The sequence below is a fragment of the Comamonas sediminis genome (assembly GCF_041107495.1).
GTDB lineage: Bacteria > Pseudomonadota > Gammaproteobacteria > Burkholderiales > Burkholderiaceae_C > Comamonas > Comamonas sediminis.
Genome location: NZ_JBGBDC010000013.1, coordinates 1 through 56,032, shown reverse-complemented (window position 1 = coordinate 56,032; position 56,032 = coordinate 1). Strand labels below are relative to the sequence as shown.

49 protein-coding genes are annotated in these 56,032 nt (G+C 64.7%); 23 read left to right on the top strand and 26 right to left on the bottom strand.

Going from position 1 to position 56,032, the window contains the following annotated elements; translation table 11 throughout:
* Nucleotides 1–42 precede the first annotated feature (42 nt).
* The 4 genes from AB7A72_RS23225 to AB7A72_RS23210 all read left to right on the top strand — a co-directional run bounded on the left by AB7A72_RS23225 (nt 43) and on the right by AB7A72_RS23210 (nt 7,301).
* Nucleotides 43–1,368, top strand: coding sequence for a DUF445 domain-containing protein (locus tag AB7A72_RS23225; protein ID WP_369461288.1), 1,326 nt, complete (start codon nt 43–45; stop codon nt 1,366–1,368).
* A gap of 354 nt (nt 1,369–1,722) precedes the next feature.
* Nucleotides 1,723–3,792, top strand: coding sequence for a ligand-gated channel protein (locus AB7A72_RS23220; RefSeq protein WP_369461287.1), 2,070 nt, complete (start codon nt 1,723–1,725; stop codon nt 3,790–3,792).
* Nucleotides 3,793–4,185: 393 nt separating this feature from the next.
* The gene (locus AB7A72_RS23215; RefSeq protein ID WP_369461286.1) at nt 4,186–6,249 is read left to right on the top strand and encodes a ligand-gated channel protein; all 2,064 of its coding nucleotides are present in this window, start codon (nt 4,186–4,188) and stop codon (nt 6,247–6,249) included.
* 74 nt (nt 6,250–6,323) lie between these two features.
* The gene (locus tag AB7A72_RS23210) at nt 6,324–7,301 is read left to right on the top strand and encodes a siderophore ABC transporter substrate-binding protein (RefSeq protein WP_369461285.1); all 978 of its coding nucleotides are present in this window, start codon (nt 6,324–6,326) and stop codon (nt 7,299–7,301) included.
* A gap of 67 nt (nt 7,302–7,368) precedes the next feature.
* Here AB7A72_RS23210 and AB7A72_RS23205 read toward each other — a convergent pair whose 3' ends face one another.
* Nucleotides 7,369–7,767, bottom strand: coding sequence for a rhodanese-like domain-containing protein (locus AB7A72_RS23205; protein WP_369461284.1), 399 nt, complete (start codon nt 7,765–7,767; stop codon nt 7,369–7,371).
* A gap of 104 nt (nt 7,768–7,871) precedes the next feature.
* Here AB7A72_RS23205 and ftrA point away from each other — a divergent pair, with 104 nt between their 5' ends.
* Complete coding sequence (gene ftrA / locus AB7A72_RS23200) at nt 7,872–8,825, top strand: transcriptional regulator FtrA (RefSeq protein WP_407065016.1); 954 nt, start codon at nt 7,872–7,874, stop codon at nt 8,823–8,825.
* On the opposite strand, the gene AB7A72_RS23195 is transcribed toward ftrA, so the two are convergent.
* The 8 genes from AB7A72_RS23195 to AB7A72_RS23160 all read right to left on the bottom strand — a co-directional run bounded on the left by AB7A72_RS23195 (nt 8,822) and on the right by AB7A72_RS23160 (nt 16,136).
* Nucleotides 8,822–10,048, bottom strand: coding sequence for a CaiB/BaiF CoA transferase family protein (locus tag AB7A72_RS23195; protein WP_312417553.1), 1,227 nt, complete (start codon nt 10,046–10,048; stop codon nt 8,822–8,824). The genes ftrA and AB7A72_RS23195 overlap by 4 nt on opposite strands.
* Before the next feature lie 8 nt (nt 10,049–10,056).
* The gene (locus AB7A72_RS23190) at nt 10,057–10,836 is read right to left on the bottom strand and encodes an enoyl-CoA hydratase-related protein (protein ID WP_369461283.1); all 780 of its coding nucleotides are present in this window, start codon (nt 10,834–10,836) and stop codon (nt 10,057–10,059) included.
* 91 nt (nt 10,837–10,927) lie between these two features.
* Entirely contained in the window at nt 10,928–11,722 is a 795-nt protein-coding gene (locus tag AB7A72_RS23185) for a MetQ/NlpA family ABC transporter substrate-binding protein (protein ID WP_239810374.1), read from the bottom strand.
* A 109-nt stretch (nt 11,723–11,831) separates the two neighbouring features.
* On the bottom strand, nt 11,832–12,269 hold the full coding sequence (locus AB7A72_RS23180) for a hypothetical protein (protein ID WP_369461282.1): 438 nt from the start codon (nt 12,267–12,269) through the stop codon (nt 11,832–11,834).
* Nucleotides 12,270–12,338: 69 nt separating this feature from the next.
* Nucleotides 12,339–12,923, bottom strand: a complete 585-nt coding sequence (locus tag AB7A72_RS23175) for a DJ-1/PfpI family protein (protein WP_312417549.1) — start codon at nt 12,921–12,923, stop codon at nt 12,339–12,341.
* Between the two features lie 237 nt (nt 12,924–13,160).
* Complete coding sequence (locus tag AB7A72_RS23170) at nt 13,161–13,886, bottom strand: OmpW/AlkL family protein (protein WP_369461281.1); 726 nt, start codon at nt 13,884–13,886, stop codon at nt 13,161–13,163.
* A 323-nt stretch (nt 13,887–14,209) separates the two neighbouring features.
* Nucleotides 14,210–15,139 carry a tripartite tricarboxylate transporter substrate binding protein gene (locus AB7A72_RS23165; protein WP_369461280.1) on the bottom strand — a complete coding sequence of 310 codons (930 nt, stop codon included), beginning with the start codon at nt 15,137–15,139 and terminating at the stop codon, nt 14,210–14,212.
* A gap of 79 nt (nt 15,140–15,218) precedes the next feature.
* A complete protein-coding gene (locus AB7A72_RS23160; protein ID WP_369461279.1) occupies nt 15,219–16,136 on the bottom strand; it encodes a LysR family transcriptional regulator in 918 nt (305 codons plus the stop codon).
* A gap of 150 nt (nt 16,137–16,286) precedes the next feature.
* Here AB7A72_RS23160 and AB7A72_RS23155 point away from each other — a divergent pair, with 150 nt between their 5' ends.
* The gene (locus AB7A72_RS23155) at nt 16,287–17,657 is read left to right on the top strand and encodes a hypothetical protein (protein WP_369461278.1); all 1,371 of its coding nucleotides are present in this window, start codon (nt 16,287–16,289) and stop codon (nt 17,655–17,657) included.
* A 133-nt stretch (nt 17,658–17,790) separates the two neighbouring features.
* Here AB7A72_RS23155 and AB7A72_RS23150 read toward each other — a convergent pair whose 3' ends face one another.
* The 3 genes from AB7A72_RS23150 to AB7A72_RS23140 form a co-directional block, all read right to left on the bottom strand.
* Nucleotides 17,791–18,474, bottom strand: a complete 684-nt coding sequence (locus tag AB7A72_RS23150; protein ID WP_369461277.1) for a TetR family transcriptional regulator — start codon at nt 18,472–18,474, stop codon at nt 17,791–17,793.
* A 135-nt stretch (nt 18,475–18,609) separates the two neighbouring features.
* Complete coding sequence (locus tag AB7A72_RS23145) at nt 18,610–21,048, bottom strand: membrane-bound PQQ-dependent dehydrogenase, glucose/quinate/shikimate family (protein ID WP_369461276.1); 2,439 nt, start codon at nt 21,046–21,048, stop codon at nt 18,610–18,612.
* Between the two features lie 264 nt (nt 21,049–21,312).
* Complete coding sequence (locus tag AB7A72_RS23140; RefSeq protein WP_239810384.1) at nt 21,313–22,200, bottom strand: LysR family transcriptional regulator; 888 nt, start codon at nt 22,198–22,200, stop codon at nt 21,313–21,315.
* Between the two features lie 93 nt (nt 22,201–22,293).
* Here AB7A72_RS23140 and AB7A72_RS23135 point away from each other — a divergent pair, with 93 nt between their 5' ends.
* From AB7A72_RS23135 to AB7A72_RS23115, 5 genes are read left to right on the top strand one after another with little or no spacing between them, the layout of a single operon-like run.
* Nucleotides 22,294–23,181, top strand: coding sequence for an amidohydrolase family protein (locus AB7A72_RS23135; RefSeq protein WP_369461275.1), 888 nt, complete (start codon nt 22,294–22,296; stop codon nt 23,179–23,181).
* A gap of 20 nt (nt 23,182–23,201) precedes the next feature.
* Nucleotides 23,202–24,035, top strand: coding sequence for an SDR family NAD(P)-dependent oxidoreductase (locus AB7A72_RS23130; protein ID WP_239810386.1), 834 nt, complete (start codon nt 23,202–23,204; stop codon nt 24,033–24,035).
* Between the two features lie 25 nt (nt 24,036–24,060).
* Entirely contained in the window at nt 24,061–25,047 is a 987-nt protein-coding gene (locus tag AB7A72_RS23125; protein ID WP_239810387.1) for a Bug family tripartite tricarboxylate transporter substrate binding protein, read from the top strand.
* A 15-nt stretch (nt 25,048–25,062) separates the two neighbouring features.
* Nucleotides 25,063–25,581: a carboxymuconolactone decarboxylase family protein gene (locus AB7A72_RS23120; protein WP_239810388.1), complete on the top strand. Its 519-nt coding sequence runs from the start codon at nt 25,063–25,065 to the stop codon at nt 25,579–25,581.
* Nucleotides 25,581–26,198, top strand: a complete 618-nt coding sequence (locus AB7A72_RS23115) for a hypothetical protein (protein WP_369461274.1) — start codon at nt 25,581–25,583, stop codon at nt 26,196–26,198. The genes AB7A72_RS23120 and AB7A72_RS23115 overlap by 1 nt, the downstream gene beginning before the upstream one ends.
* On the opposite strand, the gene AB7A72_RS23110 is transcribed toward AB7A72_RS23115, so the two are convergent.
* The 4 genes from AB7A72_RS23110 to leuS form a co-directional block, all read right to left on the bottom strand.
* Nucleotides 26,195–26,590 carry a VOC family protein gene (locus AB7A72_RS23110; RefSeq protein WP_239812827.1) on the bottom strand — a complete coding sequence of 132 codons (396 nt, stop codon included), beginning with the start codon at nt 26,588–26,590 and terminating at the stop codon, nt 26,195–26,197. The genes AB7A72_RS23115 and AB7A72_RS23110 overlap by 4 nt on opposite strands.
* A 103-nt stretch (nt 26,591–26,693) precedes the next feature.
* On the bottom strand, nt 26,694–27,746 hold the full coding sequence (gene holA, locus AB7A72_RS23105; RefSeq protein WP_369461273.1) for a DNA polymerase III subunit delta: 1,053 nt from the start codon (nt 27,744–27,746) through the stop codon (nt 26,694–26,696).
* Nucleotides 27,747–27,786: 40 nt separating this feature from the next.
* Complete coding sequence (locus tag AB7A72_RS23100; RefSeq protein WP_239810391.1) at nt 27,787–28,299, bottom strand: LPS-assembly lipoprotein LptE; 513 nt, start codon at nt 28,297–28,299, stop codon at nt 27,787–27,789.
* A 5-nt stretch (nt 28,300–28,304) separates the two neighbouring features.
* Nucleotides 28,305–31,004 (bottom strand): leucine--tRNA ligase, encoded by a 2,700-nt coding sequence (leuS, locus tag AB7A72_RS23095; RefSeq protein ID WP_369461272.1) that lies wholly within the window; start codon nt 31,002–31,004, stop codon nt 28,305–28,307.
* Between the two features lie 294 nt (nt 31,005–31,298).
* Here leuS and AB7A72_RS23090 point away from each other — a divergent pair, with 294 nt between their 5' ends.
* Nucleotides 31,299–32,525, top strand: a complete 1,227-nt coding sequence (locus AB7A72_RS23090) for a mechanosensitive ion channel family protein (protein ID WP_373450923.1) — start codon at nt 31,299–31,301, stop codon at nt 32,523–32,525.
* 13 nt (nt 32,526–32,538) lie between these two features.
* Here the strand turns inward: AB7A72_RS23090 and AB7A72_RS23085 are convergent, their stop codons facing one another.
* The 6 genes from AB7A72_RS23085 to AB7A72_RS23060 all read right to left on the bottom strand — a co-directional run bounded on the left by AB7A72_RS23085 (nt 32,539) and on the right by AB7A72_RS23060 (nt 38,321).
* Complete coding sequence (locus AB7A72_RS23085) at nt 32,539–34,374, bottom strand: GDYXXLXY domain-containing protein (RefSeq protein ID WP_369461271.1); 1,836 nt, start codon at nt 34,372–34,374, stop codon at nt 32,539–32,541.
* Entirely contained in the window at nt 34,374–35,375 is a 1,002-nt protein-coding gene (locus AB7A72_RS23080) for a DUF2157 domain-containing protein (protein WP_369461270.1), read from the bottom strand. Before AB7A72_RS23080 ends, AB7A72_RS23085 begins: the two co-directional genes overlap by 1 nt.
* A gap of 191 nt (nt 35,376–35,566) precedes the next feature.
* Entirely contained in the window at nt 35,567–35,995 is a 429-nt protein-coding gene (locus AB7A72_RS23075) for an ExbD/TolR family protein (RefSeq protein WP_239810396.1), read from the bottom strand.
* Nucleotides 35,996–36,021: 26 nt separating this feature from the next.
* Nucleotides 36,022–36,756, bottom strand: a complete 735-nt coding sequence (locus tag AB7A72_RS23070) for a MotA/TolQ/ExbB proton channel family protein (protein ID WP_369461269.1) — start codon at nt 36,754–36,756, stop codon at nt 36,022–36,024.
* A gap of 46 nt (nt 36,757–36,802) precedes the next feature.
* Nucleotides 36,803–37,639, bottom strand: a complete 837-nt coding sequence (gene dapB / locus AB7A72_RS23065) for a 4-hydroxy-tetrahydrodipicolinate reductase (protein WP_369461268.1) — start codon at nt 37,637–37,639, stop codon at nt 36,803–36,805.
* 115 nt (nt 37,640–37,754) lie between these two features.
* Nucleotides 37,755–38,321: an outer membrane protein assembly factor BamE gene (locus AB7A72_RS23060; RefSeq protein ID WP_239810399.1), complete on the bottom strand. Its 567-nt coding sequence runs from the start codon at nt 38,319–38,321 to the stop codon at nt 37,755–37,757.
* Nucleotides 38,322–38,421: 100 nt separating this feature from the next.
* Here AB7A72_RS23060 and fur point away from each other — a divergent pair, with 100 nt between their 5' ends.
* The 3 genes from fur to AB7A72_RS23045 all read left to right on the top strand — a co-directional run bounded on the left by fur (nt 38,422) and on the right by AB7A72_RS23045 (nt 41,802).
* The gene (gene fur, locus AB7A72_RS23055) at nt 38,422–38,844 is read left to right on the top strand and encodes a ferric iron uptake transcriptional regulator (protein ID WP_021025553.1); all 423 of its coding nucleotides are present in this window, start codon (nt 38,422–38,424) and stop codon (nt 38,842–38,844) included.
* Between the two features lie 145 nt (nt 38,845–38,989).
* Complete coding sequence (locus AB7A72_RS23050) at nt 38,990–40,582, top strand: DUF1800 domain-containing protein (RefSeq protein WP_369461267.1); 1,593 nt, start codon at nt 38,990–38,992, stop codon at nt 40,580–40,582.
* Between the two features lie 11 nt (nt 40,583–40,593).
* Nucleotides 40,594–41,802, top strand: coding sequence for a DUF1501 domain-containing protein (locus tag AB7A72_RS23045; RefSeq protein WP_312417518.1), 1,209 nt, complete (start codon nt 40,594–40,596; stop codon nt 41,800–41,802).
* A 26-nt stretch (nt 41,803–41,828) separates the two neighbouring features.
* On the opposite strand, the gene hprK is transcribed toward AB7A72_RS23045, so the two are convergent.
* From hprK to hpf, 3 genes are all read right to left on the bottom strand, one after another.
* Entirely contained in the window at nt 41,829–42,785 is a 957-nt protein-coding gene (gene hprK, locus AB7A72_RS23040; protein ID WP_021026712.1) for an HPr(Ser) kinase/phosphatase, read from the bottom strand.
* Nucleotides 42,786–42,906: 121 nt separating this feature from the next.
* Nucleotides 42,907–43,392: a PTS sugar transporter subunit IIA gene (locus tag AB7A72_RS23035; protein ID WP_021026711.1), complete on the bottom strand. Its 486-nt coding sequence runs from the start codon at nt 43,390–43,392 to the stop codon at nt 42,907–42,909.
* 136 nt (nt 43,393–43,528) lie between these two features.
* Entirely contained in the window at nt 43,529–43,861 is a 333-nt protein-coding gene (gene hpf, locus AB7A72_RS23030; RefSeq protein WP_116927826.1) for a ribosome hibernation-promoting factor, HPF/YfiA family, read from the bottom strand.
* Between the two features lie 481 nt (nt 43,862–44,342).
* Between hpf and AB7A72_RS23025 the strand changes: the two genes are divergently transcribed.
* Nucleotides 44,343–45,263 (top strand): phosphoribosylaminoimidazolesuccinocarboxamide synthase, encoded by a 921-nt coding sequence (locus tag AB7A72_RS23025; RefSeq protein ID WP_239810402.1) that lies wholly within the window; start codon nt 44,343–44,345, stop codon nt 45,261–45,263.
* Nucleotides 45,264–45,301: 38 nt separating this feature from the next.
* On the opposite strand, the gene AB7A72_RS23020 is transcribed toward AB7A72_RS23025, so the two are convergent.
* Entirely contained in the window at nt 45,302–45,589 is a 288-nt protein-coding gene (locus AB7A72_RS23020; RefSeq protein ID WP_239810403.1) for a hypothetical protein, read from the bottom strand.
* A 221-nt stretch (nt 45,590–45,810) separates the two neighbouring features.
* On the opposite strand from AB7A72_RS23020, the gene AB7A72_RS23015 reads away from it, so the two are divergent.
* The 7 genes from AB7A72_RS23015 (at nt 45,811) to gshB (ending at nt 55,920) form a co-directional block, all read left to right on the top strand.
* Nucleotides 45,811–47,091 carry a glutamate-5-semialdehyde dehydrogenase gene (locus AB7A72_RS23015; RefSeq protein WP_312461808.1) on the top strand — a complete coding sequence of 427 codons (1,281 nt, stop codon included), beginning with the start codon at nt 45,811–45,813 and terminating at the stop codon, nt 47,089–47,091.
* Between the two features lie 113 nt (nt 47,092–47,204).
* Nucleotides 47,205–48,695 (top strand): Trk system potassium transporter TrkA, encoded by a 1,491-nt coding sequence (gene trkA / locus AB7A72_RS23010; RefSeq protein ID WP_312417500.1) that lies wholly within the window; start codon nt 47,205–47,207, stop codon nt 48,693–48,695.
* A 9-nt stretch (nt 48,696–48,704) separates the two neighbouring features.
* Nucleotides 48,705–50,171: a TrkH family potassium uptake protein gene (locus AB7A72_RS23005; RefSeq protein WP_239810406.1), complete on the top strand. Its 1,467-nt coding sequence runs from the start codon at nt 48,705–48,707 to the stop codon at nt 50,169–50,171.
* A gap of 117 nt (nt 50,172–50,288) precedes the next feature.
* The gene (gene gshA / locus AB7A72_RS23000) at nt 50,289–51,578 is read left to right on the top strand and encodes a glutamate--cysteine ligase (protein WP_239810407.1); all 1,290 of its coding nucleotides are present in this window, start codon (nt 50,289–50,291) and stop codon (nt 51,576–51,578) included.
* A 143-nt stretch (nt 51,579–51,721) separates the two neighbouring features.
* Nucleotides 51,722–53,617, top strand: coding sequence for a potassium transporter Kup (locus AB7A72_RS22995; RefSeq protein WP_239810408.1), 1,896 nt, complete (start codon nt 51,722–51,724; stop codon nt 53,615–53,617).
* A 69-nt stretch (nt 53,618–53,686) separates the two neighbouring features.
* Nucleotides 53,687–54,868, top strand: a complete 1,182-nt coding sequence (locus tag AB7A72_RS22990) for a benzoate/H(+) symporter BenE family transporter (RefSeq protein ID WP_369461266.1) — start codon at nt 53,687–53,689, stop codon at nt 54,866–54,868.
* A gap of 98 nt (nt 54,869–54,966) precedes the next feature.
* Nucleotides 54,967–55,920, top strand: a complete 954-nt coding sequence (gene gshB / locus AB7A72_RS22985; RefSeq protein ID WP_312461812.1) for a glutathione synthase — start codon at nt 54,967–54,969, stop codon at nt 55,918–55,920.
* The last annotated feature ends 112 nt before the right edge of the window (nt 55,921–56,032 follow it).

The following is a 56,032-nucleotide window of genomic DNA, read 5'->3' as shown; positions in this document are numbered from 1 at the left end:
CTGACTTGGCAAGCTCTGCTGCTTGCCGCTACAGTGGTCGCCATGCCCTTGCTACTGACCGATGCGCAGCAGCGTCTGCTGCGCCGCGCCAAGCTCACCCCGTTGCTGCTGCTGCTGGCCGTGGCCTGCATGTTTGTGCTGGCCAGCTGGTGCCTGGGCCAGCCGTTTGCGCAATCGCACCTCTGGCAGCTGGCGCTGCGCTGCCTGCGGGCGATGACCGAGGCGGGCATGGTCGGCGCGCTGGCCGACTGGTTTGCGGTGGCGGCGCTGTTCAAGCACATCCCGATTCCGTGGATCTCGCGGCACACGGCCATCATCCCGCGCAACAAGGACCGCATCGGCGAGAACCTGGCCGTCTTTGTGCGCGAGCGATTTCTCGATGGCGACTCGCTGGTGCAGCTGGTGCGCACGCACCAGCCGGCGGACAAGCTGGCGCAGTGGCTCAAGGCTCCGGCCAACGCCGAGCTGCTGGGCCACCAGGTGGCGCGCCTGGCGGCAGCTGCGCTGGCCACCGTGCAGGATGCGCAGGTGGAGCGCTTCATCAAGCTGGCGCTGCGCACCTTGCTGGGCCAGATCGACCTGTCACAGTCGCTGTCCAAGGTGCTGACCGTGCTGACGCACAACGGCCGCCACCAGGTGCTGCTGGCGCAGGCGCTGGACAAGCTGGTCGAGCTGCTGCACGAGGCCGAAACCCGCACCTTGATTGCGCAGACCATTGCGCACTGGCTCAAGACCGAACACCCGCTCAAAGAAAAAATGCTGCCCACCGGCTGGCTCAGCGACAAGGGCTCGGCGATGATCGCCAGCAGCCTGGAGCACCTGCTCGATGCGATTGCCGACAACCCCAGCCATGTGCTGCGCGCCAAGTTTGACCAGACCATGCAGGAGTGGGTGGAGCGCCTGGCCCAGGACCCCGCCTGGCATGCCAAGGGCGAGGAAGTGCGCCGCTACCTGCAGCACGACCCTGCCGTGGGCGAGTATGTGCAGGAGCTGTGGCAAAGCCTGCGCGCCAGCCTGCAGGCCGATCTGGCCAACGAGCATTCGGCGATGGCGCGCAATGTGCGTGGCATGGGCCTGTGGCTGGGCAAGTCGCTGGCAGCCGACCAGGCGCTGCGCAGTTCGCTCAATACCCGCATGGAGCTGTGGGTGCAGGAGCTGGCGCCGGAGATTTCGCAGTTCTTCGGCACCCATATTGCCGATACCGTCAAGCGCTGGGATGCGCGTGAACTGGGCGAGCTGATCGAATGGAACATTGGCCGCGATCTGCAGTACATCCGCATCAACGGCACCTTGGTGGGGGGGCTGATCGGCTTTGCGCTGTTCTGGCTGGGGTGGCTGGTGAACCACCTGGGCGGTGGTTCTGCATAGCCAGCTGAGGCCTATGCGCCACAGAGATGTATCCAAAGTGCTTTATCCCTGCTTCACATTAGTCAACACTTCTTTATCAATGGGTATAATAAGAAGCATTCGCATTTGTTGATGGTCCCCGGATTTTTTCGTTGCCCAGCCATGTTGGCTCCCCGCCATCTCCATGCCGCACAGCACGGCATGCTCGCCAGGACGGCCCAGCAGCACCCCTTTGCTGCCTGCCGCGCCGTGACTGACACCTCCAAACCCCGCGAATAACCGCCGGCCCTGGGCCTGCGCTGTGCCTGATCTCCATGAGCGACCAGGCGGGCGCAGCCATGCGCCATCCGTTTGATCTGACCTGGAGCCTGTTCCATGACCCCCCGCCCTTTCGCTGCCGCCTGTGCTGCCCGCCCTGTTTCGCTGTTGCACGCCGGTCCATCGCCGCACCGTGCCGTGCCCCATGCGTTGCGCGCTACGGCCCTGGTGGCCGCCGCGCTGCTGGGTGCCGGCCCTGCGCTGGCGCAGAACGAAGCGGAGGCCGACAAGACCTTGTCCACCGTCGTGGTGACGGCCTCGGGCTTTGAGCAGGCGGTAGAAGATGCACCGGCCTCGATCACCGTGATTCCGCGCCAGGAGCTGGAGAAAAAGGCCTACCGCGATGTGACCGATGCGCTGCGCGATGTGCCTGGCGTGGTCATCACCGGCGGCGGCAGCTCCAGCGATATCAGCATCCGGGGCATGGCCTCGAACTACACGATGATTCTGGTGGACGGCAAGCCGCAGAACTCGCGCGAAACCCGGCCCAACAGCGATGGCGCCGGTATCGAACAAGGCTGGCTGCCGCCGCTCAGCGCGATCGAGCGCATCGAGGTGGTGCGGGGTCCGATGTCGTCGCTGTACGGATCGGACGCAATGGGTGGCGTGGTCAACATCATCACGCGCAAGGTGGCCAAGCAGTGGACGGGTACCTTGAGCGCCGAGACCACGCAGCAGGAATCCTCCGCGTCGGGCGATATCTACCAGAGCAACTTCTACCTGGCAGGCCCCATCAAGAGCGATGTGCTGGGCCTGCAGATCTACGGCCAGAAATCGCGCCGTCTGGAAGACAAGTTTGTCGGCGGCTTCAATGAGCAGGACAGCAGCTCGGGCACCGCCAAGCTGACCCTGACCCCCAACAAGGACCACGACCTGGCGCTGGAAGTGGGCCGCACCTTGCAGGACCGCTATGCAACGGCAGGCAAGAGCGCGAGCCGCGCGTCCAGCTTCTCGGACTACTCCCGCAACCACTTTGCGATCTCGCACACCGGGCGCTGGGGCTTTGGCACCTCGACCACCTACCTGCAGCACGAGGAGATCGACAACCCTGGCCGCGAGATGAAGCTGAAGAACACCGAGTTCAACAGCCAGATGGTGATGCCGATCGGTGAGCGCAACCTGACCACCGTGGGCCTGAGCTACAAGCATGAAAAGCTGATGGACAACGGCAACCAGATGAAGGTGGACAACCCCATCAACACGCTCAAGCGCTACCAGTGGGCGCTGTTTGCCGAGAACGAATGGCGGGTGACCGATGCGATTGCGCTGACCACCGGCCTGCGCATGAACCATGACCAGAACTACGGCACCGACTGGACGCCGCGCGTCTACGGCGTCTGGCACGCAACGCCGGAGTGGAGCGTCAAGGGCGGTATCTCGACCGGCTTCAAATCGCCCAGCCTGCGCGCTGCGGTGGCCGATTGGGGCCAGATCACCGGGGGCGGTGGCGACCCGGCCATCATCCGGGGCAACCCCAACCTCAAGCCCGAGAAAAGCACCAGCCAGGAGCTGGGCGTGATCTGGGACAACCGCCGCGATTTCACCGGCAGCCTGACCTTGTTCAACACCGACTTCAAGGACAAGATCACCGAGGTGCGCAGCTGTGAGGACACCGAGGGCGCTGGCCGCGCCATCGTCACCGGCAACTGCACGGTACTGGGCACGCCCTACAAGTTCATCAGCGACCGCACCAATGTGGATGAGGCCAATATGCGCGGTGTGGAGGCGACCGCCACCTGGAAGGCCAGCGAAGCCTTGCGCCTGGCGGCCAACTACACCTTCACCCGCTCGGAGCAGAAAAGCGGCAACTTTGCCGGCCAGCCGCTCAACAAGATGCCCAAGCACATGCTCAACGCCACGTTGGACTGGCAGGGCACGGACAAGCTGGGTGTCTGGAGCCGGGTCAACTTCCGGGGCAAGAGCTCGGACTACCTGAGCCGCACCTCGATGGCCAAGGGCACGCCGTCGTTCACCTTCATGGACCTGGGCCTGAACTATGCCTACAGCAAGGATGTGCGCTTCAGCACCGGCATCTACAACCTGTTCGACAAGCGCGTGGACAGCGCCACTTACGACGCGGTGTATGACGGCCGCCGTTACTGGGCCAAGGTCACCGTCGGTTTTTGATCTGTAGTGTCCTGGCCATCGCTGGAGGTCTGCGTGTGACGACGCGCCTCCGGCCAGGAGCGGCTCCAGGCTTGGTTTGCGCAGCGTGAGAAGCGGTTGCCGCATGCGCGCTGCAGGACGAACTTTACAAAATCACTACATGGCATCTCGTAACGATTCTCCATCAATCTCTATAATGAGAACTATTCGCATATAAACGTCTTGCGTTCCCCCTTGCTGCCCATGCGTGTACCGGGCAGCCATGCCTTCTCGGGACGGCGCCCTGACCAGCGCCGTGACCGCAAACCTGCACAACAAGCGAAGCATCGCTGGCCCGCCGCCAGCACCTGCCGATGGCCACCATCTGCGGGTGCCTGAGGCGTGGCTGTTGTCACCTGAACACCGAGTATTTCCATGTCCTCCTCTGCCACGTTGGCAGCAGGTCGCGCGCCAGCACGGCCTCTGCGTCTTGATTTCCACCGGCTGCCATCGGCACCCCAGCGCCATGCACTGCGCGCCATCGCCGGCGTGGTGGCCGGCATGCTGGTCCATGGCGCAGCAGCAGCGCAGGCCGCCGATGCCACCGATGCCACCGATGCTGCCGAGCAGGTTGCCAGCGACAAAACACTGGGCACCGTGGTGGTGACAGCGGCGGGCTTTGAGCAGGAGGTAACCCAGGCGCCGGCATCGATCACCGTGATCCCGCGCGAAAAGCTGGAGCAGGGCGCCTACAGCAACCTGCACGATGCCTTGCGCGATGTGCCGGGCGTCATCATGACGCCGTCGGACAACAACTCCAACGACATCAGCCTGCGCGGCATGGGTGCCAACTACACCTTGATCCTGGTGGACGGCAAGCGCATGAGCACGCGCGAGACGCAGACCAATGGCTCGACGGGGACCGACCAAAGCTGGGTGCCACCGCTCGAAGCCATCGAGCGCATCGAGGTGGTGCGCGGGCCGATGTCCTCGCTCTACGGATCGGACGCGATGGGCGGTGTGGTCAACATCATCACGCGCAAGGTGGCCAAGCAGTGGCATGGCTCGCTGCGTGCCGATGCCACCTTGCAGGAGCGCCCCGCGTCCGGCAATGCCTACCAGAGCAACTTCTACCTCTCGGGCCCGATCAAGGAAGAGATGCTCGGCATCAGCCTCTACGGCAACTACAGCAAGCGCGATGAAGACCGCATCTACCAGGGCTACAACGACAGCGATACCCAGGCGCTCAACGCCCGCATTGCGCTGACGCCGAACAAGGACCACGACATCATTGCCGAACTGGGCGCGGCCCGGCAGCACTTCATCTCGACCCCCGGCAAGACCTTGCTGGAGACCGGTGCGCTGTCCGACCGCAAATTTGAGCGCGAGAACTATTCGCTGCAGCACAAGGGCCGCTGGGGCTGGGCCTCGTCCGATACCTATGTGCAGCATGAGAAGACCCGCAACATCTCGCGCGAGATGACCGTCAAGAACACGGTGGCCAACAGCAGCTGGGTGATTCCGGTGGGCGACGCGCACATCGTCAGCACCGGCCTGTACTACAACCAACAGGACCTGACCGACACGACCACCAACACCTTGCCCGGCAGCAACCGCACCACGGCCGACCGCACGCAGTATGCCTGGTTTGCCGAAGACGAATGGCGCCTGCGCGAGGACTTTGCGCTGACCAGCGGCCTGCGCTTTGACCACGACAGCAAGGGCGGGTCGCAATGGAGCCCGCGCCTATATGGCGTGTGGAACCTGAACCCGCGCTGGACCGTCAAGGGCGGTGTCTCCACCGGTTTCCGCGCACCCTCGCTGCGCCAGACGCTGGGCGACTGGGGCCAGGCCAGCCGGGGCGGCAATATCTATGGCAACCCGGATCTGAAGCCGGAGAAATCGCTGTCCAAGGAAGTGGGCGTGCTCTACAACGATGGTGCCGGCCTGTCGGCGGGGCTGACGGTGTTTGACAACGACTTCCGCGACAAGATCACCCGCATTGCCTGCCCCGAGTGTGGCCCGTTGAATTCGTCGGGCAACACGCCCACGACCAATATCAATATCGACAAGGCGGTGACACGCGGCATCGAGGCCACGTTGACCATGCCGCTGGCGCGCAGCCTGGACCTGAACTCCAGCTACACCTTCACCAGGTCCGAGCAGAAGAGCGGCGAGTTTGCCGGCCAGCCGCTGTCGCAGCTGCCGCGCCACATGCTCAACGTTGCACTGGACTGGAAGCCCTCGGACCGCTGGAACGGCTGGACCAAGCTGTCCTACCGTGGCAAGGAAAGCCAGCCCACTGGCGGCCGCTCGGCCCGCACCTGGGTCGCTGGCAGCTATGCGATGTTCGATGTGGGCGGCTCGTTCCACTACAACAAGAACACCACCTTCTTCGCCGGTATCTACAACCTGTTCGACAAGGACGTGTACTACGAAGACTACGCCACCGTGCAGGACGGGCGCCGTTACTGGGTGGGCATGAACCTCAAGTTCTAAACCCGCCGCGCGGCGCCCCGCATTGCGGCGGGCGCCGCGGCTATCGCTTTGATTCGCATCCTTTGGAGAAAGACATGACCCCGCCATTGACCTCGGCCTGCTGGCGCGCCAGCGCTGCTGCCGCCCTCGCCACGTCGCTGTTTGCTGCCCCGGCAGCCTTTGCGCAAGCCCCCAGCCCCAAAGCTCCGGCAACCATCACCGTGCAACATGCCAAGGGCAGCACGGTGGTGCCCCTGGCGCCTCAACGCGTGGTGGTGTATGACCTGGCATCGCTGGACACGATGCAGGCGCTGAACCTGCCGGTGACGGCCTTGGCCAAGGCCAACTTCCCCGGCTATATGCAGGCCTATGCCGATGCGCGCTACCTGCCAGCCGGCACCTTGTTCGAGCCCGATTTTGACGCGCTGAGCCAGATCCGGCCGGACCTGATCGTCGTCGCGGGCCGCAGCGCCGGCAAGTACGACATCTTGAGCAAGATCGCGCCCACGCTGGACCTGAGCGTCAACAACCAGCAGCTGCTGGCCGATATGCAGCGCAATGTGGTGGCGTTGGCATCGCTGTGGGGCAAGCAGGCCCAGGGCGAGCAGCTGATGCAGCGCGTGCGCAGCGAGGTGGAGAGCACCCGCGCGCTGGCCCAGCAGCAAGCGCCGGGCCTCCTGGTGCTGGCCATCAGCACGATGATCAATGCCCAGCCTCCCGGCGCACGCTTTGGCCTGCTGCACGATGTGCTGGGCGTCCAGCCGGCCTTGCCGGCCGATGCCAGCAAACCGCGCGGCGTGCCGATGAAGATGGAGGACATCAGCCAGCTCAACCCCGCCTGGCTCTATGTGATCGACCGCAACGCCGGCACCGGCAGCACCACCGGGCGCGATGGCAAGCCCGTGGTGGCCAGCACCGAGCTGTTCAACAACGACGCCATCCGCAACAGCGCTGCCGGCCAGCAGGGCCGGGTGGTGTTCCTGGATCCGCAGGTCTGGTACCTGCTGGGTGTGGCCGGCCCGCAGGCCATGATGCATACGACGGCGCAGTTGAAGGCCGTTTGGAGCCGCTGAGGTCTTGACGCGGGAAGACGCTTGCAGGGGGCGGCATGTGATGCCTCCCCTTTCTTGCGGCACGCGGTCAGGCGGCGGTGGCCAGCGCAAACCCTTCGTCCAGCCAACCGGTGATGCCGCCCGCCATGAGCTTGACGGGCCGGCCCAGCTGCGCCAGACGCAAGGCGCCACGGGCCGCCCCATTGCAGTGGGGGCCGGCACAGTAGGTGACGAACAAGGTACCGGCGGGCCAGGCGGTCAGCTTGCTCTCGATGATCTTGCCGTGCGGCAGATGCAGGGCGCCGGGGACATGGCCCCGTGCATACAGTTCGGCACTGCGCACATCCAGCAGCACGAAATCGGGGCCCCCCTGCTGCAGGGCAGCGTGCACATCCCAGCAGTCGGTCTCGAACGTGAAGGAACGGGAGAAATGCGCCACGGCATCGGCACTGGCGGCGGCGGGAATCTGGCTGACATAGCTGCTCATGAAGAACTCCTGGTAGACATGGCAGCGATTTTGCGGACCGGCGCCCCTGTCTACAATTGGCGCAAAAGACATAAATGGAAGGATTTGCGCCAATGTCTGCATCCTTGCGCGGGCCGCTGGTGGTAGCGCCTGTCTACCACGGTCTATGTACCTTTGAGTTTTCCATCGTGGCCGAGGTGTTTGGCTTGGAGCGCCCCGAGCTGGGCGCGGGCTGGTACCGCTTTGCAAGCGTGGCGGTGGAGCCCGGCCCGCTGCGGGCACAAGGCGGCCTGTCCGTCCAAGCCAGTGCCGACCTGGCGCTGATGGAGCAGGCGGACCTGATCGTGGTGCCGGGCTGGAGAGGCATCGACGAGCCGGTGCCCCTGGCATTGCAGCAAGCGCTGAGGCGAGCCTGGCAGCGCGGCGCCACCTTGGCCTCGATATGCTCCGGGGCTTTTGTGCTGGCTGCCACCGGGCTGCTGGATGGGCGCCGTGCAGCCACCCACTGGCGCTATGCGCCCGCGCTGGCGCAGCGTTACCCCTCGATCGCTGTGGATGCCCAGGTGCTGTATGTGGAGGAAGAGCGCTTGTTCACCTCGGCGGGCAGCGCAGCGGGCATCGACCTGATGCTGCATCTGGTGCGGCGCGATTTTGGCGTGAAGGCGGCCAACAGTGTGGCGCGGCGCCTGGTGGTGGCCGCGCACCGCAGCGGTGGCCAGGCGCAGTTCATCGAGCAGCCGCTGGTGAAGGATGCATCGGGCAAGCTGGCGCAGTTGCTGGACCAGGTGCGCGCGGATCTGCGGCGGGACTGGACGGTGGCTGCGATGGCCGAGGTCTTGGCCATGAGCCGGCGCACCTTCCTGCGCCGTTTCACGGCCGGCACCGGCATGGCGCCGAGCGCCTGGTTGGCGCAGGCGCGGATCGAGGAAGTGCGGCGCTTGCTGGAGAGCAGCAGCCTGCGCGTGGAGCAGATTGCAGACCAGGCAGGCTACCGCAGCGTGCAGGTGCTGCGTGACCAGTTCAGGCGCAGCATGGGCGTGTCGCCAACCGCTTACCGCGCATCGTTCACGGCGCCCTAGCGCCCGTGCAACTGCACCGCCTGGCTGGCGGCCAGTGCAGCAATGTCTTCGCTGCTGTAGCCCAGCTCCTGCAGCACCTCGGCGGTGTGTTCGCCATACTGCGGTGCGCCGCGCCGGGTCACGCCATTGCCGTGCGAGAACTTGATCGGCAGGCCCAGCGCCTGGACCGGGCCGGCCACCGGGTGGTCGACCTCGATCACCATGTCGCGCGCCAGCGTCTGCGGGTCTTCCAGCATGTCCTTGATCTTGCGCACCGGGCCGGCAGGCACACCGGCCTGCTCGAACTTCTCGACCCAGTAGTCGGTCGTGTTGCTGCGCATGGCCTCCGAAATGATGGCGATCAGCAGATCGCGGTTGGCCATGCGTTCGCGGTTGCTGGCAAAGCGCTCGTCTTCGAGCAGGTGCTCCAGCTGCAGCACGCGGGTCATGCCGACCCAGGTGGCCTGGCTCACCGCGCCGATGTTGATCCAGCCGTCCTGCGTCGGTATCGCCTGGTAGGGCGCGGCCACCGGGTGGGCCGAGCCCATGGGGCCAGCGGACTCGCCGGTGGCAAAGGCCATCGCCACCTGCCAGTAGGTGTGGACCAGCGAGGCCTCATACAGCGAGGTGTCGACATACTGGCCTTCGCCGGTGCGCAGCCGCTCGATGTAGGCGGCCAGCACGCCGGTCGAGGCGAGGATGCCGGCGGTCACATCACCAATCGGCACGCCGACCTTGACGGGCGGGCGGCCCGGGCCTTCGCCGGTCAGGCTCATGATGCCGGACATGCCTTGCGCAATCAGGTCGTAGCCGGCGCGCTTGGCATAGGGCCCGTTGAGGCCAAAGCCGGTGATCTTGCAGTAGATCAGCGCGGGGTTGCTGGCACGCAGCACGTCATAGCCCAGCCCGAGTTTTTCCATCGTGCCGGGGCGGAAGTTCTCGATCACCACATCGGCCTTGTCGATGAGGCGGCGCACCACCTGCAGGCCGTCGGGGTGCTTGAGGTCGACGGCGATACCGCGCTTGTTGCGGTTGACGATCATGAAGGTGGCGGACTCGCCCTGGATCTCCGGCGGGATCGCGCGGCGCGTGTCGTCGCCGCCGGGCAGGCGCTCGACCTTGACCACCTCGGCGCCCATGTCGGCCAGCAGCAAGCCGCCGACGGGGCCTGCCATGACATTGGTTAACTCAACAACGACGAGGCCCGACAGCGGGCCTGTGCGCGGGGAAGGGGATGGCTGCATGAACGCTCTTACTTTCCTGTGAATACTGGCTTGCGCTTGTCCAAAAAGGCGCGGTAGCCTTCGATGAAGTCCTGCGTGTCAAAGCAGGCGTAGCCCTCTTGCTGGTCGGCATCCGTCAAGGGCGTACCGCTTTGCAGCCGGGCGATGAATTTCTTGTGCCAGCGTGCCGACAGCGGCGCCAGGCCGCTGATGCGCGCAACGGTCTGGGCCAGCTCCTCGTCCCAGTCGGCCAGCGGCACCACGCGGGTGACCAGGCCTTTGGCACAGGCCTCCTGCGCATCGAGCAGGCGGCCTTCGAGCAGCAGCTCCAGCGCCACCTGCGGGCCCGCGACATGCACCAGCGCTTCGAGTTCCGGGTAGGCCAGCACACCGCCCAGGCGGCCAATGGGGATGCCAAAGCGGGCGTCGTCACTGGCCAGGCGCAGATCGCAGCAGGCCGCCAGCTCCAGGCCACCGCCGACGCAGGCGCCACGGATCGCTGCCAGTGTCGGGATGGGGCAGTGGCGCAGCAGGGCCATGGCCCGGTGTGCCTGCTGGGCAAACGCCATGCCTTTTTCCTTGGACGAGCGCAGCGATTCGAACTCATCGATATCGGCGCCGCTGCCAAAGGCCTGGGTGCCTGCGCCGCGCAGCACGATGCAGCGCAGATCGCTGTCCTGCACCAGCACATCGAGCTGCTCGGCCAGGCTGATCCACATCTGGTGGCTGATCGCGTTGCGTTTGGCCACGTTGTCGATCAACAAGGTGGCGACATGGCCTTCTCGGCTAAGGGTGATCTGTCCACTCATGGGCTGGCTTGGTCAAAGGGTGATGAAAAAAGGCGCGCCAGTTTGCGCGCCGCTGGCGTCGAATGGGTGTGGCGGGCCGTGTCAGCCCCTGTCAGAACGCGGGGACGATGGAGCCCTGGAATTCCTTGTCGATGAACTGGCGCACCTCGTCCGAATGGTAAGCCTTGACCAGGCGTGCCACCCAGGGCTTGTCCTTGTCGTCCTGGCGCACGGCAATCAGGTTGGTGTAGGGCGACTTGGCCGACTCGCGCGCAATGGCGTCCTTGGTGGGGTTGAGCTTGGCGGCAATCGCATAGCTGGTGTTGATGACGGCGGCATCCAGGTCATTGAGCGCATGCACCAGCTGGGCGGCATCCAACTCGCGCAGGCGCAGCTTCTTGGGGTTGTCGACCACATCCAGCGGCGTGGCCTTGATGCCTGCCGACGCGCGCAGCTTGATCAGGCCATGCTCTTGCAGCAGCAGCAGCGCGCGGCCGCCATTGGTGGGGTCATTGGGCAGACCGATCTGCGCGCCCTGCGGCAGGTCGCCCAGCGATTTCACCTTCTTGGAGTACAGCGCAATCGGCAGCACCACGGTGTTGGCGGCAGGCACCAGCTTGTAGCCGCGGTCCTTGACCTGCTGCTCCAGATAGGGGTGGTGCTGGTAGGCATTGGCATCCAGATCACCGGCCACCAGGGCGGCATTGGGCTGGATGAAATCGCTGAACTCGATCACCTGGACCGTGAGGCCCTCTTTGGCGGCTGCTTGTTTCACCGCTTCGGCAATCTGCGCATGCGGGCCGGCCGTCACGCCCAGCTTGATGGGCTTGTCCTGCGCAAAGGCGGGGGCGGCAAAGGCGGCAGAAACCGCCAGCAGGGCGGCGAGGGTGAAATGGCGCTTGAGCATGGAAGGCAGTCGGGAACAAGTAGACGGGCCCACATGCTACGTTCGATCGCTCAGATTAAAAAATAATATTATCGAATAACCAAAGACGCCATTCGCTATATGGAGCGGCTCAGTCGTCTGTCGGATCCGCAGCTTCTGGAGCCTGGTCGCCGCCCGATGCCAGGTGCTGGCCGATCTGCATCCAGGCCTGGGCGGCTTCGGCATCGCCCGCGAAGTGGTGGCAGCTGGCAGCGGCCATCGCGATGCGGGCATTGCGCGGGTCTAGGTCAAAGGCCAGTTCGTTCTGGGCGGCTGCGTTTTGCCACATCACCGTGGCATTGGGCGAGCCTTCCTTCTGCAGCGCATGGGCCTCGGCCATCCAGGCCTGGGCCAGGCGCACGGCGGCCTCGGGCTGGTTGCGGTCGGCCTGGTGGGCGCGGTAAAAGGCCTGGCCCGCCTGCTGCCACAGCGCGCGGGCGGCAGCGAAATCGGTGGTGGCAATCTTTTGCGCATCGGCAACGAATTGCTGGCCGGTGGCGAGGTGGTGGCTGTAGCTGTCTGCGGTCATGGGGCTGCGATGGTAGCAGCGATGGCAAGGGCTTGCAGGCGGCCCAGCACTTGCCACCGCAGCGGCCGTTCAGCTGTGCTGGATGCGGGTGCCCAGCAGTTCTAGAAACTGCGCCAGCCACTGCGGGTGGGCAGGCCAGGCGGGGGCGCTCACCAGGTTGCCGTCGGTATGGGCCTGGTCCACCGCGATATCGGCATAGGTGCCACCGGCCAGCACCACCTCGGCCTTGCAGGCGGGGTAGGCCGAGCAGGTACGGCCTTTGAGCACGCCGGCGCCCGCCAGCAGCTGCGCACCATGGCAGACGGCGGCGACCGGCTTGTTGGCCGTGAAGAAATGGCGCACGGCGGCCAGCACCGCCTCGTTGTTGCGCAGGTACTCGGGGCCGCGCCCGCCAGGGATCACCAGCGCGTCATAGTCTTCGGCCCGGATGTCGGCAAAGCTCGCATTCAACGTGAAGTTGTGGCCAGGCTTTTCGCTGTAGGTCTGCGCGCCTTCAAAGTCATGGATCGCCGTCTTGATGTGGTCACCGGCTTTCTTGTCCGGGCAGACCGCATGCACCTGGTGGCCCACGGCCAGCAAGGTCTGGAAGGGCACCATGGTCTCGTAGTCCTCGCAGTAGTCACCACAGATCATCAGTATTTTCTTGGCCGGCATAAGGTCTCCAAAAAAGGGGTTTCAGGCGGGTCTGCCTGCGCCATTGTGGGCCGAGGAGGCGCAGATGCCAAGGGTGCCCCGCGCGGGCAAAAAAAACCCTGCTCCAGGAGCAGGGGGCAAAAGATGGCTTGGAGCCACCGCATGCTGTGGCGTTCGTCGAATGCAGGCCACTTGTTGGGCGCAGCGCAGGCGCTGCGGGCTTCTCCTCACTGGGATCCTCTGCAGAACCCTTGTTGATCAGAACTTGTAGGTGACGTACAGGAACGGAATGATCGGATCCAGGGTCAGGCGGGTCTGCGAGACCGCCACCTTGTTGCCGTTGACCGTGGTCGTCAGCTTGGCGTCGGTCTTCATCGGCACATAGGACACCGAGAAGGTGATACCCCAGTTCTTGTCAATCGCGTAGTTGGCGCCGATGTTGAAGACCGGTGCCCACTGGCTGTCGATCTTGGCGGTGGTCTTGGCAACGCCTGGAGGCGCGCCGATGACGCTGCCCAGCGTGTTCTGCAGACCACTGGTCAAGCGTACATTGCGGAACTGCGAATAGGTGACACCCAGACCCAGCGAGACGCGGAACTTGTCATCGGCATTGCCAAAGAAGTATTTACCCAGCAACGAAGGTGCATACAGACGCGCATTGCCCAGCTCACCGATGGGCTCCAGCGAGCCGGAGCCATTGAGCCTGAGGCGCGGTGGAATGCCCAGCACGCCTTCGACCGCCCAGTTGTCGGTCAGGAAGTAGTGCACGTTCAGGCCCAGGGTGGTGGCGCTCTTGAGGTCAGCGCCCGAGCCCGGGATCTGCCGCTCAAAGGGCTCGACAAAGGTCAGTGGCTTGCTCTTGTCCTGGGGCGAATAGTTGAGCGCCCCGGCTCCTAACACCCAGTCGCCCGCCTTCTGTGCATAAGCGCTGCTTGCGAGCAAGGCGGTGGCCGCCAGCCACATCCATTTCTTGGCTTGTTTCATTGCTTTGTCTCCTTGGGTTGCTGTTTGAACGGTCGTCCAATCTGGCTTGTCTCGAAGACAGAGCATAGGAAGCTGGGCAGGCTGTGTCGACAGGGTAAGCGCTGAATTTCAGCAAAAAAAGCACACTCGTTCTAATTTGTGCCGACCTGGGGAAAACGCAGATGGGAAAGGGCGAAAGTTTGTTGTAAAAGCACACCTTTCTTACAGATGCGCCTGCGGAAACGGAGCGGGGATCTTCGATGCGGATCGGGTGCACAACTCGGCCGATCCGGATGCGTCGCCCCTGGACCCAGGCCCTGGAACTTGAGGTAAAGCAGCGTGTGTCAACGATCGGTTTCGTGTTCCACCTGCCGCGCAAAGTCCTGCGCAGAGCCCTCGTAGGGCTGGTTGTTGGCATCAAGCAGGCTCTGGCGAATGGAGGGTGAGCGAAGCGCTTGCGCAGTCCATGCGTGCAGGCGCAGCAGCACATGGGTGGGGGTACCCGGTGGGGCAAAGAGCCCGAACAGGGAATCCAGATTCGCGGATGCGTAACCCAGCTCCGCGAGGGTCGGCACCTCCGGGAGTACCGGCAGGCGGCGCGGTGCGCCGACCGCCAAGGCCTTGAGGCGCCCGTCGCGCAAGGCGCTGAGCTGGCTCGGTGCGACGTTGGTCGACAGCAGCTCGAAATGGCCACCGAGCGCATCGGTCAATTGCTGCCCGCCACCCTTGTACGGCACATGGGTGATGTGCACGCCCGCAAGCTGACTCACGCGTTGCAGCACGGTGTGCCCTGTCGTGCCTTCACCGGTCGTCGCCCAGCGCAGCATGCCAGGGTGCTTGCGCGCCGCTTCGACCATGTCGGCGAAAGCAGAGGGTGCGAGCGCGGAGGTGCCCACCAGGAGCAGCGGCGTGCGCATGACACCGGCCACGGGCTGCACCGGCAATGGCGCAGCGGCTGCTGAGGCGGTGGCACGCCGCGCAGCCGCGTGGCGCAGCAGGCCCACGGCAGCGGCGGCGGTAAAGACCAGCGTTTGGCCATCGGGCGGACTGCGCTGCAGCAGTTCCAGCGCCAAGGTTCCGCTCGCGCCGGGCCGGTTCTCGACGATGACTGGTGCCTGGAGCGGATCGGCCATGGCTTTGGCCAAGGCGCGCGCCACCAGGTCGCTGACACCGCCGGGTGGATAGGCGACCAGAATCTTGAGACCAGCGCCCAGTCTTGTCCGGGCTGCAGTGGCAGCGGCCCGTGCCGCCGGGGTCACCAGCGATGCGCCCATCAAGCCGCTCAGCAGTACGGCCCTGCGCGAGCATCGTGGGGCGTTTGCCGGGGTAAGCGCAGGCCATCCGGACATGCGTTCACCTGGCTTTGGCCGCATGGCGCTTGGCCAGCTTTTTTGCCAACGCGATCACCGTTCCCAGCGGGCCATCGCAGTCATGCGCCCGGTACACCAAGGTCAATGGCGCCCAAAGATCGAGGGACGGATCGAGCGAGCGATACACCACGGCATCGCGATGCGATCCTTTGATCGACGCCGGAACAATGGACAGGCCCACGCCTGCTGCAACCAGGTTCACATTGGTCATCATGCGTTCGACCTCGGCCGCCACTTCCACATGAACCTGGCGTTGTGCACACAGTGCCAGCAGATTGGCATACAGGCCCGGCGCACCGGGCCTGCGCACCAGCACCAGTTTTTCGCCATCGAGCTCATCGAGCATCACGGGCTGGGTGCTGTTGCGTGCCAACCGGTGGTCCACCGGAATGGCCAGCAGCGCTTCTTCCTGGAGCAGCGGCTCGAACGCCAATCCATCGGGCTGCGCCACCGGAACGCGCAAGAAGCCGCAATGCAGACGTTGGGCAGCGACGGCTTCGGTGATTTCAGCGGCGTTGTTCTCGCTGACGCTCAGCAGGATGTCGGGGTGCGACTTGCGGCAGGTGCGCAGCACTTCCGGGGTGAACGCATGGGCTGCGGCCGAACTGGTAAAGCCCACACGGAGATGGCCCCGTTCACCGCGCGCATACGCCTCGATGCGCTGCTGCATCGCATGAAAGTCGCCAAGCAGTTGCTCAGCCTCTGCGCGCAACGCATGACCGACATCGGTGAGATCCACGCCTTTGGGATGGCGGCGAAACAGCGCACTGCCCAGCTCATTCTCCAGCGCCTGAATCTGCTGCGACAACGGCGGCTGCTGGATGCCCAGGCGCTCTGCGGCACGCGTGATATGGCCGCATTCGGCCACCGCAAGAAAATACCGGAGATGACGCAATTCCATATATTCAAAAAGTATGCGGTTGATATCTTAGAAATCTTTGAAATATTTCGCAAGCCGGCCAAGAATAGGAAAGCCCCCGCAAACCTACCGCTGGTCCGCCAGCCTGGCGAGGAGCCGCACACATAAAAAATGCTTGATAGGAGACAAACCATGACATCACATCTGCCCAAACTCGGCCTGCCCCTGCTGGCGCTGCTCGCGCTCAGCGGCTGCGGCGACGGCTCCCTGGTATTGCAAGGGCCCTCCACGTCCAACGAGGCCGCACCCGTGATGGCCACCTGCCCTGCGGATGTGCCCGCTGACGCGAAATGCCTGTCCGGCCGCGACTCCAAGGGCGCGTTCTACATGATCGCCGTGCCGGCAAAGTGGAACGGCATCCTGGTGATGCATGCGCATGGAGGCCCCGATCTGGCCGCGCCCGATCTGGAGCGTTCGATGGAAGACCTGACCCGCTGGTCGATCATGGTGAAATCCGGCTACGCATGGGCGGGTTCCTCCTACCGCCAGGGCGGTGTCGAAGTGCGCGCTGCCGCAGAAGACACGGAACGTCTGCGCGGCATCTTCCGCAAGCATGTGGCGGTCCCCACCAAGACCATCCTGCATGGCCAGTCATGGGGCGCTGGCGTGGCGGCCAAGGGCGCGGAGATGTTCACGGTAGACACCGTGGGCGAGCGTCCCTACGACGGCGTCTTGCTCACCAGCGGCGTGCTGGGTGGGGGCACACGTTCCTACGATTTCCGGCTCGACCTGCGCGTGGTCTACCAGTACCTGTGCGGCAACCATCCGCGCCCCAGCGAACAGCCTTACGCACTCAACCTCGGCCTGCCCGCCAATGTCACGATGAAGCAGGCGGATGTAGCGCTGCGTGTGAACGAATGCCTGGCGCTCAACAAGCCCGCTGCCGAGCGCACACCCGAGCAGAAGGCCAAGATCCAGACCATCGTCAACGTGATCAAGATTCCCGAGAGCGCCATCCAGTCGCACGTGAACTGGGCGACCATGCACTTTCAGGATATCTCCGCCAAGCGCACCGGCGGCGAGAGCCCTTTCGGCAATGAAGGCGCCGTCTACACCGGATCGGCCGACGATGCAGCCTTGAACGCCGGCGTGCTGCGCTACAAGGCCAACCCTGCGGCCTACCAGACGTTCGCCACCGACACCGACCCGGTCGGCAAGATTCCTGTGCCGGTGCTGTCGACCAAATGGATCAGCGACCCGACCGCGTTTGTGGAGCTCGATTCTCGTTTCCGCGAGGTGATGGATGAAGGCGGCAGTGGTGGCCGTCTGGTGCAGACCTTCACGACCAATGGCACCCACAGCTTCATCAGCGATCCCACCTATCCGACACTGATGGACGCACTGCTGCAGTGGGTGAACACCGGCACCAAGCCCACGCCTGCCGGTATCGCCAGCGCCTGCATCGGCATGGAAGCGACCTACGGCAAGGGCTGTAGCTTTGATGCGAGCTACATGTCACCGGCGCTGTCCACACGCGTCGCTCCGCGTCAGCGTCCGCAGTGATGCCTGCTGGCGCTGGCCGGATTCTTGGGTGCCACAGGCAAGCGGGCAGTGATTTTTGTACAGGACCGAGCTGAGGCTGGTGCAGAACTTGCGGAAAAACACGGCGCACCGGGCCGTGTTTCTGCGCCCGTCCTCAGCCTGGGGCCGTCCGCATACACACCAGCGCATCCACCTGGTCCAGCAGCAACTGCAGATGCCGCTCGCGCAAGGTGTCGCCGAGAAGGTCCACCTGCAGCAGGCTGCGCCAGGTGGCGGCGTGGTCGATGCGAAAGCCGCTGAGGGCGGAGATCAGATAGTGCACATCGGTGGCAGTGACGTCGGGATTGAACAGACCCTGGGCCACGCCGCGCTCCAGGATGCGTTCCAGCGGTGTCAGGGCCGCGCGGCGCAGCGATTCGTTGTTGGAGACCTGGCCGAGCATCTCGCCACCCTGGAAGTTCTCCTGCAGCACCAGGCGGGTGAAGGCCTGGTTGTTGGCGTGGTAGTCAAAGCTCTTCTGGGCCAGCGCATGCAGCGCTTCCAAGGGCTCCATGGCATCCAGGTTCAGGCTTTCTTCGGAGGCGCGGATGTCGGTGTAGCTTTGCTCGATGACGGCCAGGTACACATCCTTCTTGTTGCCGAAGTAGTAGTACAGCATGCGCTTGGCGCAGCCAGCCTTGGCCGCAATGCGTTCGAGCCGGGCGCCGTCATAGCCATAGTTGGCAAACTCGGTCTTGCCGGCATCGAGCAGCGCCTGGCGCATGCCGGCCGATGCGCCGGGGTCGTCTGCCTGGGGGTCTTGTGGGGGTGGCTCTTGCTGGCCTTGCTGCTTGCTCACTGCCGGATCTCCGTGGACACAAGCGGGCAAGCGTAACATGCGCGCTCCTTGCCGAGGCCGGGGCACAAAAAAGCCATGGCCTGAAGTGCTGGCCATGGCGCTTTTCGGGTCAAGGGCAGGGCGACCCCTGCGTGCTTACCGGGCCTTGTCAGGCAAGGCGTAGGCGATCACGTAGTCGCCACGGTCGGGCGACTGGCGCGCGCCGCCGGCGGAGATCAGCACATACTGCTTGCCGGTCTTGGGCGATTGGTAGGTCATCGGGCCGCCCTGGCTGCCTACCGGCAGGCGGCTTTTCCAGATCTCCTGGCCGTTGGCGGTGTTCCAGGCGCGCAGGTAGTAATCCTGCGTGCCGGCAAAGAACACCAGGCCGCCCTGGGTCGACAGGCTGCCGCCCAGGGTGGGCAGGCCGACTGGCAACGGCAGGCGCATCTTGATGCCCAGCGGGCCGGTGTCCTGCACGGTGCCCACCGGCACTTGCCAGACCACCTGCTGGGTCTGCATGTCGATGGCCGAGAGCGTGCCGAAAGGCGGCTTCTGGCAGGGGATGCCCAGCGGTGACATGAAGCGGTCCTTGATCACCGCATAAGGCGTGCCGCCCAGCGGTACCTGGCCCATGCCGGTGTTGGGCTGCTCGCCGCCGTCGGACAGCGTGGCCTTGGGCTTTTGCGGCATCATCTGCACCCACAGGCCCAGGCGCATGTCGTTCACAAAGATCAGGTGGTTGTTCGGATCGGCCGAGATACCGCCCCAGTTCATGCCCCCCAGCGATCCGGGGAAGCTCAGCGATACATCGGTGGACGGTGCCGTGAACAGGCCTTCATAGCGCATCGATTTGAACTTGATGCGGCAGACCAGCTGGTCCAGCGGCGTGGCGCCCCACATGTCGGCTTCGGTCAGGGTCTGGGTGCCGATCTGCGGCATGCCGACGGATACGCGCTGGGTCGCCGCGTACTTTTCGCCAGGGATGCCTGCGGGCTTGACCGGCACATCGTCCACCTGGGTGAGCGGCTGGCCGCTTTGGCGGTCCAGCACAAAGATCTGGCCGGCCTTGGTGCCCACGACCAGTGCGGGCGTGGTGCTGCCATCTTTTGCCGGGAAGTCGATCAGCGTCGGGGCCATCGGAATATCAAAATCCCAGAGGTCGTTGTGCACGGTCTGGTAGACCCATTTCTCATGGCCGTTGGCGGCATCGAGCGCCAGGATGGACGCACCGTACTTCAGATCGGCTGCGGAGCGGGGCACGCCATACAGATCGACCGAGGGCGAGCCCATCGGCAGGTAGACGGTGTTGGAGCTCGGATCGTAGGTGGTGCCGGCCCACACATTGGCGGATGAGCGTGTGTAGGTGGCGCCGGGGGCCAGCACCTCGTTGGGCGTGTTGGAGCCCGCATCAAAGGCCCAGCGCAGCGCGCCGGTCATCACATCAAAGCCACGGATGACGCCGCCCGGCATATCAACCTGCACGTTGTCGGCGACACGGCCGCCGATCACGATGGTGGTGCCGGCCACGGTGGGGGCCGAGGTGAGGGTGTAGTAAGCGGGGTTGGCGATGGTGCCCAGGCCTTGCTTCAGATCGACAATGCCCTGGTTGCCAAAGCCGGCGCAGAGCTCGCCGTTGTCGGCGTTGATGGCAAACAGGCGCGCGTCGATGGTGTTCATCACAATGCGGCGCTGGCACTGGTCGCCAGCGGGCAGCACAACGGGCTGCACGGGCGATGAACCGGCCACCTGCGGCACCGGCAGCGGCGCATTGGCATCAAAGTAGGCCAGGCCCCGGCAGCGTTCCCAGACACCGCCCACATGCGAGTTGGTGTCGTGGCGCCACAGCTGCTTGCCGGTATCGGCATCCAGCGCAATCACATTGTTGCTGGGCGTGCAGACAAACACCTTGTCACCCACTTGCAGCGGCGTGGTCTGGTCCTCGGCACCGGCGCCGGTGGATTGGGGCACATCGCCGGTGCGGAAGGTCCAGGCCACTTGCAGCTGGTTGACGTTGTCCACATTGATCTGGTCCAGCGCCGCAAAGCGGTCATTGTTGCTGCTGTTGCCGTAGTGGCTCCAATCCTTTTGCGCGCTGGCGGCCTCCACCGGCTTGCGGCTGATGGCGGCGTGGTTCTGCACCTCGGGGTGGATCTGGAACATGGAGGCAAAGCTCACCAGGCCCACGAGCAGCAGCACGCCTGCCAAAGCCAGCGGGCCCTTGTTGCCGCGAGCGCGCGGAGCGCCGCCTTGCAGCAGCGGCAGGCAGGCGCTGACCACCGCTGCGCCAAAGGTCATCGCCAGCAGGCGCGAGACCAGGCTCCAGTAGTCCAGGCCCACCTCGGCCAGGGCCCACAGCACGGTGGCCGCAAAGGTGGCCAGGTAGAGCCAGCCGCCCGAGCGGCGGCCGCGCAGCACCTGCACACCCGACAGCAGCAGGCCCAGGCCCGCCAGCAAAAAGTACCAGCTGCCGCCCAGGCTGATGAGTTTGCCGCCGCCGACCAGGAAGGCCAGGCCGGCCAGGGCCAGCACTGCGCCCAGCACGCCGAGCAGCAGGCGCACAGCCAGTGACGGTTCACGCGCTTGTTGTGTCATATCGATCCTCGAATCTGTCTTGGGTCTGGCAGGCGCAGGGACCCTCTGCACAAGGCCAGGAATAGGCGCTGTGCAGAGGGCCCTGAGCAGTCGCTGCTACAGACCTTGTCTTGTGTGAGAAAAAATGTCCATTGTGGTGAGAAATAAAGTCCATCGCTGCCTGATGTGTACCGGACATTTCAAAAATTTCTGAAATCAATAGCTGCTGAGCCACCCCGGGCGGGTGCAGAAGCCAGCAAGAAGGGCGCTGAAACGGTGAGGTATTCAGGCGCTGAAGTGCTGCTTCATCAGTGGCTTCAGAATCCCGTGCACGGCCTTGACCAGGCGGTTGTGCGGCCGCGCTGCCGGTGTGGCCAGCACGATGCGGTTGCGGATCACGGGGTGGCTGACCTGGGCGGTGAACACCGGGGCGCTGCCCGGCCAGGTCTTGACGGCGCTGGCGGGCACGACCGAGCAGCCCACATTGCGCGCGACCAGGGACAGCACCATCTTGATGGAATCGACCTCGGCCACGATGCGCAGCGGCAGCTGCTGGTCTTCCACCGCATCGTCAAAAATCATGCGCAGCGCCTGCGGGCGGCTGGGCAGCACCAGCGGGTAGTCCACCAGCTGGGCGACCTTGACCCGCTCGGGCAATGGCCGGGTGCTGATCAGCACCAGCGGTTCGCGCGTCAGCGGCTCGGTCAACAGCTGCGGCGTGGGGCTGGGGTCAAACAGCACGGCCACATCGAGGCGGTCGGCCAGCAGCCATTCGCGCAGCCGAATGCTCAGGCTCTCTTCAACAATGATCGAGGCATCGGGGCAGGCCTGCAAAAACTGCTGCACCACATCGGGCGTGATCAGGCTGGCCACCAGCGGCGGCAAACCCAGCCGTACCTTGCCGCGCGGGCTTTGCAGGCGGTCGGCCATGTCGGCCTTGGCGGCATCCACGGCCGCGCTGATGCTGCGCCCATGGGCCAGCATGGCCTTGCCCGATTCGGTCAGCCGCACGCCCCGGCCATGGCGCTCGAGCAGCGGCTGGCCCAGCTCGGCCTCCAGCAGCTGCACCTGGCGGCTCAAGGTCGGCTGGCTCAGGTTCAGCGCCGCAGCGGCCTTGCTGTAGCTTTGGGCCTGGGCGACCGCCATGAAGTACTGCAAGCGCACAAAATCCATGCATCACCTCTATATCTGATATTTGGATTTTATAGGTGATCAAAAAATTGGCAGTTCCACAATGCGCCCAAGACGACTCTTTGATGGCCTTGCATGAACGCCCCGACCTCCGATCTCCAGCAGCCCGTACAGACCTATATGCTGGCGCCCTCGCGCCCCAGCCTGGTGCTGCCCGCCGGCAGCTGCGACAGCCATGTGCATGTGTTTGGCCCGGTAGACGCCTTTCCGTATGCCGAGCCGCGCAGCTTCACCCCCGCCGATGCCGGCAAGGACGCCTTGTTTGCGCTGCACCGCCATCTGGGCATCAGCCGCTGCGTGATCGTGCAATCGGCCTGCCATGGCTATGACAACCGCGTGGTCGAGGATGCGATTGCCCACGGCGGCGGCCGCTACCTGGGGGTGGCGCTGGTGCCGCTGTCGGTTACGCATGCCGAGCTGCAGCGCCTGGCGGTGGTCGGCTTTCGGGCGATCCGCTTCAACTTCATGAAGCATCTGAACACCGGCGCCTCGGTCGAGGACGTGGTGGCGCTGACACCGGTGCTGGCCGAGCTGGGCATGCATCTGCAGATCCATTTTGAGAGCGCACTGGTCCACAGCCTGGGCCCTGTGCTGCAGCAATCGGCCTGCCCGGTGGTGATCGACCACATGGGCCGCGTCGATGCCACGCTGGGCCGCGAAGGGGCCGATTTCCAGGCACTGCTGCGGCTTCTGGAGCAGCCGCTGTTTTACGTCAAGGTCAGCGGTATCGACCGTATCGATGCGACACCCCCTTACCAGCACGGCATTGCGCGTGCGCAGGAGCTGGTGGCCCATGTGCCCGACCGCGTGCTGTGGGGCAGTGACTGGCCGCACCCCAACCACACCCATGTGCCCGATGACGGCGTGCTGGTCGATGCGCTGGCGCAGTTCAGCCCCAACCCGGCGCATCTGCAGGCCCTGCTGGTGGACAACCCCCAGCGCCTCTACCGCTTTGCTGCCTGAAAAATTCGCGAGGAACCAGCATGCCGATTTTTGATGCCCACACCCCCGTCAACCCGCAAGGCCGTCTGGCCGGCAAGGTGGTCTACATCACCGGCGCCGGGGCCGCAGGCGCCGGCTGGGGCAATGGCCGCGCCACCGCGATCCGCTTTGCGCAGGAAGGCGCGCTGGTGTTTGGCGTGGACCGCAATGCCGAGGCGCTGCGCGAGACCGAAGACAGCATCCGCAGCGCCGGCGGCCAGTTTGTGGCGGGCCACTGCGATGTGATGGATGCGGCGTCGATCGCGGCATCGGTGCAGGCCTGCCAGGCGGCGCTCGGGCGCATCGATGTGCTGGTCAACAACGTGGGCGGCTCGGCCAAGGGCGGACCCGTGGAGATGGACGAAGCGGTCTGGGATGCCCAGCTGGACTACAACCTCAAGAGCGTGTTTCTGTGCTGCAAGGCGGTGCTGCCGCTGATGCAGGCGCAGGGCGCGGGCAGCATCGTCAATATCTCATCGACCTCGGGCATGCGCTGGACCGGCGCGGCGCAGATTGCCTATGCATCGAGCAAGGCGGCGGTGATCCAGTTTTCCAAGGTGCTGGCCGTGCAGTACGCGCCGCACCGCATCCGCGTGAACACCGTCGTGCCCGGCCAGTTGCACACGCCCATGGTCGAGACCCGCTTGGCCGGCCAGCGCGCGGGGGGCGATGTCGAGGCGCTGCTGGCCCAGCGCCAGGCGCGCATTCCGCTGCCCTTCATGGGTGATGGCCGCGACACCGCCAATGCGGCGCTGTTTCTGGCCTGTGACGAATCGCGCTTTGTGACGGGCACCGAGATTGTGGTGGACGGCGGTATGACCGTGCGCTGCGGATAAAGCAAGACTGATCAAGGAGACAACCATGCGATTCCAAGCCTTTCCCTCGGCCCGCCAGTGGCTGCACGCCGCCTTGCTGGGCACCGCGCTGGGCTGCGCCAGCAGCGCGATGGCGCAAAGCGATATGACACGCCTTTTGGTGGCCTTTCCGCCCGGCGGCCCGGTGGACTTCATTGCGCGCAGCATGTCGCAGCAGCTGGCCAAGGAGCTGGGCCACCCGGTGATTGTGGAAAACAAGCCCGGTGCCAACGGCGCGATTGCCGCGGACAGCGTGATCCGCTCGGCACCCGACGGCAAGACCCTGTGGCTCACCAGCGTGGGCGCGGTGGCCATCAACCCCGCGCTCTACCCCAAGCTGAACTACAAGCCCGCCAGCGATCTGGTGCCCGTCTCGCTGGTGGTCAACAATGTGGAGATCATGGTGGTCAACGCGCAGACCAGCTTCAAGGACGGCAAGGACTTTGTGCAGGCCGCCAGCCAGCGCAAGGACAAGCCGATGACGATGGCGTCCTCGGGCACCGGCAGCGTGCCACATCTGGCGGCCATCCAGCTCAATGAATCGGCCGGCCTGAACCTGATGCATGTGCCCTACAAGGGCGCGGCCCCTGCCATCACCGATCTGATGGCCGGCCATGTCGATGGCTTCTTTGGCGATATTCCCGGCCTGGTGGGTGCCATCGACAGCGGCAAGTTCCGGCCCGTGGGCATTGCCGCTGCCAAGCGCAGCGCCCGCTACCCGAATGTGCCCACCTTTGACGAGCTGGGCTACAAGGGCGTCGATTCGAACAACTGGTATGCGGTGTTTGCACCCAAGGGCACCAGCGCCCAGGTGGCGGCCAGCCTGAGCCGCGCCATCCATGCGGCCTTGCATGCACCCGATGTGCAGCGCAAGATCGAGGCCTCCGGTGCCGAGGTGGTGGGCTCCAGCCCCGAAGCGCTGGCCCAGCAGCTGGCGACCGACACCGAGAAGTGGACCGCCATCATCCGCCGCAACCGCATCACCCCCGATTGAGATGGAAAGACCGACATGCGCATAGAAGCGATTGAGCCAGGCACGCGCAGTGCCCTGGCGGAGTTGGAGCAACAGATCCAGGCCGAGCGTGGCCGCATCTCGCCGCTCTACCAGGTGCTGCTGCACAGCCCCGCCATTGCCAAGGGCTGGGAGCAGATGCTCTCTGCGGTACGCAACTACAGCAGCATCGATGCCGGGCTGCGCGAGCTGATCATCCTGCGGGTAGCCATGCTCAACCAGGCCGCCTACGAGTTCGATGCCCATGTGCCGCATGCGCTCAAGGCCGGCGTGACGCAGGCTGCCATCGATGCGACGCGCGACACCGGCACCGCTGCCAGCCCGGCCTGGGATGGCCTGCAGCAACTGGCCATTGCGGTGACCGATGCGCTGACCCGCGATCTGCAGGTGCCCGAGCCGCTGTTTGCCCAGGTGGCTGCGCGCTTCAGTGCGCAGGAGCAGGTGGAGCTGTTTGCCACCATCGGCGCCTACAACATGGTGTCGCGCTTCTTGAACGCCTTTGAGATTGGCCACTGATGTCCGCACCCGCCATCGACAGCCTGCTGCTGCGCTGCACGCCAGTGGCGTATGCAACTGCCACCACGCTGGCGCAGACCGCCCTGGCGCTGCTGCGCCAGGACTTGGCCGATTTGCGTTTGCTACGTGTGGCCCAGCAGCCGCAAGGCACCGCCTATCTGTACTTTGCACTCGGCAGCCCGCAGCCGCTGAGCGCTGATCAAACAGTGCAGGCCGAGCGCCGTTTGCAGAATGCGGGCATCGCCGGCCTGGCGGCTTGCGAGCTATCGCGCCTGCAACTGGTGATGCACTGCACCGGCCCCGCCCACGGCGAGGCCACACCCGTGCACTATGCCGTCGAAATGGACCCCGAGAGCGGCTGGCAGGACGAGCTGTTTGCCTGGTATGACCAGGAGCATCTGCCCGGTCTGGCCAGCGTGGCGGGCACCGCCCAGGCCTTTCGCTACCTGAACCTGGACCATGGCCCGCTGTCGCTGGCCTGCTATGACCTGGTCGATGCGGAGGTGATGGGCTGCCCGGCCTGGCTGGCGGTGCGGGGTACAGATTGGAGCGCGCGCGTGCGGCCGCATTTCATGAATACACGGCGCACGATGTTTGATACGCAGGCGCTGCCTTAGGCGGCCGCCACCGGCGAGCACAACTCCACCAGGCTGCCATCCGGGCAGCGCACATAGGCCACCACCTGGCCCCAGGGCTTGGTGGTGGGTGCCGCCAATGCCGTTGCGCCGGCGGCCAGTGCACGTTCGTAGGCCGCAGCGACATCGCCGCTGACCAGTGCAATCTCCACACCCAGCGGCTGGGCCGATTCAGAGGCTGCCACATGGCCGCCGCTGAAATTGGCATGGCCCAGCGCGTGGTCGGCAAAGGCCAAGGTGGTGGCGCCCGTGTCCAGCTCGCCATAGCTGCCCGACGGGTGCAGAAAACGGGTGGCCAGGCCAAAGGCCTGTGAGAAAAAAGCCAGCGATGCCGCAACATCGGGCACGTAGACGATGGTGTAACCGAACTGCAGTGCTTGCATGGTGAATGCCTTATGGAGAACAGATGCTGAACCCTGCGCCAGCTGGCCATGCAGCGCTGGATGCGTGCATGAAGGCAAGCTTTGCAGAGGACCGTTAGCGGCTGCTGCAGGCCTTGCAGGTCTGCAAGGCCAGGCGGTGCAGTGCCTGCCAGCCATTGGCCGGCCACTCGGGCACCTTCAGCCCCTTGACGATGCCATCGACCGCATGGGCCGAGTGCAGCAGGCGGGCGACGGTGGCATCGCTGATGCGGGGCAGCACGCGCTCGAAATGGCGCTCCTTGTTGCCCCAGACGCGGTTCTCGCGCAGGGCCATCGGCATGGGCCGGCCATTGCGCAGCGCGTCCTTGACCCGTTTCATCGCGCGGATGTCTTCGGCCAGCGCCCAGTGCACCAGCACCTCGGCCTCACCTTCGGCCTGCAGGCCGTTGAGCATGCGCTCGGTGCGCAGCACCTGGCCGGAAAGCACGGCATCCGAGAGCTTGAACACGTCATAGCGGGCAACATTCAGCACCGCCTGCTCGACCTGTTCAAAGCCGAGCTCGCCTGCCGGGTAGAGCAGGCCGAGCTTTTGAATTTCCTGGTGGGCGGCGAGCAGGTTGCCCTCGACCCGGTCGGCAAAAAAGGCCAGGGTGCGCTGGCCTTCTTCACCGGCTTTGACATGCTGCTTTTGCTGCTGCAGGCGCTGGGCGATCCAGGCAGGCAGTGCGGTCCGCTCGATGCTGTCGATCTGCACGGTGGCACCATGCGACTCCAGTGCAGCAAACCAGGCACCGGTCTTGGTGGCCTTGTCCAGGCGCGGCAGCACCACGATGGTCAGGGTGCTGTCATTGTCCACGCTGCTGCTGACCAGCTGCTGCAGCGCCGTGCTGCCCTCCTTGCCGGGCTTTCCGCTGGGGATGCGCACTTCGATGATCTGCTTGTCAGCAAACAGGCTCAGGCTGCCACCGGCTGCCAGCACCGCGCTCCAGTCGAAATGGGCACCGGCGACGGTAAAGCTGCTGCGCTCGGTATAGCCGTTGGCGCGCGCGCTGGCGCGGATGGCATCCACGGCCTCTTGCACCAGCAGGGGCTCGTCGCCATGCACGGTGTACAGAGACCGCAGCCCCTTGCCCAGCTGGGCACTCAACTGATTCAACGGCACTTGCATGCTTGGTGGCGCTTCCCGGGCTGCGGGGCCGCAGCGCTTGTCATTCGGTAGGGGTGACGGACTTGACGATGGCCAGGCGGCGCACGATCTGCTGAACGATGTCGGTCTGCATGTTGCGGTAGAGCATTTCCTCTTCGTTGGCCTTGGACAGCGCGTAGGTTTCCAGGTAGCTGATTTCGCGGTACTGCATCAGCTCGGAATCGGGCACATAGAGCCCGCCCTTGGCATCACGCACGCGAAAGCGCGTGATCAGGCGGATCTGCAGCTCGCGCACCTCGCCGGCCGCATTGCGCGAGACGACGACGCGCTCGCGGCGCTGGCCCAGGTCATCGAAGATGGCCTCGGCCTGCGTGGCCTGGGTCGGGTCGCGCAGCACCTGCAGGCTGCCGGCAGCCTCCAGGTGGCGTTGCAGTTCTTTGAGGAAGGCCGAATTGGCGCTGCCGTTCAAATACAGCGATTTGAAGGCGAAATCCACCGATCCGCGCAGTTTGAAGCCGCATGCCGCCAGCAGCGGCACGCTTGCCAGGGCAGTAAGCAGCGTGCGTTTTTGCATGGCGCTTAGACTACCACGTTCACCAGGCGGCCCGGCACGATGATGACTTTCTTGGGCACCGCGCCATTGGCGATTTTCTGGAAGTCTTCATTGGCCAGAGCAGCGGCTTCAATCGTGGCCTTGTCGGCACCGGCGGCCACGACGATCGAGCCGCGCAGCTTGCCGTTGACCTGCAGCATCAGCTCGATTTCGTCCTGCACCAGCGCCTGGGCATCGACCTCGGGCCAGGCGGCATCCAGCAGGCCCCCGAAGGCCTGCTGGTAGCCCAGCGCATCCCACAGCACCTGCGTCAGGTGAGGGGTGGCCGGGTAGAGCGCGCGCAGCAAAATGCCAAAGCCCTCGACCAGCGCAGCTCGGCCGCCTTCGCTGTCCACAGCCTTGAAGTCTTCCAGCGCGTTGATCATCTTCATCGCGCCCGACACCACGGTGTTGTACTGCATGCGGCTGTAGTCATAGGCCACCTGCTTGAGCACGGTGTGGATCTCCAGGCGCAGTGCCTTGGCTTCCTTGCCAAAGGCGGCACTGGCAGCGCTGGCCGCCTGGGCGCGGGCAGCATCGAACTCAGCTGCATGCAGCTTGCTGCCGAAGTTGTAGACCCGGCGCAGGAAGCGGTAGCTGCCTTCGACGGCCGACTCGTTCCACTCCAGGGTCAGCTCGGGTGGCGCGGTGAACATCGTGTAGAGGCGCGCGGTATCGGCGCCGTACTTCTCGATCAGGTCCTGCGGATCGACACCGTTGTTCTTGGACTTGGACATGGTGCCCACGCCCTCGTAGTCGATCGCGGTGCCTTCGGGCAGCAGGCCATCGGCGCTGTCCACGGCAACCTTGAGCTTGGCGCCCACGGCCTTGCCGGTCTCGTCAAACACCTGCTCCACATCCTTGGGCCAGAAGTATTCCTTGCCGCCCTTGGCGGTGCGGCGGCTGTAGATGTGGTTGAGCACCATGCCCTGGGTCAGCAGCTTGGTGAAGGGCTCATCGACCTTGACCAGGCCCAGGTCACGCATGACCTTGGTCCAGAAGCGGGCGTACAGCAAGTGCAGGATCGCATGCTCGATGCCGCCGATGTACTGGTCCATCGGCATCCAGTAGTCGGCGCCGTCGGCCACCATCTTCTCGCTGTTCTTGGCATCGCAATAGCGCATGAAGTACCAGGACGAATCCACGAAGGTGTCCATCGTGTCGGTTTCGCGGCGGGCCGGCTTGCCGCAGCAAGGGCAGACCACGCCGGCGTGGAAGGCTTCGCTCTTGATCAGCGGGTTGCCGGAGCCATCGGGCACCAGGTCTTGCGGCAGCACGACCGGCAGGTCCTTCTCAGGCACCGGTTGGGCACCGCAGTCTTCGCAGTGGATGATCGGGATCGGCGTGCCCCAGTAGCGCTGGCGGCTCACGCCCCAATCGCGCAGGCGCCAGGTGGTCTTGAGTTCGCCCAGGCCCTTGGCTTCGAGCGCCTTGGCCACCGCTTGCACGCCTTCCTTGTAGTGCAAGCCATCAAAGGCGCCCGATTCGATGAGGACGCCGCGCTCCTTGTCGCCATACCAGTCATGCCACTGCTGCTTGTCGTAGGGGCCTTCGCCTTCCACGGCGACCACCTGGCGGATCGGCAGGCCGTATTTGTTGGCAAACGCAAAGTCGCGCTCGTCGTGGGCGGGCACGCCCATCACGGCGCCGTCGCCATAGCTCATCAGCACATAGTTGCCGATCCAGACCTCGACCTGCGCGCCGGTGATCGGGTGGGTGACGAACAGGCCCGTGGGCTTGCCTTCCTTTTCCTTGACGGCGAGTTCGGCCTCGGTGGTGCCGCCCTTCTTGCATTCTTCGATGAAGGCGGCCAGCTCGGGGTTGGTGGCGGCGGCATGCAGGGCCAGCGGGTGCTCAGGCGCCACGGCGCAGAAGGTCACGCCCATGATGGTGTCCGCACGCGTCGTGAAGACATACATCTTGCCGTCGCCGATCAAGCTGCCGTCGGCGTTCTTCACATCATGCGTGAACGCAAAGCGCACGCCGGCGCTCTTGCCGATCCAGTTTTCCTGCATCAGGCGCACCTTGTCGGGCCAGCCGGTCAAGGTTGCCTTGTCGTTGCCCATCTGCACATGGTCCAGCAGCTCTTGCGCGTACTGGGTGATGGCCAGGTAGTAGCCCGGGATCTCGCGCTTTTCCACCAGCGCGCCGGTGCGCCAGCCACGGCCGTCGATCACCTGCTCATTGGCCAGCACGGTCTGGTCCACCGGGTCCCAGTTCACGGTCTGGGTCTTGCGGTAGGCGATGCCCTTTTCCAGCATCTTCAGGAACAGCCACTGGTTCCACTTGTAGTAGTCGGGGTCGCAGGTGGCGACCTCGCGGCTCCAGTCGATCGCCAGACCCATCGCCTGCATCTGCTTTTTCATGTAGGCGATGTTGTCGTAGGTCCACTGCGCAGGCGGCACGCTGTTCTTGATCGCGGCGTTCTCTGCGGGCAGGCCGAAGGCATCCCAGCCCATCGGCATCAGCACGTTGTATCCCTGCATGCGCAGCTGGCGCGTCAGCATGTCGTTGATCGTGTAGTTGCGCACATGGCCCATGTGCAGCTTGCCGCTGGGGTAGGGCAGCATCGAGCAGGCGTAGAACTTTTTCTTGCCGGCGTCCTCGGACACGCGGTAGGCATCTTGGGCTTGCCACTGGCTTTGCGCGGCGGCTTCTACGTCGGAGTGGTTGTATTTTTCTTGCATGGAACTGGTCAGGAAAAAGCGGCCGCCCACGGGCTTTCCGGGGCGAGGTCAATTGGGCAAAGATTGTAGGCCCATCGCCATAGCCCGTGGATCGCGAGTGCCGCACGCTGGGGTGCGGTTATCCAGTGCATGTAAAAATAAATGGCTACCTCTTTATCGATAGCCAATTCTGTGATGGCGGCGTGCCCTTGGCCGTGCCGGCTGCATCCCCCATTTCCACCCGATTCATCCTCCCCCTCTTTGAAAGGACCTTGCCTCGTGACCTGGGAAACCCTGGAAAAATTTGAACCCTGGATGCAAACGGCCGCCGGACTGGCGGCCTTGGTGTTGCTGGCCTATGCGCTGCGCCTGGTGGTGCGCCTGGCCCTGCTGCAGATCGTGCCGCGCTTTCGCGCCAGCCTGGGCGCGGTCTGGCTGCGTACCTTGCTCGACAACCGCATCCTCGTGCGCGTGGCGCAGATCGTGCCCTCGCTGGTCGTTCAGACGGGGATTGCCGCGGTGCCGCACCTGCCGGTCATTGCCAGCACGGTGATCCGCAATGTGGCCATTGCCGTGACGGCGCTGCAGGTGGCGCGCCTGCTCTGCGCGATCATGGACAGCATCCAGGAGGCCAATGAGAGCCAGCTGGAGGCCGAACAAAGCACACGCTCGGTCAAAAGCTATGTGCAGCTGGGCAAGATGCTGGTGATGGTGGTCGCGGGCATCGTGATGGTGGCCACGTTGATCGACCGCTCGCCGCTGATTCTGCTCAGCGGCCTGGGCGCCATGTCGGCGGTGCTGATGCTGGTGTTCAAGGACACGATCCTGTCGTTCACTGCCGGTGTGCAGCTGGCCAGCAATGACATCCTGCGTGTGGGCGACTGGCTGGAGATGAACCAGGTCGGCGCCGATGGCGCCGTGGTGGACATGGCGCTCAACACCGTCAAGGTGCGCAACTGGGACAACACGATCACGACCATCCCCACCTGGCGTTTGATGAGCGACAGTTTCAAGAACTGGCGCGGCATGTCGGAATCGGGCGGCCGCCGCATCAAGCGGCCCCTGTGCATCGACACCACCTCGGTGCGCTTTCTGACCCGTGCCGAAATCGCCGAGCTGAGCCATATCGCGCTGCTGCGCCCTTACCTGGAAAGCAAGGTCGCCGAGATCACCGCGTACAACCAGGATTTTTCCGCCAAGGCCCCGGACATGGCCGACGAGATCGTCAACCTGCGCCAGCTCACCAATATCGGCACCTACCGCGCCTACTGCAATGCCTACCTGCAGGCCCACCCCAAACTGCGCAAGGACATGACCTTGATGGCCCGCGCCATGGAGCCGACCAACCAGGGCTCGCCGCTGGAGATATACGCCTTTACCGACACCACCGCCTGGCTGGAATACGAGGCCATCCAGGGCGATATCTTTGACCACCTGATTGCCATCCTGCCGGAGTTCGGCCTGCGCGTGTTCCAGGTGCCCTCGGGCAATGACATGCAGGTCGCGCTGCGCCAGCACGAGGTGCAGGCCCTGCAGCGCTGAGCCTGCCTGTTGCCTAGCGGCGCGTGCCCTGGGCCGGGGCTGGCGCTGGCGCCGGAGACGGCACGTTCGCTACCGCTGCGGGCGGCGGCTCCGGCGCCACGGCCACCGGCTCGTCGGGCTCTGGCACCGGCGCTTCGCTGGCTGCGCTGGTCGCTTCCGGGCTGTGGATGCCCAATGGGCTTTCCCAGATCGAGCGGCCGGGCAGCGGCAGCACCGGCTGGCCATCGGCATCGGCCAGGCCCACCAGCAGCGCGCGGCCATCGGGCAGCACCCGGAAGTCGCCATAGCGCGTCTGCTCAAAATGCCGCCCCTGGCCTTCGGGGAAGAAATAGGCATCGGTCACCAGCACCCACTGGCCCTTGAGGCGTTTGAGCGGCAGGGCCAGTTCGCCTTTTTGCAAGGGGTCGGTAGCGGTCAGCAGGCCCTGGATGGTGGCCACGCCCTGGTCGTCAATGCTGGCCCGTACCAGCTGGCGGGGGCTGACGATGTTCTGGAGCTTTTCACGCATGTCAAAGGGCAGTGCAAAGTTCAGCGCCATATAGTCGCCCTGCATCAGGGAGCGGGGGTCCACCGGGACCAGCGGCACCAGAATGCGCTGGCCATGGGCAATGACCTGCTCCTTGCCGCGCACATCCCAGTTCACGATGCCCAGCGCCAGCACCGCGCCCACGGCCAGACCCACCCATTGCAGACGGCGCTGTGGCGCTGCTGGCGGCGCGCCTGCGCTTGCATGTGCATCGGCTGCGCGGCGCAAGGCCCACAGACAGGCCAGCAGCAGCACGCCAACCAGCGCCAGGCCCAGGCCCTTGGCGGCCAGCGACCAGCCCAGGTGGTAGTAGAACTGGGCCAGCGCGACCAGCGCCAGCAGCGCGCAGAGCACCGCAATGCGCCAGCGCGCCGCCAGCAGGGCGCCCGCTGCCACCAGGCTGACGACGGCCAGACCGGGGCTGAACCACCCGGCCAGCGCCAGCATGGCACCGGCCAGCAGCAGGCTGTGCTCGCCCTGGCGGTTGGTGGTGCCTCGGGCGCGCCATTGCCGCGCCAGCATCCAGGTCGCCAGCGCCACCACCACGACGGCCAGTGCGCGCCCGGCAGGGAAGGCCCAGGGGACAAAGTCGCCACGCTGTTCCCAGAAGACCGCCCGGGCCACATAGCCGGAGGCGACATGGCTGATCAGCACACCGACGATGGCCGCATCGGCAAAGGCCGCCCAGCGTGGCTGGGACCAGCGCTGCGCCGCTTGGGCCAGGCGGGCGGGCTCAGCACGCAGCCACAGGCACCAGAGCAGGGCGGGCAGCAGTGCATCGAGCTGCAGCGGCAGCATCGCTGGCAGCCAGGACTGCAGCGCCATCAGGCTGACCACCACGGCCATGCCCCAGCCCAGGCCCATCAGCGACTGGATCCAGCGCATCTGCGCCAGCGCGGCGCCGAGCATCAGCACCAGCGCCGATAGCGTGCCAATCAGCAGCATGCCCAGGCGCGAGTCGGCGACATCGCCCAGGTTGACCAGTACCAGCAGCCCGCCTGCGCACCAGAGCACGAGCGCCACGCAGTTGACGAAGGCCTGGCGCGACTGGTGCATCAAGCCACCGGCTGCGGCCAGCAACACCAGGCCCAGCACGACGCCGCCGGTGCCGAACACAAAGCGCTCGCCCAGCGCAAATGCCAAAAACACCGCCAGCGGCACCAGGCTGGCCAGTGCGCCCAGCATGGCCAGTGCCAGCACCAGGACGGGCGGCTCCTCCAGATCCGGGGCCGGCGCATCGCCTTGCACCAGGCCTTGCTGGCGGGCCTGGGCCCACCAGCTGGGTTGGGTACGCAGAAAGGACAAAGGACGGATGGCAGCCATCACAGCACCTCCTGGTGGTCGCGTTGCTGGGCGTGCAGGTAGTGCTGCGCGGTGATCAGGGCCTTGACCGAGATGCCCAGGCAGACCATCACGATGACGGCAAAGGCAAGCAGGGCTTCGGTCTCATGCCACTCGAATATCCAGCGGGCGATGAGCGACAGCACCAGGACATTGGCCGCCAACGTGGCCAGGCAGGTGCAGATGAAGTCGCGAAAACGGCTGAACAGCGACACCAGCAGGCTGCCAGCCACCAAGGCAGCACTGAGTGCAAAGGCCGCCACGGTCTGGCGTGTGGCGTCGTCAAACAGTTGCACGGTGGCAATCGCCGACCAGGCCGCCAGTGCGCCGCCCAGCGCCAGGCGTTGCGACCACCAGCCCATGCCGCCACGCACCCGCAAGGCCGGCACGCAGTACACCAGCAGCGGTACCAGCGCCAACGCCAGCCAGAGCGCCAGGCGCAGCATCAGCTGCGCAAAGCTGTCGCGGTCGGCGACCAGCACCTGCCAGAGGTCGAGCTTGCCGGTCCAAAAGACAATGGCCGCGGCGGCGATCAGCACCCAGACGGACCAGAGCAGATCGCTGGCGGCCAGTGCCACCCAGACCAGCGCCAGCGCAGCCCAGGCGGCAAACAGCTGCCAGGCATCGGCGCCGGTCTGGTAGGTCTGGCCGACATAGGCCAGCAGACCGCCCAGCACCAGGGTGGCGCAGAACATCGCGGCCAGCCGCAGGCGTGGCCACAGGCAGGCGGCCAGCACGGACAGCGCCAGCGTGCCTTCGATCAGCCCCAGCTTGAACCAGTGCGACTGCGCCTGCCAGTTGGCCGCCACCCAGAAGATCAGCCCGCTGGCGACCAGCAATGCGGCGACCAGCAGCAAGCCGGTGCGGATCTTGCGGGCCAGATCGGCGGGCGCACCGGCCGAGACGGCCAATGCATACAGCGGCGCCATGCGCGGGTCACCGGGCGCCGACTGGGCATTGACCTGGTAGAGGGTGGAGTCCATCCGTGTGTTCCTCGTTGGTGGGCCATCGCATGCTGGTGCAGCAAGGGCCTGGGTGCCACCGCCCCATGCGGACGGCACAGGCAGCAATATAACCAAACGGGTACGGACCTGGCCATGCGCCCGGTCAGGTAGCTTCAAACGATACTGTCAGGCCCAGCCAAACGCGACCGGGCGGGGCTGGGCACAGGGGCTCAGCGCGCTGCGGGCGCCTGCGGTTGGGCCACAAAGCCCATGCGGCTCAGGCCCGCGGTTTGCGCCGCATCCATCAGCTCGACGGCGCGGGCATAGGGCAGGCTCTGGTCGATGGACAGCTGCACCTCGGTCTGCGGATTGCGTTCGGCCTGCTGCTTGAGCAGGTCCTTGAGGGCGTCCATATCAGTAGCCTTGCCATCGGCAAACAACTCGCCCTGGGCATTGATCTGCACCGCAATCGCGGCGGGCGGGTTAGCCCGCGTGGCGCTGGCGGCCGGGGGCAGGTCCAGGCGAATCGAGGCGGCCAGCAATGGGGCAGCCATGATGAAGATGACCAGCAGCACCAGCATCACATCGACCAGCGGCGTCACATTGATCGCGCTGATCGGCGGGCTGGCCGGGGTTTTGTTGAAGCGACCGAATGCCATGGTGCAATAGCTGGGTTGGCGGCGGCTCAGCGGCTGCCCACCAGCGCAATGGCGTCCACGGTGTTGTGGGCCTGCATGCCGGCGTAGGCCTGCGGCGCCTGGGCCGCCTGCTGCAAGGCCCAGGTCTGCATGTCGTGGGCAAAGCCTTCGAGCAGCTCCTCGACCTGCGCGAGCTTGCGGCCCAGCAGGTTGTAGGCCAGCACGGCCGGCAAGGCGACGGCCAGTCCGGCGGCGGTCATCACCAGCGCCTCGCCCACAGGGCCGGCCAGCTGCTCCAGGCTGACATGGTCTGCACCGGCCAATGCCGCCAGTGCCTGGTGGATGCCCCAGACCGTGCCGAGCAAACCGACAAACGGGGCCGTGGCACCGATGGAGGCCAGTACCGTCTGCCCCCATTGCAGCCGGTGGCTGGCGCCATGCAGCGCCTCGCGCAGCACGCGGGTGGTTTGCACCTGGGCGCCGCTGGCCACAGCCAGGCTGTGGTGGGCGGCGGGCTCGGCCGTCACAATGTGCGCAATGGCATCGGCCACCGGCGTTAGCAAGGCGGCGCGGTCCATCTTGGGCAGCTCCAGGCGTGCCTGCTCCCAGCTGCTGGCCTGCCAGAAGGCGTCAGTGGCGCGCAAGGTGGCACCATGGGCGCGGCCCAGCCACCAGGCCTTGTAGAGAATCAGCACCCAGCTGGCGACGGACATCAGCAACAAGACCAGGGCCGTGGCCCGGGCGACGCCGTCTGCTTGCGAGAGCCATTGCCAGATCGTCATGGTTGGCCGTCCTTCTAAAAAGCGGGGTGGCTGTGCCGGGCTGGGTTTATTTCAGGCCGAGCACGTCGTACATGTCGAACAGGCCGGCCTTCTGGCGGGCCAGGTAGCGTGCGGCACGCAGGCTGCCATTGGCGTAGCCTGCGCGGCTGCTGGACTTGTGGGAGATCTCGATGCGCTCGCCATCGCCGGCAAACAGCACGGTGTGGTCGCCAACGATATCGCCGCCGCGCATGCTGGCAAAGCCGATGCTGTTGGCCACGCGCGCGCCGGTGTGGCCAAAGCGCTCGTAGACGGCGCGGTCGGCCAGCTGCGTGCCCTGGGCTTCGGCAATCACCTCGCCCATTTTCAACGCCGTGCCCGAGGGGGCATCGACCTTGTGCTTGTGGTGGGCCTCGACGATTTCGATGTCGTAGCCGCCTTCCTGCAAGGCCTTGGCCGCCATCTCCAGCAGCTTGAAGGTCACGTTCACGCCCACGCTCATATTGGGCGAGAGCAGGACAGGGGTCTTGTCTGCCAACTGGCGGATCTGCGCTTTTTGCGCGTCGCTGAAGCCGGTGGTGCCAATGACCACGCCGACGCCACGTTCCGCCGCCAGCGCCAGGTGCGCCAAGGTGCCTTCGGGGCGGGTGAAATCGATCAGCACATCCGCGCCCTGCAGGCCCTGGCCCAGTTCGGCGGTGATCTGCACGCCGGTGTTGCGCCCCAGAAAAGCGCCCGCATCGGTGCCCAGGCTGGGGTTGCCCGGCGCATCAAGCGCGCCGCTCAACTGCAGGTCGGGGCTGGCCAGCACGGCTTCGATCAGCATGCGGCCCATGCGGCCGCTGGCGCCTGCAATGGCGACGGCAATACGGGGACTGGTGGAGGAGGAGAGGGGGGCGGTCATGGATCGGATCCTGGGGCTCAAGCGGGCAGCATCTCAGCGGACATCGGACACGGCCCAAAGGCGGTGCTGGCCACCCGCTGCCAGCGCAGCGCGGGTGCATGCCAGCGCCATGGCATCAACGCTGGGGGGATTCCAGCGGCGGGTAGTTGGCGGGGGGCGGTGTGGTGATCGCGTCGCTGGTGCCGGTATCTGCACTGGGGGCTGGGGCGGACGAATCGGCCTTGTACTTGGCCAGCTCCTCAGGCGTCGCCTCCAGGCGTGGCACCTTGGGGTTCTTGATCGAGGTCGTGACCGAGGCTACGAACTCCTGCTCGCTGGGCATTTCATCGCCTTCAAAGCGCTCCAGACCGGTATCGTCGAAGTACACGGTAAAGCGGCGCTCCTGCTCCGGCACGCCCTTGCGCTTGATGGTGAACACGTAGTCCCAGCGGTTAGCATGGAACACGCTGGCCAGCAGCGGGGTGCCCAGCAGATCCTTGACCTGCTGACGGCTCATGCCTTTTTGCAGTGCGTCGACCTGCTCCTTGGTGATCACATTGCCCTGCACCACCTCCACCTTGTAGGGGGTGATGGCGCTGGCGAACTTACGGCTGGCTTCATTGAAGGAGCCGCAAGCGGCCACACTGGCGCCCAGGGCCAACAGCGCCGCCATGCGGACACCGGAACGAACAAATTCAGGCATGGTTATAGACATAGCGATATGATCGGCCATTGTAGCGGCTGGTCTCCAGGCCTTCTCCAGAAGTCCGTATACCAATCGGGCCCACTTGAAAGACCTTGTTATGAAAAATATTGAAGAACTCAAAAGCACTGGCCTCAAGGCCACGCTGCCCCGGCTGAAGATTCTGGATATCTTCCAGAACGGTGCGCAGCGCCACATGACGGCCGAAGATGTGTTCCGCGTGCTGCTGGAAGAGCGCTCCGATATCGGTTTGGCGACCGTCTACCGCGTGCTGACCCAGTTCGAGCAGGCCGGCATCCTGATCCGCAGCAACTTCGAGAGTGGCAAGGCCGTCTACGAGCTCAACGAAGGCCAGCACCACGACCATTTTGTCTGCACCAGCTGCGGCAAGGTCGAGGAGTTCTATGACCCCGAGATCGAAAAGCGCCAGCAGTCCATTGCCAAGAGCAAGGGCTGGATCGTGCATGACCACTCGATGGCGCTGTATGGCCAGTGCGCGGAGTGTGCGGTCAAGGCCAAATAAGCACAGCCGCCCCCCGTTGCCCGTCAACCCCTGAAAAGCGAAGCGCCCCAAACGCTTCGCTTTTTACGTTTTGCACACATAGCTTTACAGCAGCGCGACGGTGCAGGCGCACCATGGGGCCCTCTGCACCAGGTTTCCAGATCCCATGCGCTCCTACCGACTGCTCACCCTCAGCGCCGCCGCCTTGGCAGGCACCTTGTGGCTCAGCGCCTGCGCTTCCCACGCGCCCCCGGATGCGGCCAGCACACCGGCGGCGCTGCCCGATACGCCATTGAGCGCCGCCCAGCGCCAGCAGTGGCTGGACCGTGTTAGCTGGGGCGCCAGCGACAGCGCCGACCGGCAGTTGCAGCGGCTGGGCCTGCAGCGCTGGCTGGACGAGCAGCTTGCACCGCGCCAGCCGCCACGCCTGCCGGAGCCGGCCCAACAGCACATCGCGGCCTTGGAAATCAGCCAGCGCAGCATGGAGGATCTGCAGCGCGGCATTGCCGCCCAGCGCCAGGCAGCACGCACGGCCACCGAGCAAGGCCAGGGAGAGGGCGAGGGAGCGCGCCTGCGCCAGGAGGTGCAGAGCCACCTGAACCAGCTCGCTGCCCAGGCCCAGCAGCGCCAGGTGCTGCGTGCGCTGTACTCGCCGGCCCAACTGCAGGAGCAGATGACCTGGTTCTGGATGAACCACTTCAATGTCAGCACGCGCAAGGCCGAAACCCGGCTCTGGATTGGCGATTATGAGGAGCGGGCGATTCGCCCGCATGCCCTGGGCAACTTCCGCAGCCTGCTGGAGGCCAGCATGCGCCACCCGGCCATGCTGCTGTACCTGGACAACGCCAGCAATGCCAAAGGCCATATCAACGAAAACTATGCGCGCGAGCTGCTGGAGCTGCACACGATGGGCGTGGGCAGCGGCTACACCCAGGCCGATGTGCAGGCGATGGCCCATGTGCTGACGGGGGTGGGATTCAGTACCCGCGATGCCGATGCGCCGCCGCCCCGCCTGCCACCGGCGCTGCAGGCCGATTACCGGCGCGAAGGCTTTTTCGAGTTCAACCCCAACCGGCACGACTATGCGCCCCAGGTGCTGCTGGGCCAGCCGCTGCGGGCCAAGGGGCTGGCGGCGGTGGACGAGGCGCTGGACCGCATCGTGGCCTCGCCCGCCACCGCGCAGTTTATCGCGCGCAAGCTGGCGGTGTTCTTCATCAGCGACAACCCGCCGCCCGCCCTGGTGCAGCGCACCGCAGCGGCCTTTGCCCGCAGCCATGGCGATATTGCAGCGACCTTGCGCAGCCTGCTGACCGCGCCCGAGGCGCTGGCCCAGCAAGGCCAGCGCTTCAAGGATCCGATGCACTATGTGCTGGGCGCCGTGCGCCTGGGCTATGACGAGCGTGTCGCCAGCGATGTGCGGCCGGTGATCGGCTGGATCAACCGCCTGGGCCAGCCCATCTACGGCCATGAGACGCCGGATGGCTATCCCGCCTCGCAATCGGACTGGGCCAGCTCCGGCCAGATGGCAGCGCGCTTCGATGTGGCGCGGCAGATAGCGACCCGCAGTGCCGTGCTGTTCCGCGCCGAGCCCCAGGCGCCGCTGGAGCAACCCCCTTACCCCGATCTGGCGCAGCGCGCAACGGCGCAGGCCCGCGTGGCGCAGTGGAGCGCGGCCTCCCGCGAAGCGCTGGCCAAGGCGCGCAATGTGCCCGACTGGAACACCTATTTTCTCTCTGCTCCCGAAATGATGGTCCGCTGACGAGGTACGCCATGCAAAGACGCCACTTTCTCTCTGCCGCCGCCAGCCTGCCGCTGGCCTTCAGTCTGGCGCGCGCCCGCGCCGCCGCGCCCCGCAGCGATACACCGCGCTTTTTGCTGGTGTTCCTGCGCGGCGCCTATGACAGCAACAGCCTGCTGGTGCCCACGCACAGCGATTTCTACTACGAGGCGCGCCCCACGATCGCCATCCCGCGCCCGGGCGAGGCCAATGGCGCGCTGCCGCTGGATGCGCGCTGGGGCCTGCACCCGGCGATGGAAGGCAGCGTGCTGCCGCTGTGGCAAAGCAGGCAGGCCTGCTTTGTGCCGTTTGCCGGCAGCGATGACCTCTCGCGCAGCCATTTTGAAACCCAGGACTCGATCGAGCTGGGCCAGCCGCTGGATGCGCACCAGAGCTTTCGCACCGGCTTCATGAACCGATTGGCCCAAACCTTGCAGGGGCGCAGCGACCTGGCGCCGATGGCGTTTACCGCGCAGCTGCCGCTGTGCATGCGCGGGCCCGCCCGCATTGCCAACACCGCGCTGGCCAATGTGGGCAAGGGCGGCGTGGATGCCAACCGCAGCCGCGCCATTGCCGCCATGTATGCCGGCACGGCGCTGGCGCCTGCCGTGAACGAGGGCTTTGCGGTGCGTGAGGCCGTGCTGCGCGGCATGCAGGAGGAGATGGACAAGGCCGGGCGCGATGCGATCAGCGCCAAGGGCTTCAGCCTGGTGGCGCAGCGCATGGCCACGTTGATGCGGGACCAGTTCGACCTGGGCTTTGTCGATGTGGGCGGCTGGGACACCCATGTGAACCAGGGCAACGCCAGCGGCAACCTGGCCAACCGGCTGGACGACCTGGGCCGTGGCCTGGCCGCCTTCGCGCAGGAGATGGGGCCCGAGCCCTGGCGCCATACGGTCGTGGCGGTGATCAGCGAGTTTGGCCGCACCTTCCGCGAAAACGGCAACAAGGGCACCGACCACGGCCATGGCACGGCGTACTGGATGCTGGGCGGGGGGCTGTCGGCGCAGGCCGGTGGCCGGATCGTGGGCGAGCAGATGGACGTCAGCGAGGCCCATCTGTTCCAGAACCGCGACTACCCGGTGCTCAACGAGTACCGCAGTGTGCTGGGCGGCCTGTTTGCACGCATGTATGGCCTGTCGCCGGCGCAGTTGCAGCAGGTGTTCCCGCAGGCCCAGGTCAAGGATCTGCGGCTGGTCTGAAACGGCTGGAGGATGCCCCCGGTGGGCTAGAACTCACGCCCGCTGGCCATGGCCTTGCGGTGCCGGTCGACAAACTCCTGGTAGGTGTCGATACCGCGCAACTGCAAGATGGTGTTGCGCACGGCCGCTTCCACCAGCACGGCGATATTGCGGCCGGCCACCACCTGGATGACCACCTTCATCACCGGAATGCCCAGCACATCCTGGGTCAGCGGTGCGGCAGGCAGGCGGTCGTAGTCGCGCTCCATGGTTTCCTTGCGCACCAGGTGCACGATGAGCTTGAGCCGCATCTTGCGGCGCACCGCCGTTTCGCCAAAGATCGCGCGGATATCCAGCAGGCCGATGCCGCGCACTTCCAGCAGGTTCTGCAGCAGGTCGGGGCACTTGCCTTCGATCGTGGTCTGGTTGATGCGGTACAGGTCCACGGCGTCATCGGCCACCAGGCCATTGCCGCGGGTGATCAGCTCCAGGCCCAGCTCGCTCTTGCCCAGACCGGATTCACCGGTGATCAGCACGCCCATGCCGAGGATGTCCATGAACACGCCGTGCATCGTGGTGCGGTCGGCGAAATGCTTGGACAAAAAGGCCCGCAGCACATCGATGACAAAGGCGGCCGATTCCTTGGTGGAGAACATCGGGATGTGCGCGCGCTCGCACATCGACAGCAGTTCATCGGGCGCACCCTGGCCATCGGCCAGCACCAGCACCGGCGGCTCCAAGGTCACGATGCGCGCAATGCGGCGGCGGCAGTCCTCGGTGGTGGAGTTGGTCAGATAGGCGATTTCGCGCTCGCCCAGCACCTGTGCGCGGTAGGGGTGGATGTAGTTGAGGTAGCCCACGAGATCGGCGCTGGAGCGGGCGCTGCGCACTGCCACTTCGTCAAAGCGGCGCTCGGAGGCCCCCAGACCCGCCAGCCATTCCCAGCGCAGCGACGCACGGAACTCCTCGAACAACACATCGGCGCTTACGACATTGGGTTTCACGGTGCAGTCCTTTCAAAGCCAGGGCGCGCACAGCAAAGCTGCCCGCCAGCGCCCAAGCCTAGCAGGAAAAAGTCTTGAGGTGAGGGATCAGCGCCTGAGAGTACACACCGGCGCGCGGCGCTCAGGCGTGGGCGGTGGAGGTGTTGTTGGCAGACGATTGCCAGGTGTCGATCATCTGGTGCAGCTGCTCGGCATTGGTGCTGGCCTTCATCTGCTCGCGCAGGCTGGCATTGGACAGCAGCTCGGCAATCTCGCCGAGGATTTCCAGGTGCTGCTGGGTGGCAGCCTCGGGCACCAGCAGGAAGATCAGCAGGTTGACCGGCTGCTCATCCGGGGCGTCAAAGCCAATGGCGCGCTCGAGCTGGAACACCGCAGCCATCGGGGACTTGAGTCCCTTGATGCGCCCATGCGGAATGGCTACGCCATGCCCCAGACCGGTGGAGCCCAGTCGCTCACGTGCAAACAGACTGTCGGTGACCAAGGCGCGCGAGAGACCATGGAGACTCTCGAACAGCAGGCCCGCTTCTTCAAATGCACGTTTTTTACTGGAAACATCCACACTCACTAGCACTTGAGCTGGAGGCAAGATAGAGGCAAGACAGTTCATAGTGAAGTGCGGCAATATGGCTAGCTACTGAGAGCATGATCAAACGAACGCAGCAACACCTGGATGCAGGTGTTGCTGCACGTATTATCGGTCAGTACGCAAAGAGAATGTATTTCCTCGGCAAAAAGCAGAGGGTTTACGCCATTGCCTGCCGCAGCGCATCGCTGTAGTGAGATTGAACACGTTGCTTGTGACGGGCGACCATGCGGTCCAACCTGTCCACCAAAGCATCTACCGCGGCGTACAAATCATGGTGAGAGCACTGAACACAGAGTTCGTCGCCCTTGACCCGCAAATTGCACACCACACGCTGCCGTTTCTCCTTTTCCTTTTGCTTTTCCACTGAAAGTAAAACTTTGGCATCCACCACCTGGTCAAAGTGTCGCGTAATGCGCATCAGCTTGGATGTTACATATTCGCGCAGCGCCGGGGTCACCGCCAAATGGTGACCACTGATCGTCAGGTTCATGAACAAGTCTCCTTCTGCAAACCAAGAAAAGTGACCGGGTCTGTTGGAACCCAGGCCACCCCGAGGGGGAAACACATGCATGCGTGTAAACCATGATGCGCCTTGACCTACAAAATTGCAAGTCTATGACAACCCGGATCGCTGGGTTTCTGTGCGCTCGGCGGGCGGTTGGGGCCGGATGCTGGTTACAAATTCCGGTTCGGATGCTGCAAAAAACGGAGGGCGCAGGCGCAGTGCGGGCCGCTGCCGGCGCAATTGCAACCGGAGGCAAGCAGCGGTGTTTCTGTGCGTCGGCACGTAATGGCCTACGTGTTCGCGGCGCCAGCACCCAATACTGCACTGCAATTCAAGGCATCCCGCCGGTGCGGGCGAGGCATGGGAGGGTGGCCGACTACAATCGAGCGCTTGCCTTGCCGAGGTAGCGCGGCTGTCCGTGCCTTCCGTCTTCACGCAGGGTGCCTGTCCATAGTTCTGCATCACCATGACCCAGCCCGTACCTTCTGCACTGCATACCTCCAAGCTCCATTCCTTGCCCCTGCTGGCCCGCGGCAAGGTGCGTGACAACTACGCCGTCGGCAGCGACCGCATCCTGATGGTGGCCTCGGACCGTCTGTCGGCCTTTGACGTGATCATGGGCGAGCCCATTCCTGGCAAGGGTGCGCTGCTGACGCAGATGGCGCTGTACTGGTTCGACAAGCTGGGCGATATCTGCCCCAACCATCTGACCGGTGAAGCACCGGAGTCAGCCGTGCAGCCTGATGAAGTGCCCCAGGTGCAACTGCGCTCCATGCTGGTCAAGCGCCTCAAGCCTGTGCCGATCGAGGCGGTGGTGCGTGGCTACCTGGCTGGCAGCGGCTGGAAGGAATACCAGGAATCGCAAGCGGTCTGCGGCGTGCCGCTGCCCGCGGGTCTGGTCAACTCCGCCAAGCTGGCCGAGCCCATCTACACGCCAGCGGCCAAGGCCGAAGCCGGCGAGCACGATGAAAACATTACCTTTGAACGCACCGTCGAGATGGTGGGTCCCGAGCTGGCGGCCCAGATCCGCGACATCAGCATCGCCATCTACAAGAAGGCTGCCGAGATTGCGCTGACCAAGGGCATGATCATTGCCGACACCAAGTTCGAGTTCGGTCTGGATGAAGACGGCAAGCTGGTGCTGATGGACGAGGTGCTGACGCCCGACAGCTCGCGCTACTGGCCGGTGGAAGGCTATGCCGATGCGCTGGCGACCGGTGCCAACCCCCCCAGCTACGACAAGCAGTTTGTGCGTGACTGGCTGGAGCAGGCCAAGGTCAACGGCAAGCCCTGGGACAAGACGGCACCGGCACCGCGCCTGCCGCAAGACGTGATCGACAAGACGGCGGCCAAGTACCGCGAAGCGCTGGAGCGCCTGACGGCCTGACGGCCTGGCCGTTGGTGGGCGACTGCGCCGCTGCCCGCTCAGGCGGTGGCGCTCAGCCTGGCATCGGCCTTTTTCAGCCACAGGCGCAGGCTGTCGACCAGGTCTTTGCGGCTGAACGAGCAGCTCTCCTCATCAAACAGCGCGCTGGATTCGAGACGGTCCAGCAGCTGCAGCAATACTTCCTGGAACTGCGGCGGCAGCGCGCCGAGCAAGTCGGTGTAGCTGCGTGCCTGCTGGCTCAGGGCCGCTGCATCCATGTGGCCGGCCTCGAAATGGTCCAGCCCGTCTTGTAAGGCGCCCAACTGGCGCAGCGCGGCCGATTGCATCGTGGTCTCCTGGTGGCTCAATATGGCATCAGTGTAGAGGCCTTTGCGCCGCTTGGGATGCTCTGCAAAACCCTCGCCAAGCGGGATGGACGCGGATCGCCCGAGCCCGCGTTCAGACCACGGCGGGGAGTTGTGCAGAGCGACCCCAGTGCCTGGGAGTTGCCTGGGGCCATTGGTGTCGGCACCGCTGCCCGGGCGCAAATGCCCGACAATAGCCCCCCATGAATGCCCTGAATATTTCGGAAACCATGCAGGCCCTGGGGCTGCAGGCCAAGCAAGCCTCTGCCCAGATGGCCAAAGCACCTTCTGCCATCAAAAACAAGGCCTTGCTGGCGCTGGCGCGTTTGCTGCGCAGCCAGACCGAGGCCTTGCAGGCCGACAACGCCAAGGATCTGGCGCGTGCGCAGGCCAACGGCCTGTCCGAACCCATGGTCGATCGCCTGCGCCTGACCCCCAAGGTGCTGGAGACCTGCGCCCAAGGCTGCGAGCAGCTGGCGGCCATGGCCGATGTGGTGGGTGAGGTGAGCGGCATGAAGCAGATGCCCAGCGGCATCCGCGTGGGCCAGATGCGCGTGCCTTTGGGCGTCTTCGGCATGATCTATGAGAGCCGCCCCAACGTGACCATCGAGGCGGCCAGCCTGTCGATCAAGAGCGGCAATGCCTGCATCTTGCGCGGCGGCTCCGAAGCCATCGATTCCAACAAGGCGCTCGCGCGCCTGGTGGAGCAGGCGCTGCTGGAGGCCGGCCTGCCCGCCACCGGCGTGCAGCTGGTGCAGACCACCGACCGCGAGGCCGTGGGCCAGCTGATTGCGATGCCCGAATATGTCGATGTGATCATTCCGCGCGGCGGCAAGGGCCTGATCGAGCGCATCAGCCGCGATGCCAAGGTGCCGGTGATCAAGCACCTGGACGGCAACTGCCATACCTATATAGATGCGCCTTGCGATCTGGACATGGCGGTCAAGGTGACCGAAAACGCCAAGACCCAGAAATACAGCCCCTGCAATGCGACGGAGAGCCTGCTGGTGGCGCGTGCGGTGGCGGCCGATTTTCTGCCCCGCATTGGCGCGGTGTTTGCAGCCAAGGGTGTGGAGATGCGGGCCGATGCCGAGGCACTGGCGTTGCTGCAGGCTGTGCCGGGCGCCCGCCTGCAGACGGCGACGGAGCAGGACTGGTCCGAGGAGTACCTGGCGGCTGTCATCAGCATCAAGGTAGTGGCTGGTGTGGAAGAGGCGATTGCCCATATCAACCAGTATTCCAGCCACCATACCGATGCGATCATCACGCGTGACCACATGCATGCGCAGCGGTTTTTGCGCGAAGTGGATTCGGCCAGTGTCATGGTCAACGCCAGCACGCGCTTTGCCGATGGCTTTGAATACGGGCTGGGTGCGGAGATCGGCATCAGCACTGACAAGTTCCACGCCCGTGGGCCTGTGGGCATCGAGGGCCTGACCTCGCTGAAATACATCGTTCTGGGCGAAGGCGAAGTGCGCGGCTGAGCGCACTGGGCGGCTGCCGGCTGGGCGGCCCCTTCTTTGCAGGCCGGCAGCCCCGTGCCCACGTTATGATGCGGCCATGCCAGGCCGCTTCCTAGCGGCTGGCGCCTCATGCTATGAAAATTCTGATCCTCGGCGCAGGCCGCGTCGGCGAGAGTGTCGCCGAAAGCTTGCTGAGCGAAAAAAATGACATCACCGTGGTCGACACGGATGGTGTGCGCCTGCGCGATCTCGAAGCCCGCTTCGATCTGCGCGGCGTCGTGGGCAACGGCATCAGCCCCGAAGTGATGGCCGAGGCCGGCGCAGCCGACACGGACATGCTGATCGCCTGTACCTCCCAGGACGAAACCAACCTCACCGCCTGCAAGGTGGCCCAGGTGCTGTTCAATATCCCGACCCGCATCGTGCGGGTGCGCTCGGTCGCGCTCAAGAGCCATGCCGAGCTGCTGTCGGATACCGGCTTTGGCGTGACGCATGCGTTCTGCCCGGAAGAGGCGCTGATGGGCTATATCGGCAAGCTGGTGACCTACCCCGAGGCGCTGCAGGTGCGTGAATTTGCCCAGGGCCATGTGGCGCTGGCATCGGTGCGCGCGCGTGGCGGCGCGCCGGTGGTGGGCTTGAGTGTGGCCGATGTGCGCCAGAACCTGCCCCATGGCGCGATCCGGGTCGTGGGCGTGTACCGGCGCTTTCACCATGAGGCCGACCGTCTGGTGCCGACCGAGGGCAGCACCCGCATCGAGCCGGGGGATGAAGTATTCGTGCTGTCGGAGAAGGACAACCTGGGCGATGTGCTGGCAGCTTTCAACCGCCAGGTGGGTGAGCAGGCTGAGGTGGTGCGCCGTGTGATGGTGGCCGGTGGCGGGCGCGTGGGCATGCGCCTGGCGCGTGCGCTGACCAAGGAGTCGCGGCGCTTTCAGGTCAAGATCATCGAAAAGAGCGAGGACCGCTGCGTCTACCTGGCCTCGCGCCTGCCCTCTGATGTGCTGGTGCTCAAGGGCGATGCGACCGACGAGACCTTGATGGAGAACGAGAACGTCGAAGATGTGGATCTGTTCGTCGCCATCACCGATGACGACGAAGACAACATCATGTCCTGCCTGCTGGCCAAGAAGCTGGGGGCCACTAGGGTGCTGGCGCTGATCAACCGCCGCACCTATGCCGACCTGATGCACGGCACGCAGATCGACATTGCACTGTCGCCCGCGCAGGCCACCCTGGGTGAGCTGCTGGCCTATGTGCGCCAGGGCGATGTGCAGGCTGTGCACAGCCTGCGCCGGGGGGTGGCCGAGGCGATCGAGATTGTGGCGCGCGGTGACGCCAAGACCTCGCGGGCCGTGGGCCGGCGTGTAGGTAGCCTGCGCCTGCCGCGTGATGTGCATATCGGCATGATCGTGCGCGGCCTGCCCGAGCCCGATGCGCGCAACACCAATGGCAGCGAGGCGGCCGAGCGCGATGACGACGAGCGCGATGACGACAAGGTGGAGGTGATCGTGCCCACCAGCGGCACCATCATCCAGAGCAATGACCATGTCATTCTCTTCTTGCCCAACAAGCGGCTGGTGCATGAGGTCGAGGCCCTGTTCCGTGTCGGGGTGACCTTTTTCTAGGCACGGCCGATGACTGACCTTCGACCCGTGCTGCGCGTATTGGGCATTTTGCTGCTGATGTTTGGCGGCACGATGGCTGTGCCTGCGGTCTCCTCGCTGTGGCTCGACGACGGGGTGTTTGGCGTCTACCCGCTGACCATGGGCATTACCTGGGCCTGCGGTCTGGTGCTGTGGTGGATGGCGCGGCATGAGCAGCGTGAGCTGCAGGCGCGCCACGGCATCATGCTGGTCGCCTTTGTGTGGATGGTGTTTCCGCTGTTTGCAGCGCTGCCGCTGTACCTGGGTTTCGAGCGCATCGACCGCGCGCTGAGCTGGCAGCATGCCTATTTTGAAGCGGTCTCGGGACTGACCACCACTGGCTCCACGGTGCTCAACCATGTGGATACCTTGCCGGTGTCTCTCAATATCTGGCGCACGTTTTTGCAGTGGATGGGGGGCATGGGCATCCTGATTCTGGCCGTGGCCATCCTGCCGATGATTGGCATGGGCGGCAGCCAGCTCTTCCGCGCCGAGGCCGCCGGCCCGGTGAAGGACACCAAGCTCACGCCGCGCATGGCCGAGACCGCCAAGGGGTTGTGGGGCGTGTATGGCCTGTTTTCGGTGCTCTGCGCGCTGGCCTACTGGCTGGCGGGCATGACGCCGCTGGATGCAGTGATGGTCATGTTCACCACGGTAAGCCTGGGTGGGCTGACGCCGCACGATGCCAGCTTTGCCTATTTCAATTCGCCGCTGATCGAGGGGATCTGCACGGTCTTCATGCTGCTGGCCAGCTGCAACTTCGCGCTGTATTTTGTCGCCATCCGCAAGCGCAATGCCTGGGTGCTGTACCGGCAGCCGGAGTTCCGCGCCACCATTGGCACCTTGCTGGGTGGCGGCTTGCTGGTCGCGGCGCTGCTGTGGTTCAAGGGGGTGTATGGCCCGCTGGAGTCGCTGCGCATGGGCGTTTTCCACACGGTGTCGGTGGCCACCACCACCGGTTATGCCGCCGTCGATTTTGGCTTGTGGCCGCCCTTTGCGCCGGTTTTCATGCTGCTGCTGTCGGGCGTGGCCACCAGCGCAGGCTCGACCGGCGGCGGCATCAAGATGATCCGCATGCTGCTGCTGCTCAAGCAAACCCGGCGTGAAATGCGGCGCCTGGTGCATCCGAACGCAGTGCAACCGGTGACGGTCGGGGGCCTGGCGGTGGATGAGCGGGTCATCTTCTCGGTGCTGGCCTTCATGCTGGTCTACTGCGCGACGATTGCGGTGCTGACCATGGCCTTGCTGTTCACGGACATGGATCTGCACAATGCGCTGGGAGCGGTACTTGCCAGCGTGAACTGCGCCGGTGTAGGCTGGGGTGATCTGGGCCCCAGCAACAATTTTGCCGGGCTGACCAGCTTTCAGCTGAGTGTGACTACCTTGGGCATGCTGATGGGCCGGCTGGAGATTCTTAGCTTTCTGGCGCTGTTGACGCCGGCGTTCTGGCGAAGGTGAGTGCTTGCTAGGCAGGGCGGTCGCAAAGTTCTGATGACTTTGGCCCTCAACTCTCTACAATTGGTACTCAATTGTTTTTTGCTCGTTTTTTTTGAGCCCTCAAACAGTAATTCATTTATGGTCCCGAATCTCATAACAGCCCTAACGGGGCCCATCAACGAATTGGAACAGCGCATGCTCGATGCCATGCCCGCGATCGAGCGCTGGTTCCGCCTGGAGTGGATGGAACATACGCCTCCGCTCTATTCGTCGGTGGATATCCGCAATGCCGGCTTCAAGCTCGCACCGGTCGATACCAATCTTTTTCCTGGCGGTTGGAACAACCTGACGCCCGAGATGGTGCCGCTGGCCGTGCAGTCGGCGATGGCTGCCATTGAAAAGATCTGCCCCGAGGCCCGCAACCTGCTGATCATCCCCGAGAACCAGACGCGCAACCCCCAGTACCTGGCCAATCTGGTGCAGCTGCAGCATATCTTCTCGATGGCGGGCCTGAACGTGCGCATCGGCTCGATCGACCCGGAGGTCAAGGAGACCATCAAGCTCAAGGTCGGCAACAAGGACCTGGTGATCGAGCCGGCGCTGCGCCATGGCCGCCGTGTGGGGCTGAAGTATTTTGATCCCTGCACGATCTTGCTGAACAACGACCTGTCGACCGGCGCGCCCGGCATTCTGGAAGAGGTCTACGAGCAGTTTGTGCTGCCGCCGCTGCATGCAGGCTGGAGCGTGCGCCGCAAGAGCCGCCATTTCCAAAGCTACGAAGAGGTGGCCAAGCGCTTTGGCAAGCTGATGGGGATCGACCCCTGGCTGATCAACCCGATGTTCAGCAGCCGCAAGGGCGTGGACTTTACCGATGGCAGCGAGCATGCACTCGACGAGTTGCGTGAAGATGTCGACGTGATGCTGACCAAGGTGCGGCGCAAGTACAAGGAGTACGGCATCAAGGAGACGCCCTTTGTCGTCGTCAAGGCGGACAACGGCACCTACGGCATGGGCGTGATGAGCGTGCATGACGCCAAGGAGTTGCGTCAACTGTCGGTCAAGACCAAGAACCAGATGTCGCTGGTCAAGGATGGCCAGCAGGTCCATGACATGATCATCCAAGAGGGGGTGCAGACCGTCGAGCGCATGGACAAGGAAGCGGCCGAGCCGGTGGTCTACATGATTGACCGCTATGTGGTCGGCGGCTACTACCGTGCCCATTCCGACAAGGGCGCGGAGGACAACCTCAATGTGCCGGGCGCGCATTTCATCCCGCTGTCGTTCGAGCACGGCATCTCGCCCGGTGACTCGGTCGGGGCCAGCGCACCCAACCGCTTCTATATGTATGGTGTGGTGGCGCGCCTGGCGATGCTCGCCGCCAGCTATGAGCTGGAGGCGACCGACCCGGACGCCGAAATCTACGACTGAGCCTGTTCAGGCGTTCGTTCCAACTTCCATTGCAGCCCGCTGCTGATCCGCCATCCGGACTTGTCCGTATGCGCGGCCTCACTGCGGGCGCAACAACAGGCGCACAATGCAAACCAATCCACTACAAGCATGCCTGATGCGGCATGGCACAAAGGCTTGATGTGCAAAACAGCAATAAATCCGCACTGCCCGCGCTGACCCTGGGCGCCATCGGGGTGGTGTATGGCGATATCGGCACCAGCGTGCTGTACTCGCTCAAAGAGGTGTTCGGCTCCGGCCATGTGCCCTTCACGCACGACAATGTCTATGGCGTGCTGTCCATCCTGTTCTGGACCCTGACGCTGATCGTCTCGCTCAAATACGTGGTCCTGGTGCTGCGGGCGGACAACAACGGTGAGGGCGGCCTGATCGCCATGCTGGCGCTGGCCTCGCAAGCGGTCAAGGACAAGCCCAAACTCCGCTCAGTGCTGATGCTCGTTGGCATCTTTGGCACCTGTCTGTTCTATGGCGACGGTGTGATCACACCAGCGATCTCCGTACTCTCGGCGGTCGAAGGTCTGGAGGTGGTCTCGCCCGGCTTCAAATCCTGGGTGATTCCGCTCACGCTGGTGGTCCTGCTGCTGTTGTTCTGGGTGCAAAAGCGGGGCACGGCAGGCATTGGCAAGTTCTTCGGGCCCATCATGGTGGTCTGGTTCCTGTGCATTGCCGCCCTGGGTGTCTGGAACATCGTGGACCACCCGCAGGTATTGTGGGCGCTCAGCCCGCACCATGCGCTGGGCTTCATCGTGCGCCATCCGGGCATCAGCTTCATCATTCTGGGCGCCGTGGTGCTCTGCGTCACCGGGGCGGAAGCCCTGTATGCCGACATGGGTCACTTTGGCCGCAAGCCGATCCGGCTGGCCTGGTTCAGCATTGCGATGCCCTCGCTGGTGCTCAATTACTTTGGCCAGGGCGCGCTGGTGCTGGAGAACGCAGAAGCGGTAAAGAACCCCTTCTTCATGCTGGCGCCGGGCTGGGCGCTGCTGCCGCTGGTGCTGCTCGCGACGATGGCCACGGTGATTGCCTCGCAGGCGCTGATCACCGGCGCCTTCAGCGTCACCAAGCAGGTCATCCAGCTGGGCTACCTGCCGCGCATCCAGATCCTGCACACCAGCGTGCGCGACACCGGGCAGATTTACATCCCCTTTGTGAACTGGAGCTTGTTCCTGACCATTGTGCTGGCGGTGATTCTGTTCAAGTCCAGCAGCAATATGGCGGCGGCCTACGGGATTGCGGTGACCCTGGACATGACCATCACCACGGTGCTCACCTTCTTTGTGCTGCGCTATGGCTGGAAATATGCGCTGTGGATGGCGCTGGCGCCGACGGTGTTCTTCTTCTGTATCGATATCACCTTCTTCGCCTCCAATCTGCTCAAGCTGCTCGATGGCGGCTGGTTCCCGCTGGCCATCGGCCTGTGCCTGTTCGTCGTGATGATGACCTGGAAGCGCGGACGGGAGTTGGTCTACGAAAAGCTGCATGCCGATGGCATCGATCTGCAGGGCTTCCTGCAGATGGTGCTGCACACTCCCCCCACCCGGGTGCCGGGCACGGCGGTCTTCCTCACATCGGATGCCCATGTGGTGCCCACCGCGCTGCTGCACAACCTCAAGCACAACAAGGTGCTGCATGAACAGAACATGTTCGTCCACATCGTCTACCACGAGGTCCCCTGGATCGGGCTGGAAAAGCGCGCGGTGATCGAGCCGCTCGGAGGCGACTGCTGGCGCGTGCAGCTGAACTACGGCTTCAAGAACGATGTGGATGTGCCCAATGCATTGCACCAGCTGCGCGGCCACGGTTGCGACACCGGGCAGATGGTGACCAGCTACTTCCTCTCGCGCGATGTGTTCGTGCCCACGGACAAGGCCAGCGCCGGCATGGCACCTTGGCGGCAGAAGTTGTTTGCCCAGATGCACCACAATGCAGCAGGTGCGGCAGAGTTCCTGCTGCTGCCGAGCAACAGCGTGGTAGAGCTGGGCTCCAAACTCGAAATTTAACCAGCCAGGGCTTTGGATCCGCTGCGCGCACGCCAGGCCAGCGAACACCGTGGCGGGGCGAAAGGGTGTATGCGGTTTTTCAAGGACATGAGCGCATCGGCGCTCATCGCAGGCTTTGTCACGGTGCTGGTGGGCCTGACCAGCTCCATCGCGATTGTGTTCCAGGCGGCGCAAAGCTTTGGCGCCACGCCCGCGCAGGTCTCGTCCTGGGTCTGGTCGCTGGGCATCGGTGTGGGCCTGTGCTGCTGGGTACCCAGCATCTTGCTGCGCAAGCCGGTGGTAGTGGCCTGGTCCACCCCCGGGGCGGCCGTGCTGGCTACGGCTGGTGCCACCGGCGCGTTTGGCATGGGGGACGCGATCGGCGCCTTCATCATCAGTGCCGTATTGATTGCGGTAGTGGGCATGACGGGCTGGTTCGAGCGCCTGATGAACCGCATCCCGATTGCCATCGCCTCGGCCCTTTTGGCAGGCGTGCTGACCCGCTTTGGCCTGGATGCCTTTGCCGCCGCGCAGACCAATACCTGGCTGGTGGTGGCCATGCTGGTCACGTACCTGCTGGGTCGGCGCCTGCTGCCGCGCTATGCGGTCATGCTCACCTTGGCAGTCGGCATTGTGGTGGCGCTGCTGCAGCACAAGATCCAGTGGTCTGCCGTGCAGCCGGGCCTCACGATGCCGGTGTTCACCATGCCCAACTTCAGCTGGCAGGCTGCCATCAGCCTGGCGCTGCCGCTGTTTGTCGTCACGATGGCCTCGCAGAACCTGCCGGGTGTAGCCATCATCCGGGGCTCCGGCTATGACCTGCCCGTCTCCAAGCTGATCACGATGACGGGTCTGACCACCTTGCTGCTGGCACCCTTTGGCGCCTTTGGCATCAACCTGGCGGCCATCACGGCAGCGATCTGCATGGGGCCGGAATCCCACCCCGACCAGGCGCGGCGCTATGTGGCGGCCGTCGTGTGTGGCGTGATCTATGTGCTGATCGGCTGGTTCGGGGTCGTCATTGCGGGCCTGCTGACCGCATTCCCGCACGAGCTGGTGGTGGCGATTGCCGGCATTGCGCTGCTGGGCACCATCGGCGGCGGCCTGCACACTGCGCTGCAAGGCGAGCAATACCGCGAAGCGGCGCTGATCACCTTCCTGGTAGCGGTGAGCGGCGTGACAATAGCCGGGGTGGGATCGGCCTTTTGGGGCGTGGTCGCAGGCAGCCTTGCGCTTTTTGTGCAACATTACGGCAAGCGCCGCTCCGCTTGAGCGCGCCTAGTTCTGTCCGTTTCTGCTTGCATATCCCTCCGCTGGGCGTGCAAGGCCATTGAATACACAGGGCGGTCACCAGGCCGCCAACCCACACCATGCATATCCTCTTTGTTGCCGATCCGCTTGAGTCCTTCAAGATCTACAAGGACAGTACCTTTGCGATGATGCGCAGCGCCCAGGCGCGCGGCCACCGCATCACCGTCTGTGAGCCAAGGCATATCCACTGGATCAGCGGCGAGAAGGTCTCTGCCCAGGTGCGCGACATTGTGCTGACGGGTGACGAAGCGCGCTGGTTCGATGAGGCACCCGGCCGCCGTGCCGAACTGGCCGAGTTCGACGCCATTGTCATGCGCAAGGATCCGCCCTTCGACAGCGAGTACTTCTATGCCACCCATTTGCTGGGCCAGGCGGAGCGCGAAGGCGCCAAGGTCTTCAACAAGCCAGCGGCTTTGCGCGACCACCCCGAAAAGCTGGCGGTGATGGAGTTTGCCGAATACGCGCCGGTGACCCTGGTCACCCGCAGCGCCCAGGATATCCGCGACTTCCACGCCCAGCACAAGGACATCATCCTCAAGCCGCTAGACGGCATGGGTGGCATGGGCATCTTCCGCGTCGGTGCCGATGGCATGAACCTGGGCAGCATCATCGAAACCCTGAACCTGGACGGCGCCCAGAGCGTCATGGTGCAAAAGTACCTGCCCGAAATCACCAAGGGCGACAAGCGTGTGCTGATCATCGGCGGCGAGCCGGTGCCGTTCTGCCTGGCGCGCATCCCGCAGGGCAATGAAGTGCGAGGCAACCTGGCGGCCGGCGGCAAAGGCGTGGCACAGGCGCTGGAGCCCGAGGACCGCGCGATCGCCGAACACATCGGCGCGCGCCTGGCCCCCCGTGGCTTGCTGCTGATCGGTCTGGACATCATTGGCCACCGCATCACCGAGATCAATGTGACCAGCCCGACCTGCTTCCAGGAGATTGAACAGCAGGCAGGCTTCCCGGTCGGTGACATGTTCATCGAAGCGCTGGAAAAAGCCGTTGCCGGAGCCGTCTGACACACGGCTGCAAAAAACTCCGACGTTTTCCTGGAGCCCCGGGAAAACGCCTATACAATAGCGTCTATCGACAGCACGATGCCTTGCAAAGCTGCCAGACTCGAAAGAGGGC

What these genes read in the sequence shown, in the direction of transcription:
- AB7A72_RS23225 (WP_369461288.1), top strand. Translation starts at nt 43, where the DNA reads ATGCCCTTGCTACTGACCGATGCGCAGCAGCGTCTGCTGCGCCGCGCC.
- AB7A72_RS23220 (WP_369461287.1), top strand. Translation starts at nt 1,723, where the DNA reads ATGACCCCCCGCCCTTTCGCTGCCGCCTGTGCTGCCCGCCCTGTTTCG.
- AB7A72_RS23215 (WP_369461286.1), top strand. Translation starts at nt 4,186, where the DNA reads ATGTCCTCCTCTGCCACGTTGGCAGCAGGTCGCGCGCCAGCACGGCCT.
- AB7A72_RS23210 (WP_369461285.1), top strand. Translation starts at nt 6,324, where the DNA reads ATGACCCCGCCATTGACCTCGGCCTGCTGGCGCGCCAGCGCTGCTGCC.
- AB7A72_RS23205 (WP_369461284.1), bottom strand. Translation starts at nt 7,767, where the DNA reads ATGAGCAGCTATGTCAGCCAGATTCCCGCCGCCGCCAGTGCCGATGCC.
- AB7A72_RS23195 (WP_312417553.1), bottom strand. Translation starts at nt 10,048, where the DNA reads ATGCAGCCATCCCCTTCCCCGCGCACAGGCCCGCTGTCGGGCCTCGTC.
- AB7A72_RS23190 (WP_369461283.1), bottom strand. Translation starts at nt 10,836, where the DNA reads ATGAGTGGACAGATCACCCTTAGCCGAGAAGGCCATGTCGCCACCTTG.
- AB7A72_RS23185 (WP_239810374.1), bottom strand. Translation starts at nt 11,722, where the DNA reads ATGCTCAAGCGCCATTTCACCCTCGCCGCCCTGCTGGCGGTTTCTGCC.
- AB7A72_RS23180 (WP_369461282.1), bottom strand. Translation starts at nt 12,269, where the DNA reads ATGACCGCAGACAGCTACAGCCACCACCTCGCCACCGGCCAGCAATTC.
- AB7A72_RS23175 (WP_312417549.1), bottom strand. Translation starts at nt 12,923, where the DNA reads ATGCCGGCCAAGAAAATACTGATGATCTGTGGTGACTACTGCGAGGAC.
- AB7A72_RS23170 (WP_369461281.1), bottom strand. Translation starts at nt 13,886, where the DNA reads ATGAAACAAGCCAAGAAATGGATGTGGCTGGCGGCCACCGCCTTGCTC.
- AB7A72_RS23165 (WP_369461280.1), bottom strand. Translation starts at nt 15,139, where the DNA reads ATGGGCGCATCGCTGGTGACCCCGGCGGCACGGGCCGCTGCCACTGCA.
- AB7A72_RS23160 (WP_369461279.1), bottom strand. Translation starts at nt 16,136, where the DNA reads ATGGAATTGCGTCATCTCCGGTATTTTCTTGCGGTGGCCGAATGCGGC.
- AB7A72_RS23155 (WP_369461278.1), top strand. Translation starts at nt 16,287, where the DNA reads ATGACATCACATCTGCCCAAACTCGGCCTGCCCCTGCTGGCGCTGCTC.
- AB7A72_RS23145 (WP_369461276.1), bottom strand. Translation starts at nt 21,048, where the DNA reads ATGACACAACAAGCGCGTGAACCGTCACTGGCTGTGCGCCTGCTGCTC.
- AB7A72_RS23140 (WP_239810384.1), bottom strand. Translation starts at nt 22,200, where the DNA reads ATGGATTTTGTGCGCTTGCAGTACTTCATGGCGGTCGCCCAGGCCCAA.
- AB7A72_RS23135 (WP_369461275.1), top strand. Translation starts at nt 22,294, where the DNA reads ATGAACGCCCCGACCTCCGATCTCCAGCAGCCCGTACAGACCTATATG.
- AB7A72_RS23130 (WP_239810386.1), top strand. Translation starts at nt 23,202, where the DNA reads ATGCCGATTTTTGATGCCCACACCCCCGTCAACCCGCAAGGCCGTCTG.
- AB7A72_RS23125 (WP_239810387.1), top strand. Translation starts at nt 24,061, where the DNA reads ATGCGATTCCAAGCCTTTCCCTCGGCCCGCCAGTGGCTGCACGCCGCC.
- AB7A72_RS23120 (WP_239810388.1), top strand. Translation starts at nt 25,063, where the DNA reads ATGCGCATAGAAGCGATTGAGCCAGGCACGCGCAGTGCCCTGGCGGAG.
- AB7A72_RS23115 (WP_369461274.1), top strand. Translation starts at nt 25,581, where the DNA reads ATGTCCGCACCCGCCATCGACAGCCTGCTGCTGCGCTGCACGCCAGTG.
- holA (WP_369461273.1), bottom strand. Translation starts at nt 27,746, where the DNA reads ATGCAAGTGCCGTTGAATCAGTTGAGTGCCCAGCTGGGCAAGGGGCTG.
- AB7A72_RS23100 (WP_239810391.1), bottom strand. Translation starts at nt 28,299, where the DNA reads ATGCAAAAACGCACGCTGCTTACTGCCCTGGCAAGCGTGCCGCTGCTG.
- leuS (WP_369461272.1), bottom strand. Translation starts at nt 31,004, where the DNA reads ATGCAAGAAAAATACAACCACTCCGACGTAGAAGCCGCCGCGCAAAGC.
- AB7A72_RS23090 (WP_373450923.1), top strand. Translation starts at nt 31,299, where the DNA reads ATGCAAACGGCCGCCGGACTGGCGGCCTTGGTGTTGCTGGCCTATGCG.
- AB7A72_RS23085 (WP_369461271.1), bottom strand. Translation starts at nt 34,374, where the DNA reads ATGGCTGCCATCCGTCCTTTGTCCTTTCTGCGTACCCAACCCAGCTGG.
- AB7A72_RS23080 (WP_369461270.1), bottom strand. Translation starts at nt 35,375, where the DNA reads ATGGACTCCACCCTCTACCAGGTCAATGCCCAGTCGGCGCCCGGTGAC.
- AB7A72_RS23075 (WP_239810396.1), bottom strand. Translation starts at nt 35,995, where the DNA reads ATGGCATTCGGTCGCTTCAACAAAACCCCGGCCAGCCCGCCGATCAGC.
- AB7A72_RS23070 (WP_369461269.1), bottom strand. Translation starts at nt 36,756, where the DNA reads ATGACGATCTGGCAATGGCTCTCGCAAGCAGACGGCGTCGCCCGGGCC.
- dapB (WP_369461268.1), bottom strand. Translation starts at nt 37,639, where the DNA reads ATGACCGCCCCCCTCTCCTCCTCCACCAGTCCCCGTATTGCCGTCGCC.
- AB7A72_RS23060 (WP_239810399.1), bottom strand. Translation starts at nt 38,321, where the DNA reads ATGCCTGAATTTGTTCGTTCCGGTGTCCGCATGGCGGCGCTGTTGGCC.
- fur (WP_021025553.1), top strand. Translation starts at nt 38,422, where the DNA reads ATGAAAAATATTGAAGAACTCAAAAGCACTGGCCTCAAGGCCACGCTG.
- AB7A72_RS23050 (WP_369461267.1), top strand. Translation starts at nt 38,990, where the DNA reads ATGCGCTCCTACCGACTGCTCACCCTCAGCGCCGCCGCCTTGGCAGGC.
- AB7A72_RS23045 (WP_312417518.1), top strand. Translation starts at nt 40,594, where the DNA reads ATGCAAAGACGCCACTTTCTCTCTGCCGCCGCCAGCCTGCCGCTGGCC.
- AB7A72_RS23035 (WP_021026711.1), bottom strand. Translation starts at nt 43,392, where the DNA reads ATGAACTGTCTTGCCTCTATCTTGCCTCCAGCTCAAGTGCTAGTGAGT.
- hpf (WP_116927826.1), bottom strand. Translation starts at nt 43,861, where the DNA reads ATGAACCTGACGATCAGTGGTCACCATTTGGCGGTGACCCCGGCGCTG.
- AB7A72_RS23025 (WP_239810402.1), top strand. Translation starts at nt 44,343, where the DNA reads ATGACCCAGCCCGTACCTTCTGCACTGCATACCTCCAAGCTCCATTCC.
- AB7A72_RS23020 (WP_239810403.1), bottom strand. Translation starts at nt 45,589, where the DNA reads ATGCAATCGGCCGCGCTGCGCCAGTTGGGCGCCTTACAAGACGGGCTG.
- AB7A72_RS23015 (WP_312461808.1), top strand. Translation starts at nt 45,811, where the DNA reads ATGAATGCCCTGAATATTTCGGAAACCATGCAGGCCCTGGGGCTGCAG.
- trkA (WP_312417500.1), top strand. Translation starts at nt 47,205, where the DNA reads ATGAAAATTCTGATCCTCGGCGCAGGCCGCGTCGGCGAGAGTGTCGCC.
- AB7A72_RS23005 (WP_239810406.1), top strand. Translation starts at nt 48,705, where the DNA reads ATGACTGACCTTCGACCCGTGCTGCGCGTATTGGGCATTTTGCTGCTG.
- gshA (WP_239810407.1), top strand. Translation starts at nt 50,289, where the DNA reads ATGGTCCCGAATCTCATAACAGCCCTAACGGGGCCCATCAACGAATTG.
- AB7A72_RS22995 (WP_239810408.1), top strand. Translation starts at nt 51,722, where the DNA reads ATGGCACAAAGGCTTGATGTGCAAAACAGCAATAAATCCGCACTGCCC.
- AB7A72_RS22990 (WP_369461266.1), top strand. Translation starts at nt 53,687, where the DNA reads ATGCGGTTTTTCAAGGACATGAGCGCATCGGCGCTCATCGCAGGCTTT.
- gshB (WP_312461812.1), top strand. Translation starts at nt 54,967, where the DNA reads ATGCATATCCTCTTTGTTGCCGATCCGCTTGAGTCCTTCAAGATCTAC.